Raw genomic sequence first — 57,671 nt, forward strand, 5'->3', positions numbered from 1 at the left:
ATAATCCGGAGTGCCGTCTTCATCCGTATCATCGTTCGTTGGGTCGCCATCCCCATCTATGTCCTCATCCGGGGTATCGATCCCATCACCGTCATCATCAAAGTCACGATAGTTGACATCCTCCGTTCCGTCCGTGTCCGGTAGGTCGTTCGCCGGATCGTCTATCTCATCGTTCACATCATAGCCGTCATCGACATCACTGCCCTCGTAGCCATCGTCCAATCCATCGTTGTCCGTGTCCGTTCCAGTGTATGTCTGGTCAGGGATGCCGTCAAAGTTGAAATCATTACCCTCATTATTATCCAGTACAAAATCGTTGTCACTGTCATCATCAAGGTAATCTGCAAGTTCATCAGCTCCATCTGTGTTCACTGGCGTAAGTCCGCCAAGGTAAGCAGAGTTCACCCCGTCGTTCGCAGCATAGGTAGCCTCGTCGTCATCGTTGGGCGGAATGTAGCCATTGGTCGTCTGTGCCTCTACATTGTCAGGGATACCGTCATCGTCGCTATCAATGTCCAAATGATCAGGGCGACCATCTCCGTCACTGTCCAATGGATCTTCCCCATTGTTAAGCCCTGGATCTTCGGTTGTATCCAAGATACCATCGTTGTCATCATCAAGGTCCACACTGTCGGGCACACCATCATCATCGGTGTCCACATCATCATTGGGATCTAGGTAATCAGGGGTGCCATCTTCATCCGTATCATCGTTCGTTGGGTCACCATCCTCATCTACATCCTCATCTGGGGTGTCGATCCCATCACCGTCATCATCAAAGTCACGATAGTTGACATCCTCAGTTCCGTCCGTGTCAGGTAGGTCATTCGCCGGATCGTCTATCTCATCGTTCACATCATAGCCGTCATTGACATCACTGCCCTCGTAGCCATCGTCCAATCCATCGTTGTCCGTGTCCGTTCCAGTGTATGTCTGGTCAGGGATGCCGTCAAAGTTGAAGTCGTTACCCTCGTTGTTGTCCAGTACAAAATCGTTGTCGCTGTCATCGTCAAGGTAATCCGCAAGTTCATCAGCTCCATCCGTGTTCACTGGTGTAAGGCCGCCAAGGTAAGCAGAGTTCACCCCGTCGTTCGCGGCATAGGTAGCCTCGTCGTCATCGTTGGGAGCCACATAGCCATTGGTCGTCTGTGCCTCTACATTGTCAGGTATCCCATCATCATCACTATCAATGTCCAAATGGTCAGGGCGACCATCACCATCACTGTCCAATGGATCTTCCCCATTGTTAAGCCCTGGATCTTCGGTTGTATCCAAGATACCATCGTTGTCATCATCTAGGTCCACGCTGTCGGGCACACCATCATCATCGGTGTCCACATCATCATTGGGATCTAGGTAATCAGGGGTGCCGTCTTCATCCGTATCATCGTTCGTTGGGTCGCCATCCCCATCTATGTCTTCATCCGGGGTATCGATTCCGTCCCCGTCATCATCAAAGTCACGATAGTTGACATCCTCCGTTCCGTCCGTGTCCGGTAGGTCGTTCGCCGGATCGTCTATCTCATCGTTCACATCATAGCCGTCATCGACATCACTGCCCTCGTAGCCATCGTCCAATCCATCGTTGTCCGTGTCCGTTCCAGTGTATGTCTGGTCAGGGATGCCGTCAAAGTTGAAGTCGTTACCCTCGTTGTTGTCCGCAACAAGATCGTTGTCACTGTCATCATCAAGGTAATCTGCAAGTTCATCAGCTCCATCAGTGTTCACTGGCGTAAGTCCGCCAAGGTAAGCAGAGTTCACCCCGTCGTTCGCAGCATAGGTAGCCTCGTCGTCATCGTTGGGCGGAACATATCCATTGGTCGTCTGTGCCTCAACATTGTCAGGGATACCGTCATCGTCGCTATCAATGTCCAAATGGTCAGGGCGACCATCGCCATCACTGTCCAATGGGTTCGTCAACGGATCATTGTCATTGTCAAGGTTCGGGTCTTCAGTCGTATCCAGGATGCCATCGTTGTCATCATCTAGGTCCACGCTGTCGGGCACACCATCATCATCGGTGTCCACATCATCATTGGGATCTAGGTAATCAGGGGTGCCGTCTTCATCCGTATCATCGTTCGTTGGGTCACCATCCCCATCTACATCTTCATCCGGGGTATCGATCCCATCACCGTCATCATCAAAGTCGCGATAGTTGACATCCTCGGTACCGTCCGTGTCCGGTAGGTCGTTCGCCGGATCGTCTATCTCATCGTTCACATCATAGCCGTCATCGACATCACTGCCCTCGTAGCCATCGTCCAATCCATCGTTGTCCGTGTCCGTTCCAGTGTATGTCTGGTCAGGGATGCCGTCAAAGTTGAAGTCGTTACCCTCGTTGTTGTCCGCAACAAGATCGTTGTCACTGTCATCATCAAGGTAATCTGCAAGTTCATCAGCTCCATCAGTGTTCACTGGCGTAAGTCCGCCAAGGTAAGCAGAGTTCACCCCGTCGTTCGCAGCATAGGTAGCCTCGTCGTCATCGTTGGGCGGAACATATCCATTGGTCGTCTGTGCCTCAACATTGTCAGGGATACCGTCATCGTCGCTATCAATGTCCAAATGGTCAGGGCGACCATCTCCGTCACTGTCCAATGGGTTCGTCAACGGATCATTGTCATTGTCAAGGTTCGGGTCTTCAGTCGTATCCAGAATTCCATCGTTGTCATCATCTAGGTCCACGCTGTCGGGCACACCATCATCATCGGTGTCCACATCATCATTGGGATCTAGGTAATCAGGGGTGCCGTCTTCATCCGTATCATCGTTCGTTGGGTCGCCATCCCCATCTATGTCTTCATCCGGGGTATCGATCCCATCACCGTCATCATCAAAGTCACGATAGTTGACATCCTCCGTTCCGTCCGTGTCCGGTAGGTCGTTAGCAGAATCGTCTATCTCATCGTTCACATCATAGCCGTCATCGACATCACTGCCCTCGTAGCCATCGTCCAATCCATCGTTGTCCGTGTCCGTTCCAGTGTATGTCTGGTCAGGGATGCCGTCAAAGTTGAAGTCGTTACCCTCGTTGTTGTCCGCAACAAGATCGTTGTCACTGTCATCATCAAGGTAATCGGGCTCGTCCTCGCCATCAGTGTTCTCGGGATCAAGGCCTTCATCTCCACTACCTTCATAAGCATTGTCAAGACCATCTTTATCATCATCTTCTCCTGTAGGAGGAACATAACCTACTGTAGGCTGCGCCTCCACATTGTCAGGTAAACCGTCATCATCACTGTCAATATCTCTAAAATTTGGTTGATGGTCATCGTCACTATTAATAGGGTCTAGTCCTTCACCGGAGCCAGGGTGAGACTCGTAATGATCATCCAACCCATTGTCATCACTATCAACACCGCACGGTGCCTGGAAATAATCTGTTGTCTGTGCTTCTACATTGTCGATAATACCGTCATCGTCACTGTCTATGTCTCTAAAATCGGGGTGATGGTCAGAATCTGTATCTATTGGAGTTAATCCACCACAACTTCCAGGAGTCTCTTCATATGCATCATCAAGCCCATTATGGTCTTTGTCCTTGCCTGATGGAGGGATATAACCTGGGGTACTTTGCGCTTCAATGTTGTCAATAGTTCCATCATCATCAGAATCTATATCCAAATAATCAGGAATCTTATCACCGTCTGTATCTATGGGTGTCAATCCACCACAACTTCCAGGAGTCTCTTCATAGGCATCATCCAATCCATTGCGGTCCTTATCTTTTCCAGATGGTGGGATATAACCATAACTAGTTTGCCCTTCTATATTGTCAATAATTCCGTCATCATCAGAATCTACATCTAAATAATCAGGAATCCCATCACCATCTGTATCCGTTGGGTATGTCCAATAACAATCATCTCCATCCAAATTTTGATCTTCAACGGTATTAATTATTCCGTCTCCATCAATGTCTATATCCTTATTATCCGGAACACCATCTCCATCGGTATCCGTAAAAACAGATAGTTCAGAATTAATTAAAGTACCAGGAGCCCCATTAAATGAGGTGACCGTTAGATAAACGGCTAATCCTAATATTAAAAAAAGAGTGTATGAAACCTTTTTCTTAAATTCTAAGAAAGTATTTTTTTCCATAAATGACAGTTTTGGTCAACTAATCACCATGGCTTGTAGTTCTCGTAAGTGTAAGAAAATGGGGCTTTTCTTATTTAATAAAAGTGGATATTTGTGTTCTCTACGCTCCAAATAATCTCAAACGCATAATTAATGCATTTAGAGCTTATCACCTATTTTTATCGATAAAAGGCTTATTCCTCATCATTATTTACCACTTATATTAATACGTAAGGTTTTCATAAAAAGATTACGGCTTAGTAAAAAACAAAAACCTTAGGCATACGAAAAGTACTTTACTTTTTATTTTTAAAGGCAATATTTCTGCTTTTTTTGTCCTATTTATATTAACAATTATTTATAAATCTTGTAATTAATTATAACAGGGATATTTACGTTATTTTTGCCGAAATTTTCGCAGATGGATTTTGATAAAGAGATAGCAAGACGAAGGACTTTTGGCATTATTTCTCACCCGGATGCCGGTAAAACCACACTAACAGAAAAGCTGTTGCTTTTTGGTGGTGCAATTCAAGAAGCTGGTGCGGTTAAGAACAACAAGATTAAAAAATCCGCTACCAGTGATTTTATGGAAATTGAACGTCAAAGAGGAATTTCCGTGGCTACTTCCGTGCTAGCATTTATCTATAACGATAAAAAAATCAATATTCTAGATACACCTGGGCACAAAGATTTTGCCGAGGATACTTTTAGAACCTTAACTGCCGTTGATAGTGTTATTGTTGTTATTGATGTTGCAAAAGGTGTTGAGGAACAGACCGAAAAATTGGTCGAAGTCTGCAGAATGCGCAACATCCCCATGATTGTTTTTATCAATAAATTGGATAGAGAAGGTAAGGATGCCTTTGACCTTTTAGATGAAGTTGAACAAAAACTAGGTTTGTCCGTTACCCCTCTTAGTTTTCCTATTGGAATGGGCTACGACTTTAAGGGAATATATAATATCTACGAAAAGAACATCAATCTTTTTAGCGGGAACAGTAAGAAGAACATTGAAGAAACCATTGCCTTTACTGATATTGAAAATCCTGAACTCGACAATATAATTGGAGAATCCGCAGCACAAGAACTTAGAGACAACTTAGAGTTGGTTAGTGGGGTATATCCAGAATTTGATAAAGATGCCTATTTAAAAGGACAGCAACAACCTGTCTTTTTTGGTTCCGCATTAAACAACTTTGGGGTACGTGAACTTTTAGACTGCTTTGTTGAAATTGCACCTACTCCAAGACCAAAAATGGCGGAAGAACGTTTGGTAGAAGCAAGTGAAAAGGATTTTTCAGGTTTTGTATTTAAAATACATGCCAATATGGATCCCAAACACCGAGATCGTTTGGCATTTATAAAGATTGTGTCTGGTACTTTTGAACGCAATACACCATACTTGCATGTAAGACACAACAAAAAATTAAAGTTTTCCAGTCCAAATGCATTCTTCGCTGAAAAGAAAGAAATCGTCGATATTTCTTACCCTGGTGACATTGTGGGGTTGCATGACACTGGGAATTTTAAGATTGGTGATACGTTGACCAATGGAGAAAAATTAAGCTATAAGGGTATTCCTAGCTTTTCTCCCGAACATTTCAGATATATTAATAATGCTGACCCTATGAAAGCCAAACAGCTATACAAGGGTATTGATCAACTTATGGATGAAGGAGTTGCCCAGCTATTTACTCTGGAATTGAATGGTCGTAAAGTTATTGGCACTGTTGGCGCACTTCAGTATGAAGTTATTCAATATCGTTTAGAACATGAATATGGAGCCAAATGTACCTACGAAAACTTTCCAGTACACAAGGCTTGTTGGGTAGAAGCGGACGATGCTTCCAATGATGAGTTTAAAGAGTTTAAACGAGTGAAGCAGAAATTTTTAGCTATTGATAAGCGAGGACAATTGGTCTTTTTAGCCGATTCACAATTTTCGTTACAGATGACGCAACAAAAATACCCCTCGGTAAAGCTTCACTTTACTTCAGAATTTGACTAAATACTATTGATTTTTAAGGTAACTGGTTATGTCTGACGGTTTGCACACTCTGGACTGATTACTACTTTTTTTGTACTTTAAAAGCACATAACCAATAAATGCCTTTTTTATGACAACTGATTCTATACATAAATCACCCGTTTGGTTCTGGGTGGTCAGTGTTATTGCTTTGCTGTGGAACCTTATGGGACTAAGCGCGTATTTGGCTGATGCCTATACCAGTATTGAGCAATTGGAACAAATGAGCCAAGAAGTAAGAGAACTTTATGAGGGTAGACCTGCTTGGGCTACTGCTGGATTTGCCATAGCAGTTTTTGCAGGTACAATTGGGTCAATAGGGCTTTTGCTTCGTAAGAAATGGGCCAGACCTTTGCTCCTTTTATCTGTTTTGGGATCTATCGTCCTGAATATCCACACCTTTTTTCTGAGCACTGCCTTGGAGGTCATGGGTTCTAACATTGTAATCATGCCCATAGTCGTTATTGTCTTTGGCATTTACCTTGTCTTCTTTGCCAAAAAGGGAATTCAAAAAGGATGGCTTAGTTAGCTTAGCTAAAAAAAAATGCAATAAAAAAACCGACAATGAAGTCGGTTTTTTTTGTATTATGCTTCTCCAGTAGGCCCAAAATTTAATGGGATTGGAGGTTGTTCATAATCTTTAATTGTTCCATGCGCTTTCTCAAACCTTGTCACATTATCGCTTAATGCTTTCAAGAATTTTTTGGCATGTTGTGGTGTTAACACAATCCTACTTTTCACCTTAGCCTTAGGGGCGCCAGGCATCATACTAATAAAATCTACAACAAATTCAGATACCGAATGATTGATGATTGCCAAATTGGAATATATCCCTTCAGCAGTTTTTTCATCTAACTCTATATTGATTTGTTTTTGGTTTTGATTTTTCTCAGCCATTGTATTTTATGTATTAAAAAAGAAAACCCTGACGATATCGTCAGGGTTTGTTTATTAGAATTTGAATTCCTCTTTTCGAGCCATGATTTCATCATATTCCTCTTTTGAGCCTACAATGATACTATCATAATCCCTCATACCTGTACCGGCAGGAATTTTATGTCCTACAATAACATTTTCCTTCAAGCCTTCCAAGGTATCAACTTTACCACTTACAGCGGCCTCATTCAATACTTTAGTAGTCTCTTGGAACGATGCCGCAGAGATAAATGATTTTGTCTGCAACGACGCACGTGTTATACCCTGTAAGATTGGAGTTGCCGTAGCAGCTACTGCATCTCTTGCACTGACAAGGGCCTTATCTGCTCTTCGCAATACTGAATTTTCATCTCTTAAGGCACGGGCAGATATAATCTGTCCTGCTTTAAGGCTTTCAGAATCTCCAGGTTCTTCAACAACCTTCATCCCGAAAATATCATCATTTTCACGGATAAAGTCGTCTTTGTGTACCAATTGATTCTCCAAGAATGTTGTATCCCCAGAATCTTCAATACGTACTTTACGCATCATCTGTCTAACAACAACCTCAAAATGCTTGTCATTAATTTTAACACCCTGTAAACGGTAAACTTCTTGTACTTCGTTTACCAAATACTGTTGTACTGCTGATGGCCCTTTGATTGCCAAAATATCTTCTGGGGTAATAGATCCATCAGATAGTGGCATACCAGCACGAACGTAATCGTTCTCCTGTACCAAAATCTGGTTTGAAAGTTTCACCAAGTATTTCTTGATTTCACCCAATTTAGACTCGATAATTATTTCACGGTTACCACGCTTGATTTTACCAAATGAAACAACACCATCAATCTCAGAAACAACCGCTGGGTTAGATGGGTTACGTGCTTCGAAAAGCTCTGTAACTCTTGGAAGACCACCCGTAATATCACCTGCTTTGGCAGATTTACGTGGAATCTTAACCAAGATCTTACCTTCTTTGATTTTATCGCCATCATCCACCATTATGTGAGAACCAACTGGTAAGTTGTATGAACGTAAAGTCTCTCCCTTACCATCCTTAATCAATAAGGTTGGGATAAGTTTCTTGTTCCTTGATTCAGAAATAACTTTCTCTTGGAAACCAGTCTGCTCATCAATCTCAACTTGGTATGTAATTCCTTGCTCAATATTTTCATAAGCAATCTGACCAGGAAATTCCGAAACAATTACACCGTTGTATGGATCCCACTGGCAAATTACAGTTCCCTTCTTGATTTTATCTCCATTCTTCACGAATAGTTGAGAACCGTAAGGAATATTATTTGTACTTAAGGTGATTCCGGTTGTAGCGTCAACAACTTTGATTTCAGAAGTTCTTGAAATAACAATGTTGGCTTTTTCGCCTTCACTGTTTTCTCCAACAACAGTTCTTAAATCTTCAATTTCAGCAACACCATCAAACTTCACTTCTAACTTGTTATCCTCAGAAATGTTACCGGCAATACCACCTACGTGGAACGTACGCAAGGTTAACTGTGTACCTGGTTCACCAATAGACTGTGCTGCAACAACACCAACTGCTTCACCTCGTTGCACCATTTTATTGGTTGCCAAGTTTCTACCGTAGCATTTACCGCAAATTCCTTTTGGAGCTTCACAAGTTAAGGCGGAACGTACTTCAATACTTTCAATCGGAGCCACTTCAACTCTTTTGACATCTGCTTCAGTAATTACCTCACCAGCGGTCAATAGTAATTCCTCATTCAATGGATTGTAAACATCATGAAGTGAAACTCTTCCTAGAATTCTTTCACCTAGAGTTTCTACTACTTCTTCGTTCTTCTTTAAGGCTTTGACTTCAATTCCTCTTAGTGTACCACAATCTTCAATATTGATGATTACATCTTGAGAAACATCTACCAAACGTCTTGTCAAGTATCCTGCATCCGCAGTTTTTAAAGCAGTATCCGCAAGACCTTTACGTGCACCGTGAGTTGAGATAAAGTATTCCAAAATGGACAACCCTTCCTTAAAGTTAGAAAGAATTGGGTTTTCAATAATCTCTCCTCCACCTGCAGTGGACTTTTTAGGCTTGGCCATCAAACCACGCATACCGGTCAATTGACGAATTTGCTCTTTAGAACCCCTTGCACCGGAATCCAACATCATATATACAGAGTTGAATCCTTGCTGATCTTCCCGAATTCGCTTCATGGCCAATTCTGTCAACATAGCATTTGTAGAAGTCCAAACATCAATAACTTGGTTATATCTTTCATTATTAGTGATAAGACCCATGTTATAGTTAGCCATAATTCCATCAACTTGCCCATTGGCTTCGTTGATCATTTCATGCTTCTCTGGTGGAATGATAATATCACCTAAACTGAAGGATAGACCCCCCTTAAAGGCAAAATCATACCCCATTGATTTTATCTTATCCAAAAATGCCGCAGTAGCAGGTACATCTGTAACCCCAAGAATATCACCAATGATATTTCTAAGAGATTTTTTGTTCAATACCTCATTGATATAGCCCGCTTCTTCTGGAACAACTGTGTTGAACAACACTCTACCAACCGTAGTTGCTATGATTTGATTTACAAGTTCTCCTTCTTCATTGAAATCTTTTGCTCTAACCTTGATTCCAGCATTCAAATCAACCATTCCTTCATTAAAGGCAATTTCTACTTCCTCAGCAGAATAGAACGTTAATCCTTCACCTTTGATAGGAACTTCTTTGGTTGACTTTCTTTCTTTGGTCATATAATAAAGACCCAATACCATATCCTGTGAAGGAACTGTAATTGGAGAACCATTAGCAGGATTCAAGATATTTTGAGATGCCAACATCAATAGTTGAGCTTCCAAAATAGCCTCTGGACCCAATGGCAAGTGTACTGCCATCTGGTCACCATCAAAATCCGCATTAAATGCTGTACATGCCAATGGGTGTAAACGAATAGCCTTACCTTCTATAAGTTTTGGCTGGAACGCTTGTATACCCAATCTGTGCAATGTAGGGGCACGGTTCAATAATACTGGATGTCCTTTAAGGACATTCTCAAGGATATCCCAAACTACAGGCTCCTTCTTATCTATAATTTTCTTCGCAGATTTTACGGTCTTTACAATTCCCCTTTCTATCAGTTTTCTAATTACAAAAGGTTTGTAAAGTTCCGCAGCCATATCTTTTGGAAGACCGCATTCGTAAAGGTTCATTTCTGGACCAACAACGATTACGGAACGAGCAGAATAATCCACACGTTTACCCAAAAGGTTCTGACGGAAACGACCTTGCTTACCTTTCAATGAATCTGAAAGTGATTTTAAAGGTCTGTTTGATTCTGTTTTTACCGCTGAAGCTTTTCTTGTATTATCAAAAAGAGAATCTACCGCTTCTTGAAGCATACGTTTCTCATTTCTCAAGATTACCTCGGGAGCTTTAATTTCCATCAATCGTTTTAAACGATTGTTACGGATAATTACCCTACGGTAGAGGTCATTTAAATCTGAAGTAGCAAAACGACCACCATCCAATGGAACCAATGGACGTAATTCTGGTGGAATAACCGGAACTACTTTCATGATCATCCACTCTGGTCTGTTTTCTCTATTATCTTGAGATTCACGCAAGGCCTCAACAACCTGAAGTCTTTTTAAAGCTTCTGTTTTACGTTGTTTTGAAGTCTCTGTATTTGCTTTATGCCTTAGACTATATGAAAGTTCTTCCAAGTCAATTCTGGACAATAAATCAATTAGACACTCCGCACCCATTTTGGCTACAAACTTATTAGGGTCTGTATCTTCCAAGTACTGGTTTTCAGCCGGAATGGATTCCAAAATATTAAGGTACTCCTCTTCAGTCAAGAAATCCATTTTATTGATTTCCTCACCTTCAGGTCCTTTGGCAATTCCAGGCTGGATTACAACATATCTTTCGTAATAGATAATCATATCCAACTTCTTGGAAGGTAACCCCAACAAGTATCCTATTTTATTTGGAAGGGAACGGAAATACCAGATATGCGCTACAGGAACCACAAGATTAATGTGCCCAACACGATCTCTACGTACTTTTTTCTCTGTTACTTCAACACCACAACGGTCACAAACAATACCACGGTAACGGATACGCTTATATTTACCACAAGCACATTCGTAATCCTTTACAGGACCAAAAATACGCTCACAGAACAACCCATCACGTTCAGGTTTGTGCGTTCTATAGTTAATAGTTTCAGGTTTTAAAACCTCTCCACGGGACTCGGCCAAGATTGACTCTGGAGAAGCCAGTCCTATGGAAATTTTATCAAACCTTTTTGGTGCGTTATTATCTTTTATTCTAGCCATAACAATATGGAGATGATATAATTAAAAATGCTTTTCTATAGTATTCTACTCTTCCAGTCTGATATCCAAACCTAATCCCTTAAGTTCGTGCATCAATACGTTGAAAGATTCTGGCAACCCAGGTTCTGGCATGGTTTCACCCTTAACGATGGATTCATACGTTTTTGCTCTTCCGATAACATCATCCGATTTAACGGTCAATATTTCTCGCAGTGTAGCTGAAGCTCCATACGCTTCAAGTGCCCAAACCTCCATCTCACCAAAACGCTGACCACCAAACTGGGCCTTACCACCCAATGGTTGTTGTGTTATCAACGAATATGGTCCAATAGATCTGGCGTGCATCTTGTCATCTACCATATGTCCTAATTTCAACATGTAGATAACACCTACTGTAGCTGCTTGATCAAAACGTTTTCCTGTTCCACCATCATAAAGGTATGTATGTCCAAATCTTGGTACACCAGCTTCATCAGTAAGTGCATTGATTTGATCTAAGGTGGCTCCATCAAAAATTGGGGTTCCGTACTTTCTTCCCAATTTAAGACCAGCCCATCCTAATACCGTCTCATAAATCTGACCAATGTTCATCCTAGAAGGTACTCCAAGTGGATTCAATACAATATCCACAGGTGTTCCATCTTCCAAGAAAGGCATATCCTCTTGACGAACAATACGTGCAACAATACCTTTGTTACCGTGACGTCCTGCCATTTTATCACCAACTTTTAGTTTACGTTTTTTAGCAATGTAAACTTTGGCCAACTTCATAATACCTGCAGGTAGTTCATCACCTACTGAAATAGTAAACTTGTCCCTTCTAAGGTTTCCTTGAATGTCATTCAATTTAATCTTATAGTTGTGCAACAAATCTGCTACTTGCTCATTGGTCTTATTGTCCGTTGTCCAGCTTCCACCCACTAAGTGAGCAAAATCATCAACAGCGTTCAACATTTTAATGGTGTATTTCTTTCCTTTTGGAAGTACTTCTTCACCAAGATCGTTCATTACACCTTGTGAAGTTTTTCCATTGATCAACCCAAACAGTTTTTCAATAAGAACATCTTTCAATTGTTCAAACTTCACTTCGTAATCCATCTCCAATCTAGAGATTGCTTCCTTATCTTCTGAACGTTTTCTCTTATCCTTAATAGAACGTGAGAATAATTTCTTATCGATAACAACACCTCTTAAAGATGGTGATGCTTTTAATGAAGCATCTTTTACGTCTCCTGCTTTATCACCAAAAATAGCACGCAACAGTTTTTCTTCTGGAGTTGGGTCAGATTCACCTTTTGGTGTAATCTTACCGATCAAAATATCACCAGGCTTAACTTCTGCACCAATTCTTATCATCCCGTGCTCATCCAAATCCTTAGTGGCTTCTTCAGAAACGTTGGGAATATCATTGGTGAGTTCTTCAGCACCTAATTTGGTATCTCTCACTTCCAATGCATACTCATCTATATGAATAGAAGTAAAGATATCTTCGCGCACTACTTTTTCCGAGATTACGATGGCATCCTCAAAGTTGTATCCTTTCCAAGGCATAAATGCCACTTTAAGGTTTCTACCAAGTGCCAACTCACCTTTTTCAGTTGCGTAACCTTCACATAGCACTTCTCCTTTTTTAACCTTATCTCCTTTTTTAACAATTGGTTTTAGGTTAATACTTGTTCCTTGGTTCGTTTTTCTAAACTTAACCAAGTTGTACGTTTTTGAGTCTTCTTCAAAGCTTACTAATCGCTCATCTTCAGACCTGATATATTTAATGGTTACTTTCTGAGCATCTACATATTCAATAACCCCATCTCCTTCTGCATTAATCAATACTCTAGAATCAGTAGCCACTTGTCTTTCTAAACCTGTACCTACAATTGGAGATTGTGGTTTTAACAATGGGACTGCCTGACGCATCATGTTTGACCCCATCAAAGCCCTGTTTGCATCATCATGTTCCAAGAACGGAATCAATGAGGCTGAAATGGAAGCAATCTGATTTGGAGCAACATCCGTATAGTTTACTTCTGACGGATCCACTACTGGGAAATCACCTTCTTCACGAGCAATTACTTTGTCATCTTGAATTTTCCCTTTCTCATCCATTGGGATGTTGGCTTGGGAAATCTTCATTCCTTCCTCCTCCTCAGCACTTAAGTACCTGAAATCCTTAGTATCAACAACACCATTCTCTACCTTACGGTATGGTGTTTCCAAGAAGCCCATTGGGTTTACTTTTGCAAATACAGAAAGTGAAGAAATCAAACCAATGTTTGGTCCTTCAGGTGTTTCAATCGGACATAATCTTCCGTAGTGCGTATAGTGAACATCACGTACCTCAAATCCTGCTCTTTCTCTTGAAAGTCCACCAGGTCCAAGTGCTGATAATCTTCTTTTATGTGTAATCTCTGCCAATGGATTTGTTTGATCCATGAACTGAGACAACTGGTTTGTTCCGAAGAATGAGTTAATAACGGAAGACAGTGTCTTTGCGTTAATCAAATCTATAGGAGTAAACACTTCGTTATCACGAACGTTCATACGCTCACGAATAGTACGTGCCATACGAGCCAAACCAACACCAAACTGAGATGACAGCTGCTCACCTACCGTTCTTACACGACGGTTGGACAAGTGATCAATATCATCAATCTCTGCTTTTGAGTTGATTAACTCAATCAAATACTTGATGATAGTAATGATATCTTCCTTGGTCAAGACCTGCTTGTCCATTCCAATATCCAACTGTAATTTTTTGTTCATTCTATAACGACCAACTTCACCTAAGTTATATCGTTGGTCAGAGAAGAACAATTTGTCTATAATACCTCGAGCTGTTTCCTCATCTGGCGGCTCAGCGTTACGCAATTGTCTGTAGATATGCTCCACCGCTTCTTTTTCAGAATTGGTAGGATCTTTCTGCAATGTATTATGAATAATTGCATAATCTGACTGCGCATTATTCTCTTTGTGAAGCAAGATGGTTTTTACATCAGCCTCTATAATTTCATTTATATGATCTTTTTCAAGAATGGTATCACGATCTAGGATAATTTCATTTCTCTCAATAGAAACTACTTCACCTGTATCTTCATCAACAAAATCCTCATGCCAAGTGTTCAGAACTCTTGCAGCCAATTTGCGTCCCAATACTTTTTTAAGACCTGCATTAGAAACTTTAACCTCCTCAGAAAGATCAAAGATTTCCAAAATATCCTTATCTCTTTCAAAACCGATTGCACGGAAAAGTGTAGTAACCGGTAATTTTTTCTTTCTATCAATATAAGCGTACATAACGCCATTGATATCTGTAGCAAATTCAATCCAAGAACCTTTGAAAGGAATTACTCTTGCAGAATATAGCTTTGTTCCATTTGCGTGAAAAGATTGTCCAAAGAAAACCCCTGGAGATCTATGCAGCTGTGAAACCACAACGCGCTCAGCGCCATTGATAACAAAGGTTCCACTGGGAGTCATGTATGGAATTGTACCCAAATACACATCTTGAACTATCGTTTCAAAATCTTCGTGTTCTGGATCGGTACAATATAATTTTAGACGCGCCTTTAAGGGAACGCTATAGGTAAGTCCACGTTCTATGCATTCTTGTATGGAATATCTTGGTGGATCTATAAAATAATCAAGAAACTCAAGTACAAACTGGTTTCTAGTGTCTGTAATTGGAAAATTTTCCATGAAGGTATTGTAGAGCCCTTCATTTCCTCTTTCATCAGATTTTGTTTCAAGTTGAAAAAAGTCTTGAAAAGATTTAATCTGAATGTCCAAGAAATCCGGATATTCCGGTATGTTCTTAGCGGATGCAAAATTTACTCTTTCAGTATTGTTTGTGAACATCTATGGACAAATTTTGATAGTGAATTCTCTAAAGGGTAACGTGCATCATCACACGCTGCTATTAAAACAGGCTAAGGTCTAACCATTATTATGGAAAGACCTTAACCAATATTTGTATGGTAAAAGCTACTATTTAAGCTCAACTTCCGCTCCTGCTTCTTCCAATGATTTTTTGATACCTTCTGCCTCATCTTTGGCAACACCTTCTTTAACAGCTTTTGGTGCGCTGTCAACAATGTCTTTAGCATCTTTCAATCCAAGACCAGTTAATTCTTTAACTAGTTTTACAACTGCCAATTTAGAACCACCAGCAGCTGTAAGGATTACATCAAATTCTGATTTTTCCTCAGCAGCTTCAGCGTCACCACCGCCAGCAGCACCGCCAGCAACAGCTACTGCAGCAGCAGCAGGCTCAATACCATATTCTTCTTTTAAAATGTCGGCTAACTCATTTACCTCTTTTACTGTAAGGTTTACCAACTGTTCTGCAAAATCTTTTAAATCTGCCATTTTTCTATCGTTTAATCAAATTTTTAAAAATATACTTAGTTTATTGTGCGCGAATTATTTTTCAGATAATGTTTTAAGGATACCGGCCAATTTACCGCCACCAGATTTAAGACCAGAAATAACGTTCTTGGCTGGTGATTGTAACAATCCGATAATCTCCCCAATAACCTCTTCTTTAGACTTGATATCTACAAGTGAGTCAAGGTTTTCATCACCTAAATAGATAGCCTCTGCTATAAATGCTCCTTTAAGTAATGGTTTATCTGATTTTTTTCTGAAATTTTTGATAAGTTTCGCAGGAGCGTTCCCTGTTTCGGATAACATCAAAGATGTATTTCCTTTTAAAACATCAGGAAGTTCTCCAAACTCCTTATCAGAAGCTTCCATTGCTTTTGCAAGCAAGGTGTTTTTAACAACTGCAAGTTTAATATTAGCCTTAAAACATGCCCTTCTTAAATTTGAAGTGGCAACGGCATCCAACCCTGAAATATCCGCCAAATAAATATTAGCGCTATCAGCCAACTGTGCAGTCAAATCTTCTATTACGATTGCTTTTTCTTCTCTTGTCATAGTTAAAATATTGAACTACCAGTTACGAAACTGCTTTTGGATCTAATTGAACACTAGGACTCATTGTACTGGACAAATAGATGCTCTTCATATAAACACCTTTTGCAGCAGCTGGTCTCATTTTTACCAAAGTATCTAACAATTCTTTGGCATTACCAGCAATCTTATCTGCAGAGAAAGATGTTTTCCCAATTGCAGCGTGTACTATTCCAGTCTTGTCCACTTTAAAATCAATCTTACCGGCCTTAACCTCAGATACCGCTTTTGCAACATCCATAGTTACTGTACCAGTTTTTGGATTGGGCATTAAACCTCTAGGTCCTAAAACTCTACCTAATGGTCCTAATTTCCCCATAACACTTGGCATAGTGATGATAACATCAACATCTGTCCAACCGCCTTTTATTTTATCCAAATATTCATCTAACCCTACAAAATCAGCACCGGCTGCTGTAGCCTCCGCCTCTTTATCTGGGGTCACCAATGCTAAAACTTTTACATCTTTACCTGTACCATGAGGTAAGGTAACAACACCACGCACCATTTGATTTGCTTTTCTTGGATCTACACCCAAACGAATCGCAAGGTCAATGGAAGCGTCAAATTTTACATTGGTTATTTCTTTTACTAAAGCAGATGCCTCATCCAAAGAATATAATTTATTCTTATCTATTTTGGAATGGGCCTCCTTTTGCTTTTTTGTCAATCTTGCCATTATAAATTGCTTTAAGATTTTAAAAAGGTCTTTTGCCTGCTACTTTTAAACCCATGGATCTAGCAGTACCCGCAACCATACTCATTGCAGATTCTACTGTGAACGCATTCAAATCGACCATTTTGTCTTCAGCGATTTGCTTTACTTGATCCCAGGATACAGAACCACTTCTAACTCTGTTAGGTTCGCCAGATCCTTTTTTAATCTTAGCTGCTTCCATCAATTGAACTGCCGCTGGTGGTGTCTTTACAACAAACTCGAAAGATTTGTCTTTGTAAACGGTGATCACAACAGGCAATACTTTACCCGGTTTGTCCTGTGTACGAGCATTAAACTGCTTACAGAACTCCATGATGTTAACACCTGCAGCACCTAAGGCGGGTCCAACCGGTGGCGACGGATTCGCAGCACCTCCCCTAACTTGTAATTTAACTACCTTATCTACTTCTTTTGCCATTGTTTTTAATTAAATTGAAAGTGTGTCAATTGGAAGCAACACAACTTTATATGTAACAGCTCTATTATACTTTTTCTACTTGCATATAGCTCAATTCAAGTGGTGTTTTTCTTCCGAAAATTTTCACCATGACTTCGAGCTTACGCTTTTCTTCATTGATTTTCTCAACAGTTCCATTGAAACCATTGAAAGGGCCATCAATAACCTTAATTGTTTCACCCAACACAAAAGGAATGGCAACGTTATCTGTATTAACAGCCAACTCATCCACTTTCCCTAACATTCGGTTGACCTCAGATTTCCTTAAAGGAACCGGGTCACCACCTTTTGTTTCACCCAAGAAACCAATTACGTTTGTTATAGAGCGAATGATGTGTATCATTTCTCCTCCCAAATTGGCTTTTATCATTATATATCCTGGAAAGTAAACTTTTTCTTTATTGATTTTCTTTCCGTTACGGATTTGCACTACTTTTTCAGTTGGAACAAGAACATCTTCTAGGTAATCAGCGAAACCATTACGCTCCACTTCACTTTCAATATAGCCTTTGATCTTATTCTCTTGGCCACTCACCGCTCTCACTACATACCATTTTTTCTCCAGAACCTCAGACATACTCAACTATCCTATTACGTTATCAAAATACAATCTAATCAACTTACTGAACAAGGAATCTACTCCCCATGTGGCCAATGCAAACAAAATTGAAAAAACAGCAACTACAACCATCAAATTAGAGGCCTTCTCCCTATCCAACCAAGTAACGTTACTTTTTAACTCCTCGAATGATTCCTTAATGTAAGTGAACATATTCTAATTGTATTTTTCTAGCACGGGCGGAGAGGCTCGAACTCCCGACACCTGGTTTTGGAGACCAGTGCTCTACCAACTGAGCTACGCCCGTAATTATAGCGTCTACTATCTCAAATCTCAGAGACGAACTACACCCGCTTCTATTTACATCGAAAGGTATCCGTCAAATGACGGACACCCTTTAACGTAAACTATGATTATATAATAATTTTAATCTAAAATCTTAGTGACCTGACCAGCACCTACTGTTCTACCACCTTCACGGATAGCGAAACGTAGACCTACACTTAGTGCAATTGGCTGAATCAACTCAACAGTAATTGTTAAGTTATCTCCAGGCATAACCATTTCAACTCCACTTGGAAGAGCAATGTTACCTGTTACATCCGTTGTTCTAACATAGAACTGAGGACGGTAGTTGTTATGGAAAGGAGTGTGACGACCACCTTCTTCTTTCTTAAGGATATAAACCTCAGCTTCAAATTTAGCATGTGGCTTAACGGAACCTGGCTTACAGATTACCATTCCCCTACTGATATCAGATTTTTCAATACCTCTTAATAAGATACCAACGTTATCTCCAGCTTCACCTCTATCCAATATTTTACGGAACATCTCTACACCTGTAATAGTAGAAGCCAATTTCTCAGCACCCATACCAATAATATCAACAGCATCACCTGTGTTGGCAATACCTGTTTCAATACGACCTGTAGCAACAGTACCACGACCTGTAATTGTGAATACATCTTCAACTGGCATCAAGAAATCTTTTTCAACATCTCTTTTTGGCAACTCGATCCAATCATCAACAGCCTGCATCAATTCCATTACAGTGTCAACCCATTTTTGCTCACCATTGAGTGCGCCCAAAGCAGATCCTGCGATTACCGGTCCGTTATCTCCATCATATTCGTAGAAAGAAAGTAATTCTCTCACTTCCATTTCAACTAATTCAATAAGCTCATCATCATCAACCATATCCACTTTGTTCATGAATACAACAATTCTTGGAATACCAACTTGACGACCTAAAAGGATGTGCTCACGAGTTTGTGGCATAGGACCATCTGTAGCAGCAACCACCAATATAGCACCATCCATTTGAGCAGCACCAGTAACCATGTTCTTCACGTAATCCGCGTGACCTGGACAGTCAACATGGGCATAGTGACGATTTGCAGTTGAATATTCAACATGCGATGTGTTTATGGTAATACCTCTTTCTTTTTCTTCAGGAGCGTTATCGATAGAATCGAAACTTCTCAATTCAGAAAGACCTGCATTAGCCAATACCGTAGTAATAGCTGCAGTTAATGTTGTTTTACCGTGATCTACATGTCCAATAGTGCCAATATTTAAGTGCGGTTTGGAACGATCAAAAGTTTCCTTTGCCATTTTAAATAATTTTAATCTTAGTTTATATTAGTGTACAAATCGTTTTGAGCCAATGACGGGAATTGAACCCGTGACCTCTTCCTTACCAAGGAAACGCTCTACCCCTGAGCTACACCGGCGTAAAGTGTTGAAACAACTACTTTAAAATAGTCCTCCCATTAATTGGAAGAGATTCTTGTCTTCACAAGAATGACTTTAGAGCGGGAGACCGGGTTCGAACCGGCGACATTCAGCTTGGAAGGCTGACGCTCTACCAACTGAGCTACTCCCGCATTTTTTTTGGTTTTACCCAAAAGTTTTCAATATTTCAAAAAAACTACCCAATACCTGTTGTTCCGCTAACAACTTTTGTGGGGAGAGCAGGATTCGAACCTGCGAAGACGTAGTCAGCAGATTTACAGTCTGCCCTCGTTGGCCGCTTGAGTATCTCCCCTTCCTTTATTTTCAATAACTTACGAGCCGATGGAGGGACTCGAACCCACGACCTGCTGATTACAAATCAGCTGCTCTAGCCAGCTGAGCTACATCGGCTTTTTATAGCCTTTTTTCCATAAAAAAAGCCCGCTATTTCTAACGGACTGCAAATGTATATATTTATTTATTTAATCAAAATAAAATCGCAAAAATTTTACTCAAGCTTTTGCTCTTAATTTTTCTTTCTTTTTTACCAATTTCCTTTCCAAAGAATTACAAGCTGAATCTACAGCCTCCTCAAACGATTTACATTGTTTTTTTACGATAAGCTTATCTCTGGGCACTAATAACTTAATTTCTACTATCTTATTCTCTTTTGCACTTGTATTTTCAACTTTTAAATAAACGTCAGAACCGATGACTTTATCATAAAAAACTTCTAGCTTATCCATTCTTTTCTGAATGAAATCCATAAGCTTGGCATCCGCAATAAAATTTACCGATTGTGCATTTACTTTCATAAGATGTAGTTTTTAGGGCTACCATAATGGTAGCTAGGTTAAACGATACCGGAATATACTATTCCTTGTTTCTGGGATGGGCCTTTAGGTGAACCTTTTTTAATTCAGCTATACTGTTATGCGTGTATACTTGCGTAGACGCTAAACTTGAATGACCCAATAATTCTTTAACAGAATTTAAATCTGCTCCCCTATTAAGTAAGTGTGTTGCAAAAGTATGCCTTAAAATATGTGGACTCTTTTTTACCTTTGGGGACACCAAACTAAAATACTTATTTATAGTTCGATAAACAAGTGTTTCATAAATTTTAAGACCACCTTTTGTTAAAAATAAATAAGAGCTGCTTTCTGTTTTTTCCAGTTTAGAGCGTAGCAATACATAATTCTGCAACATAGAAATCGTGGATGGCAAGAGGGGAAGAATGCGTTCTTTGTTTCTTTTTCCCAATACTTTAATAGTATTGTTTGCGTAATTAATGTCTTTTAATTGGAGTCCCACTAATTCTGCCCTACGAATACCGGTCGCATATAACAACTCTATAATGAGCTTATCCCGCACCCCTTCAAAATCATTGTCAAATGGTATTTCTGATAGTATTTCTTCCATTTCTTTTTCGGAAAATGGAACTTCTAGTTTTTTACTGGTCTTAAGTGCTTTATGTTTAACTAATGGTGAAACACTTATTTGATTGATTTTTTGCAAGAACCTATAGTAGGCCCGCAACGAGGATATTTTCCTGTTTATGGTCCTATTGGCAATCTCTTTATTGGACATAAAAACAATCCAACTTCTAATGATTGTGTAGTTCACTTCAGCAATATCTGTTATATCATATTCAATAGAGCAGAAATCAGAAAATTCGGTTACATCTTTTTCATAAGCTTTTATGGTATGCAGAGAATAGTTTTTCTCTAACTGCAAATACGATATAAATGATTCTACAGGCATTATCCAAAGTTACCCAAATCTATAATAAGTGATTGCAAACAGAAAATCCCGTTCCAATGTATTGGAACGGGATTTATAAATATCTTGGTAAAGGACTTTAAATTTCTTCTTGGTCTCTTAGTCCTTGTATATATTCAGCTTTTTGTATTTCGGCTCTTCGCTTTACTGAAGGCTTAGTAAACTGTTGCCTTTTTCTCAACTGACGCATAGTGCCGGTCTTATCAAACTTACGCTTGAAACGCTTTAAAGCTCTATCGATGTTTTCTCCTTCTTTTACTGGTATAATTAACATTGGCTACAACCTCCTCTCTTTAAAATGATATCCCATTGTCTATGGGGCTGCAAATATACAAATGTATTCTTTGCCTAAAAGATTTATTTAAAATATTTTTTGAAATAATTAAATCCCTAGTTACTTGGTGGACGGTAGTCTTTTTTATCAATTATTATTTTAGCAATTATCTCTCTTAGGATTTCAGAGGTTCCTCCACCTATAGGGCCTAACCTACTATCTCTTAACATACGAGCCATAGGATAGTCCTCTATGTAACCATAACCGCCTAAAAACTGAAGACAGTTGTAAATTACCTCATCCGCCATCTTAGTTGACTTGAGTTTTGATATGGTAGCTTCACGAACCACATATTCCCCCTTCTCCATTTTAGATACAACCATATAATTGTAGTGTTTGCACAAATCCATATCTGCATGTAAATCCACAAGACGATGGCGCAAGGCTTGGTACTGATCTATAGGCTTACCGAACGTTTGTCTTTCCGACATATATTGAATGGCATAGTCCAAGGCCCATTCAGCCCTCGCATGGGCATTAATTGCCATAACCAATCGCTCTAATGCAAACGCCTCCATAATAAAGGTGAATCCTTTTCCTTCCTCACCCATTAAGTTTGCAGCTGGAACCTCAACATTATCAAATGCCAACTCTGCCGTGTCAGACGCTCTCCAACCCAGCTTATTCAACTTACTTGAAGAAACACCGGGGCTTTCTAAATCTACTATAAATATACTGATGCCTTTATTTCCTGCTGTTGGGTCAGTTTTAGCAGCTAAAATGATATAATCCCCATAAACACCATTTGTGATAAAGGTCTTTGACCCATTTATTACATATGAATCCCCTTTGCGCGTAGCGGTAGTTCTCATACCAGCAACATCACTTCCACCAAAAGGTTCTGTAACCCCCAAACAACCTACTTTATCACCAAGTACACTTGGAATCAAATATTTCTTCTTTTGTGCTTCGTTCCCATTTTTGTTTAAATGGGTCATTGCCAAATACACATGTGCCCAAATAGCTGCGGCAAAACCTCCAGAATTTATCTTTTGTAATTCTTCAAGTAAGATTACGGTATAGAAAAGGTCAAGACCCAGCCCTTCTTCGGTTTCTGGTGTTGCCAGGCCAAAGTAGCCCATGTCCCCAAATTTTTTCCAAATAAAGCGGTCTATTGTACCGGTTTCTTCCCATTTTTCTATATGTGGGACTACATCTTTTTGTAGAAAATCTTTTAGACTTTCTCTAAAAAGTTGATGTTCTTCAGTGAAGTACATACTGTTCATGGCTATTTTTTTAAAGTGACAAATATAGCGTTATTCTATCTAGTTTTTCCGATGGAAAACCTTCAATGGTTGTCAATTCGTCAAAGGAATTAATTCTTCCGTTAACCTCCCTATACGCTACAATTTTATCCGCGACAACATAGGATATGTATACTAGTTGAGAGATTTGGGAAGCACTTGAAACATTAATATTGATTTTTTCTACTTTGGGTGATTGTATCACAACAAACTTATCAAGTACTTCTTTCGCAACATCAGGTTCCAACCCGTAAACATCATTCAATTGCTCGTTGATTACAAATCCGCCCAATCGATCTCTAAATTTCACTATACGCGCTGATAACTTATCCCCTATTCCTCTAATCGTTTTCAAATCGGTTGCTGTAGCCAAATTTATATCGCTGACTTTGTCAACTTTCTTTTCTTTGGATATGCCATTAGATTTACCTTTAACAAATCTTGGTTTATTTTTTTGAGTCCATTCGGGAAATTTAAAATACGGTGACATCGTCTTTAAAAGTGAATCAGATACTTTTGTCACCATCTGAAAATCATCAACAGAATTGATGAATTTTCTCTGTTTTCTATAGGCAAACAATCTATCTAACTCCTCTAGGGACATCCCCAAGGCATAGCCTTTGTAATCTGTAATATAATTTGGGTTGAAAGGAAAGATCTTTACTGAATCTTTTTTTAATGCTAACAATCTTAAGCTATCCAATTTGGATTCCGCCATCATATTTATGCTAATCTTGGATGGCTTGCTGGAAGGATTCGTCTTTACATAAAAATAGATTCCTTGTAAGATGATTACAATAAGGAGTAAAAAGAAAATCCCACTTCGTTCTTGTTTGTTGACCTTAAAGTGGGATTTCATATACTTAAACGTGCTAACTTATTTTGATGCTTTTATTGCATCCATATAACGAGCAAGTTGTTTCTTCACAACTGGAAACAAGAAGTATAATCCAACCATATTTGGGAATACCATGGCAAATATCATAGCATCTGAAAAAGCCCAGATAGAATCCATACTAGCCGCTGCACCTATTATAACGAAAATGCAAAAAAGGAACTTATAGACTAAATCCATTTTTTTGCCTCTTCCAAAAAGGAATTTCCAAGATTGAAGACCATAGTAAGACCATGAAATCATAGTTGATACCGCAAATAGAACTACGGCAACAGTCAAGAATACATTGGAGTAAGGAATATATTCTGCAAACGCTTTAGAAGTGATACCTGCACCCTCATAAGGCATGCCATCAATCATTACAACACCAGACCCATCTCCTCCATAGTCAAAAACACCTCCAAAGTTGAAAATTATTATTACCAAAGCTGTCATTGTACAAATTACAACGGTATCAATAAAAGGTTCCAACAAAGCAACCAAACCTTCAGATGCCGAATATTTGGTCTTTACCGCAGAGTGAGCAATGGAAGCAGAACCTGCACCGGCTTCGTTTGAAAAAGCAGCACGTCTAAAGCCAACTAACAAGACTCCTATTATACCACCAACTCCTATGGCGGTAGGGTTGAACGCTTCACTAATTATTAATGAAATAGCATCATCAATCAAACTAAAGTTTCCGAAAATAATATACAAACAGGCAAGTATATAAAGTAGTGCCATAAACGGAACAACTTTTTCCGTTACGGACGCTATCCTTTTAATTCCGCCAATAATAATCACACCAACAACGATTGCCAAAATCAAACCTATTATAGCTCCAGCGCTTGTACTCTCCAATCCCATCAACTCTTTTACAACAATAGTAGCTTGATTTGACTGTGCGGCGTTTCCACCACCAAAAGAACCCCCAATACAAAATATGGCAAACAAAGCTGCGGCAACTTTACCAAGGGTTTTAAAGCCACGTTCTTTAAGTCCTTTACTTATATAATACATGGGACCACCATAAACCGTCCCGTTTTCATCAACATCTCTATATTGAACTCCCAAAGTACATTCCACGAACTTGGTAGACATTCCCAACAAACCACAGATAATCATCCAAAAAGTAGCTCCAGGCCCTCCCAAGGCAATAGCTAAGGCAACACCTGCAATATTACCATTACCAACTGTACCGGAAACAGCAGTGGCCAATGCTTGAAAATGACTTACTTCACCTTCATGACTCTCATCTCTAATTGTATCTGGCAAATCCCCATCTACTATATTGACTTCAGCCTTTTCAACCCCATGACCTTCTTCTCCTTCCAATTCATCATATTTACCTCTAACAACATTTATGGCTGTCCAAAAGTGTCTAATATTTGGAAATCCGAAATAAAGCGTAAAAAACAGGGCACTACCTACTAATAGAATCAGTACAAAAGGCGTCCCCATAATTTCAAAGAAAATCACAGTATTAAAGAAGTCAGAAACGGGAGCAAATGCTTGGTCTATTTTTTTATCCAAGCCAATCTCTGCTGTTTCTTGTGCAAAGGAAAATACTGGAATCAACATTGAGATAATCGCAAGAAGTCTATACTTCATAATATGTTATTTGGTTATGTTATTTTGATGTATAGGGGGCAATATCATAAAAAAATTCAACGGAATCAAATTTAAAGGTTGTTAAACTATCCAATCTGAAACATTTCATTAAGCTTTCTAATTTGCTCTGGTCTCCCTAAAACTATGACTTTACCTTTGGGTTGTAGCACTAAATCCGCCTCTGGGTTAATAATATAATTTCCATCTGGTTCAATATAGCCTATTATCGTGCATCCTGTTTTTCTTCTTAAATCCAAATCGCGTAGCGAATTACAGTCTATTTGATCGGTAAAATCTTCGATTTCAACTTCCTCCAAGTTTGTGGTATGTTCACCTTCCATGGAGAGTTTGTCCATAAAGGTTATCAAATCTGGCATTACCACAAGTGATGCCATATGATCTCCTCCTATTTTATCTGGCATAATCACTTTATTGGCACCTGCCAATCGTAATTTTGCTTGTGAGGTAATTTGTGATGCCCTACTGATAATAAAAAGATTCTTGTTCAGTTGACGGGCGGAAAGAACGATGAACAAATTTGCAGCATCATCTGGTAAAGCAGTAATTAGGTATTGTGCCCGTTCAATTCCAGCAGCATAAAGAATCTCGTCTTCATTGGCGTCTCCTTCTATAAAAAGGGCATCATCTTCGTGGTGTTCTACCACCTCTTTGTCTCTTTCAATTACAACAAAAGGTCTTTTGTACTCTTTTAATCTTTCCGCAGCTTGCATTCCATTTCTTCCATATCCGCAAACAACTACATGATTGGATAAACTATCTATTCTTTTTTTCACTTTTTTCTTTTTTAATATCTGAAGCGAATTTCTTCCTAACAAGTATTCCGTAATTACGGATAAGGCAAAACCAAAGATAAAAACACTGGTAACGATTAAAAATACAGTAAAAACTTTTGCATTGGCATCCAGGGGCCTCACTTCAGAAAAGCCCACCGTGGTAACTGTAATAATGGTCATGTAAATTGCCTCAACCCATGAAAACCCAGATATAGTTTTATATCCAATTACACCAAACAACAATACCAGCAGCATTAAAGAAAATGCCCATACTATTTTAGAACGCAATAATTTTATCATAATTAGAGGTCAAATACTGAAGTTCTTTTGGTGTACACAAGATCTTTGATTCGCAGCCAAAACGCCATAAAAAGATAAAGGGCAAAACCAAAGCCCAAAGTGGCAAACGTTAAATATATGAAGGTAGTCCTAACCACTCTAGCTCTAATACCCAAACGCTCAGCGATACGTCTGCAGACTTCAAAGCCCCTTTTTTGGAAGTAATAGAGTGTATTGTAAAACAAACTCATGTTTAAAATTATGTATTTCTATTCAATAAATGCGCTCCTAAATTACACTGTAAGCATTTATTTTTTGAACAATAGTTATTGTACAATTGAATTTTGGCTTGACTTTGCAAAGCATTTTTAGTTTTAACACCAAGATTTTCGAAACCAGCAACTATTGAGTTTTCTTCTTTACTTATTTGCGAAATGAACGAAATTAAATTTTCATTCCAATCCTTTCCCAAGTGTTTGGCGTAGCAAAATTTAACAGGAACAATAGTGTTGATCACGAGCAAATCTACAAAACGTTTTGAAAGCTTCTTTTTACTTTTCTTGGAAACTTTACCAAAAGTAAAATGATCGTTCCAATATGAACTTGCAGATGTTTCAAAAACGGTATACATCTCTTCCAGCTTGTCTATTTCCATTAGTTTTGAAAACAAGTTTTGGTGCTTTCCATATAAATTGGCCAATTGCGACAAGCGAACAGTAGGAAAGTTTGATGGTCGCAAACCAAAAAATTCAGGTTTTTCAGAAGTAATGGATAACTCAAATTTTTTAAAAAGAAACTCATGTTCCTTTTTTAATTGCAGAAAGTACGTGTCTTTACAATCCTTTTTTTCTAATAATCCAAAATAACCGAACAGCAGACTTTCTATCTGATCTATACTGCTTCTCGTTTTGCGAATAATGGAAAAATCAAGATTTTTGGCTTTTTCCAAAAAGAACTCCCCATTTACTTTAGAACCAAAATTCTTCATTAACAGTATAAAAAGAACATTCTCCCAATCATTCTTTGACTTTTTGAGAAGCTCAAAGATTAAACTGGATTTCTGTTCTAAACGTTCAATGTAAAGTCTATCCAGCCAATTCTGAAGTAAAAAATCATCAATCGTGTTAAGGTCTTTTTCACAATTAATAAAGGATGATTTTGAATGCTTAAAAAGATCTTGGTGCCTTTCCAAAAGTTTGGAAGGGATATAATCTTTTAATACCAAGGTAGGAATGGTAGTGCCGTCTTTTCTAAAAACATGCATGTCATCCTCCCAAACCACATGCAATATTACATTATTGTAGTTGTCATCTTTTTCGTGATGATGGGCATACCAATCAGATGATTTAAGATGTATCTCTATGTTGCCAGCCCATGTTTGTCCATCAATCTCAATTACTGCATTGAAAAAATCGGGACCTGAAAACTGGTTCAAGGTTCCGGTATTCTTGATTTTTACTGATTCGTTGGTGGAGGTAACAAGTTGTTTTCTTTGGAACTTATGATGCTTCCAAATAAAATGAAGTAGGTCTTCTCGCATGATTTGGGGAAAGTTTATGACCCCAAATTATAACATTGTAAGAGTGGGGTATTCTTCAACAAATCAATTCAAAGTCATCATTCACAATTTGAAAAGTAGCCGTTGTGAATGAGATTTCCAAGAGAAACATTTTTTTTTGTAGTTTGGCAGCTCCTCATATTAACATTGTTGCATTTCTCAATTAGAACCTCTTTTCCAGTGAGATGCGATTAATGTTCAGCTTTAAAAAGTATGCTATTTAGTGGCATATTATTTCAACCCGCAATGAAATAGTAATTAAAGCGAAACAATGAATTTTCCAATTATTCATTACATTAAAAAAATATTTTTTTTACTCTTCTTATATTTTCTAGTCTCTTGTAGCCCTTCAGAGGTAGTTGCTCAACCAGTATTAAAGGAAGTGTATTTTCCGAAAGGTGTAAACACGACCTCAAGAACTATCTCCTTTCAAAACAAACAGATGTTCAAGCTAAGTGATATTGGTGTATATGCCAGTAACGAGTTTAATGGTGCACGTCTGAATGCTTTTGAAAAACTAAATGACAGCACAGTTGTCATATCAATCACTCCAGAAAATGAACCCATTAACAACAGTGCGTATTATTCTTTTTTGATATGGTCAAAGGACAAAAAAGAGATTTACCTCAAGTTTGAGTATCCTTCCCAATACAAACATAGGTACGCTCCAAAGATAAAAAGGGTAGGCAACGGTTGGGAGCAATTAAAAGATGAAGATATCATAAAAGAGGGTAATGGTGCAATAGTAAGACTTGATATTGACAAAACACCGATTTTGGTATCTGCCCAAGAATTATCAACATCAACAGATACAGAAAAATGGGTTAACTCACTTATAACAGGAAAAGAAGAATATGTAAGACTATTATCTGCAGGAAAATCTAAATTTCTTAGAGACATCCCGGTCTTGGACATCTACAAGGGCACAAAGCATAAAAAGCCAATTGTAGTTTTAATGACACGCCAGCATCCTCCAGAAGTAACAGGTTTCTTTGCATACCAGTTTTTTTTGGAGACGATATTGAACAGATCAGAACTATCAAACATTTTTTTGGAGAACTACAGAGTTTTGGCATTCCCCATAGTGAATCCTGATGGGGTCGATTTGGGTAACTGGAGACATAATGGTGGGGGCATTGACCTCAACAGAGACTGGTCTACATATAATCAACCAGAAATCAGAAATGTCGCAACCTTTATAACAAATACCCAAAACGGAAGTGATGGTAGAATTATGCTGGGATTGGATTTTCACTCCACCTATAAAGATGTGTTTTATACAAACAAAACGAGAACAAAAACGACAATGCCAAATTTTATCCCTGATTGGTTCAATGCTTTGGAGAATAACATACCGGGTTACATTGTTAACGAGAAAAGCAGTGATAGCAGGACACCAAACTCCAAAGGTTGGTTCCTTTACGGCCATAATGCCGTAGGTATTACTTATGAAATTGGGGACGCTACACCAAGAAAGCAAATAGAACTCGTAGGAAAAGTTTCTGCAAAAGAAATGATGCGGATTTTAATGGAACAAATAGAATAAACAATCTGTATTAACCTAATAACAATTCCTACTAAATCATACAAACCCATGACCCCAAAATCTAACCAAAACCTACTTTATGATTACGCTAATCAAAAAATTATCTCCACTTACACTGATATTGCTGTCAGCCAATATGCATGCGCAAAAAACAGTTTCTGGCACTATATCGGATGATTTTGACACCTTGCCCGGCGCAAGCATTGTTATAAAGAGTACCGCCAAGGGCACCATCTCAGATTTTGATGGCAAATATTCCATTGAAGTCCCAAACAATGAGGCTATACTGGTTTTCAGTTTTTTAGGGTACGTTGATAAAGAAGTGGTCATTGGGGATAAAATCTTGTTAAATATTAAGCTAGAGGAAGATGCCCAGGTTCTTGATGAAGTGGTAGTGAATGCTTTGGGTATAGAAGTGGACAAAAAAACGTTAGGAACTACGGTTTCCAGAGTCAAAGCTGAGAATTTGGCAACATCTGGAGAGGTCAATATCATAAATGCGCTGCAGGCAAAAGCGTCTGGTGTAAGGGTAGCAAGATCCAATGGTGACCCCGGTGCCGGTGCAACCATTCAAATTCGTGGAGCCAATACAATTTCTGGAAGTACCCAACCATTAATTATCCTGGATGGTGTCCCGATAAGCAATGATAATCTAAATGGCAGTAGTGATCCAGATAGCGGAACTTCACAACAATCCAGATTAAATGATATCAATGAGGATGATATTGAATCCATAGACATTTTAAAAGGAGCATCAGCTGCAGCAATTTGGGGTTCCCAGGCAGCTAATGGTGTTTTAGTAATCACCACCAAAAGAGGGAGGAATACAGGAAAACTAAACATCAGCTACAAGACAAGTGTCTATGTGGACAGGATAGCTAATTTCCATCCATTACAGACAACCTATGGACAAGGTAACGAAGGAGTTTATGGCAATGATTTTGTGAGCAGTGCCTCTTGGGGAGATAGGATATCATCAAGGCCAAACGCTCAAGATGAATTCTACACCAAAGAAGAAGAGGGTTTTTTTACGGATCAGAGCGGACGGGAATGGTTGCTTATAAAATCTAAAAACTCTAGGCAGACTTTTATAAAGAGCAACATGGATAAGGTCTTTCAAGAAGCCTTTTCCCAAAGACACAATTTGAGCATCAATAACGCCAATGAAAATGGGAGGTACCGTTTTAGCATAGCTGTATTAGATCAAGAAGGAATTATCAAGGAAAGTGATTACAAAAGAATTAATCTAGGATTCAGCGGAAAATATGTTTTTAACGATAAATTAAGCGTCCGTTCCAAAGTAAGATATACCAATACAAAATCCATAAGAATACAACAAAATTCCAATACCGCTGGATTATTGCTAGGCTTACTGAGAGGGGCTCCTGATTTTGACATTTCTGGATATAGCGGCACTTATACAGATGAAGATGGAATTCAAAACAGGAATAGACATCGTTCCTATAGAAATCCAATTGGTGCTTCTACCAACCCTGGCTACAACAATCCACTCTGGACGCTTTACAGGCAAAAAAGTCCCAATGTTGTAGATAGATTAATCACCTCTGCCGACTTTGACTACAAATACAATAAATGGCTACGGTTTAAATTAAGAGGAAGTTATGATGCTTACTTTGATGAACGCAGGTATTTCTTTCCTGTGCACACGGCTGGGAGGGGCACTGGAAGATTCAACTTGGACAATATCAATAATAGAATCCTAAACTTTGATTTCATTGTAAGAACCAAAGCTTTAAAAATTAATAAAAGTATAAAAGGGAACCTTTTGGTGGGCTATAACTTTAATGATAGAAACAGAAAATCCGTATATAACGAAGGTGCAAATTTTCTGGTGGATACAGAAGCACAGGTTTTTTCAAATTCTACAGAAATTGAAACTCCTAGACATTTTATAACACAAAGTCGCAAGTTCAGGGTTTACTATACCGCCGGTCTAGATATTAAAAAACAACTTTTTCTGAATACCTCTGGTGCAATGGAAAGAGCTTCGACCATCAACGGGGCATTTTTTTATCCCTCAGTTGATGCTTCTTGGTTATTCACAAATCTTAAGGCACTTGAGAATAGTTTATTATTGACTTCTGGGAAATTAAGATTGGGTGTAGGTCAAGTAGGTGTTGAGCCCCGAGCACACAGGGCCCAAACAACTTATGAAACACCAACTTATTCCGATTATTCAGACCCGCTGCAGCTCGAAGATTTTGGTGGCGGATACAGATTCAACAACAACCTGGGCAATTCAAATCTTAAACCTGAGATTAAGACAGAATATGAAGCAGGTTTAGATCTGAAATTTTTTGATAACAGGTTGTCCTTCAACGGAACATATTATTACAACACCGTGAAAGACATTCTTATATCCCTTCCAAAATCCCCTAGTACAGGAGCCGATAATTTTTATGCAAATGGGGCGAGTCTTGAGAACAGAGGTATTGAATTGGACTTCAATTATGATTTTATCAAAAATAATAAAGGGCTTAAAGCATCATTGTACGGAAATTTCAATAACAACAGAAACAAAGTGCTATCCATACTAGGCTCCAATTCCATAGCGCTTACAAACAATTCCATCAGTTCTAGGGCCATTGTTGGGTATCCGATGGGAACGCTATGGGGTTCAAAGGCCATGAGAACCGCTGACGGATCTTTTGATTTGGACGAAAACGGATTTCCCCAATTAGCCCCAGAACAAGGAGTATTGGGAGATCCTAATCCAGAATGGAGGGGTGGTCTTGGATTACGCATTAAATACAGAAGTTTTTCTTTCAACACTTTAATTGAACATTCACAAGGAGGAGTATTTGCCGAAAGAACGCGTTTTATTCTTAGAAATTTTGGGACCCATAAAGATGTTGGTCGTACCATAATACCAACTACGGAGCTGTTGGACAGGGCAGGAAACTTATACCCAATTGGAATCCCCGTACGCGGAAACATAAGAGACTTTGGAGGAGGTCCAGTACTCCTGAACGAATCTTACTATACCACAATAGGAGGTGGTTTCGGTTCTTCAGTTATAAATGAATTTGCAATTAACCCAGATGCAACGTGGACACGCTTAAGCGAACTTTCTTTTGGTTATGTCCTAAATTCTGAACGGTTTAGGCAAAAGACCAAACTGGCATCTATTTCTTTTACCCTCACAGGAAGGAATCTATATCTATGGACAGATATTTTGGGAGTAGACCCTCAAACCAACCAAACAGGGGTTGATAATGGCTTTGGTGTAGATTATTTCACTAATCCAGCATCTAAAACGTACTCACTCACACTAGAAATTAAATATTAAAAAATATGAGAACAAAAATCCTTATCGGAATATACTGTACTTTCTTAATGTTTTCATGTAGTGAATCATTTGAAGAATTGAATCGTAACCCCAACGCTATAACAACAGACGAATTAATACCTCCAGACTTATTGGTAAAAGGCACTATGTTAGCCAATATATCACTGAACATGAGTCATCTTCAACGTATTTCAGGAATGTGGTCAGGACAATACCGAGGTGAGATAGCATTATATCTAGGACTGTATAACTATGATTTTTCATCAGAAGAATCAAACAGTGGTTGGGGATATCTGTATAATGGCATTCTAAAACAGAACAGAGAAATAGGGAGATACTATAATATAAACGGAATTGATGGTAAAGGCATACTCATAACGGCAATCACACGCATTATAGAAGCTCACGCAGTTGGGACCGCAACCGTAATTTGGGGAGACATACCTTATTCCGAAGCTGTAGTGGAAACCATAGAAGATCCCAAATTTGATTCCCAAGTAGATGTATATCGGTCTTTACAAATTTTACTGGATGAAGCGATTGTTTTATTGGAAAGTGATGTCATAGATGACAATTTATCAGAGGATATTTTTTTTGAAGGCGATAAAGAAAAGTGGAAAGAAACGGCTTATACGCTCAAGGCCAGGTATTATTTGCAGACCAAACAATATGATTTAGCTCATGAAGCTGCAAAGAAGGGTATATCCGCCCATGAAAATACAATGAAGTTTACACCTTTGGAAACAAGAATATTAGGAACTGAAAACGTATTGTATCGTTTTATGATTGGTGGGCGAAGAGGTTATATGAGCGCGGATGACACTTATTGTAGAAATCTTTTAAGCACCAATGAAGGCAATAGAAATAATGCAAAAACCAATGAAAAAGCAAGAAGAAACTATTTAAATGCAGGTGCATCCACCGGTACTGGAAGAACAAATATTATAAATGGGGAACTTACCCCTATGAATTTGGTAAGCTACCAAGAAAATTTATTGATATTGGCAGAAACTGGTGCAAGAACCGTTTCTTTTGGGGAAGGACTTTCTCAATTGAACTTGGTCAGGGCTTTCTTAGAATCTGAGAACTCTTTTGATTTACGATTTTCTTCCGATGAAGACGATAAAATATATCAACCTTATGAAGAAATCGATTTTGAAATTAATGGAATGGAAAATCAAGATGGAATTGACAAGAATCGGGCACTATTACGAGAAATAATAGAAGAACGATATGTGACCGGTTTTGGCACCTTTATCCCATGGAACGATTTAAGGAGACTACAGAATGAACCTGATATTACGGTACCCGTTCCCTTTAATAAATCAGATATTTCTATCCACCCGCAACGCTTTATTATTTCACAAAATGAATTTGAGTCGAATTCCAACAGTCCAAGCGGTCTATCTATTTTTGACCCCATACCCATAAATCAATAAACTATTAAGGTTTGTAGAGAGCGCCAAAAAATGCAGCCTAATTCTTATCAGAATAAGCACAATAAAAATATATTGACTGTTCAGTATGTTCCAAAGGGATAGGTACTAACCAACTGTTTCACCTTCCCAATTCATAAACCCGCCTTCTAGGTTAAACGTGTTTTCTATTCCAACACTGTTCAGAATAGCGCAGGCCTGAGCACTTCTGTTACCGGATCTGCAGTACACATAGAAATTTTTTGATTTGTCCAACTTTTCAATTTCGTTCAAAAAGTCTTGCCCTAAATAAATATCTATATTGGTGGCATTCTGTATGTAACCCTCCTCTACTTCTTCTGGAGTACGTACATCCAATACAAAGGCGTTAGCATCATTTTTTAGCTGATCCGCCCATTCTTCTTGTGATAAATCTGACATCTTTAATAATTTAAGTTCTGCAAAAATAAAAATCCGGAGCATTACTCCGGATTTAAATCGTTGTATTCTTCTAATTAAACTTTTATACTGCATCCAATGGCACGCGTAATAGTAGTTTTTATCTCTTTTCCGGCCAACATGGAATCCACGGCATTTTCCACAAATTTCTCTTCAACTTTGGATGCATCCCTGTTATTGTCATCAATAGCACCTATATATTGAACTACGTTACCTTTTGAAGTTTTTTTCAATAAGTACACATGTGGTGTCCTTGTTGCTCCATATTGTGGATATATTTTTTGACCTTCATCCAACAAATAAGGAAAAGTAAATCCCTTCTCCGCTGCTCTCGTTTTCATGGCTGCAAAACTATCCCCAGGTTTTTTCTCTGGATTATTGGGGTTTATTGCAATAACCGGAACACCCAGTGGCTTGTATTTAGCATCCAGAGCAATAATTCTATCTTCATAAGCGACGGAATAGGGACAAGTATTACATGTAAAAATGACTAAAAAACCTTTTGCGCTTTCAAAATCTGAAAGTGAGACCATTTTACCATCTACATTTTTTAAGGTGAAGTCTGTAGCGGTGTCTCCTATACCGTAACCTGCATCGGTACTAGTAAATTTTGAAGTAAAAGCACCTAATAAAACGACCAAAGCCAAAAGGCCCAAAACTTTAAGTGTTTTCATATAATATCAATTTATAAATTTGCTCAACTCTTCATTTAGTTCTTCATAGGTAAATCCTTGCTCATAAAAACCACGTTTGTTTTTATTGTATATTAAAGTTGCAGGTATGCCCCCACCCCACTCTTCAGCAACTTTTGGAATCCAGTCATTTTGTTTGGGATCATCCAGGATAATAACCTTGGATTTAATCTTTTTCTTTTCAACAAAAGGTTCTAGCTTGGATTTCCACATAGAGGGCATATCCAAACTCACCAAAATAACCTCAACATTATTGTCCTTTTGTACAGCATTTATTTTTTCAAAGTAGGGAAGCTCTACGATACAAGGCTTGCACCATGTAGCCCAAAAATTCACAACATAGGTTTTATCGTCCTCCATGTAGAGCAAGGGTTCAAAACTTTCAAAATCGTATACAGGGAATTTGACGGGGTCATTTAGTTCAGAGTGAACTTCAGCATATTCAGGTTGTGCGTCTTTCTCTGTATTATCACTTTTGGTCTTCCCATTGCAACCAGATGTTATAAATAACATTAGCATACCAAAAAATAACAAGTATTTCATTATCTGCATTTTATGTTATTAAAAGTAAATAAAGAGATTTTCCGCAATCTACTTTTAACAAAATTTTATCTGTTAAAGATAAGGACAATATAATTCGTTATTATACATTTGTATATACAATTGTTGTATTAACATGAATGTAGAGAAAATTATAAAAACGGATAAGGAGCTCCCTTTAAAGACCAGGACCATAATTCATTTTGCTTTGGTAAGTAATAAAATAAACGAGCAATTTGCTCTAGCTCTAAAACCCTTTGAAATTTCACAACAGCAATTTAATGTGTTACGCATTCTACGTGGACAAAAAGGTAAACCGTCAAACCTATCTACCATTAACGAGCGTATGGTCACTAAAATGAGCAACACAACGCGCTTGGTAGATAAGCTTATAATGAAAGATTATGTGAAGAGGTGGGTGTGCGAATCCAATAGACGCAAGGTAGAGATATTGATTACGGCCAATGGCAAAAATGTTCTGGAGAAAATTGACAAAACCATGGAAGATGTAGAAAAAGAGGTCCTTCAGAATTTCACCAAAAAAGAACTTGAAGAATTAAATATATTACTAGATAAATTTTAACAATGAACAACGTTTTAGAAAATAGAACCTGGCGTTATGCCACAAAAAAGTTTGACAGCACCAAAAAAGTATCAGATAATGATTTGGAAGTATTGCTTGAAGCCACAAGACTAAGTGCTTCTTCATATGGATTGCAACCATACCATGTTTTTGTTATAACCGATCAGAAAATTAGAGAGCAGCTGAGACCTGTTTCATGGGGGCAATCCCAAATTACAGATGCTTCTCACTTAATCGTTTTTGCCAATATCACCGATTTTGGGGAAGAACTAATGGATGATTATGTAAACAATGTCAGTACAACCAGAAATATTCCCTCTGAAGGGCTAAAAGGTTACGGTGACTTTATGAAATCTAAATTACTCGATTTGCCAGCAGATACGAAGAGTGTTTGGACAGCAAGACAAGCCTACATTGCCTTTAGTAATATGATGCAGGCTGCCTCAGAATTAAAAATTGATACATGCCCAATGGAAGGTTTTGAGTCTGAAGCATACAATGAAATTCTAGGCCTTTCAGAGAAAAACCTTAATGCTTCTGTAGTATTGGCAGTTGGTTATCGTTCAGATGAAGATGAAACCCAACATTATGCAAAAGTTAGAAAATCAAAAGAAGAATTATTTACCATTATATAACTATTAAACCTTAATTAAAACAAAAATTTAAGCACACAATCATGAAAAAGACAATTTTAAGTTTAGCGTTGACAGCAGTATTCGGATTTACTGCAATTGCCAGTCCAATAGATGGCGAAAAGAAAGCAGTAAAAGTTGATGAAAGCACGGTAACCTGGAAAGCTTATAAAGTAACTGGGTCACATACAGGAACCATAGCCCTAAAATCTGGTGCTTTGGAATTTGAAGGAGACAAACTTACGGGCGGAGAATTTGTGGTAGACATGACCTCTATTACTAATACAGATCTAGAAGGCGATTACAAAGGTAAACTTGAAGGACACCTTAATTCTGATGATTTTTTTGGAACAGCAAAAAATCCAACTTCTAGTTTAGTCTTTACCAAAGTTGAGGCATCTGGAAAAAACTCTTACAATGTTACCGGCGATTTAACCATAAAAGGTATCACCAAACCTGTAACTTTCGATGTTTCCATTTATGGCAGTAAAGCTACCGCTACATTAAAGGTAGATAGAGCGGCTTATGATGTAAAGTATGGTTCCGGAAGTTTTTTCGACAATTTAGGAGACAAAACAATTTATGATGAATTTGATTTAGTAGTTGATTTGCAGCTATAATCAATGCTAGTTTAGTGTTTGGAAATCCCGCTTAAGATAGCCTTAAGCGGGATTTTTGTTTATAAGGTTCAGTTGACTTCAAAAAAAGAAGTTTAAAAACTAATTGGTCAAACTTAATCCATGGCATTTCTTAATGACATACTACAATAACCCAACCTGTTGATTTGGTGAAATTTACTAGTATTTTTTAGCTTAAAATACGTATCTTCACAAAACCTATTAATGCTAGAATATTTTCCGCCCCAAGAATATCCTAATTAAAAATTTTACCATGAAACTAAAAGCAAAAGGACTCCTGTCCTTCCTAGTCACAGCTATGATATTGTTGTGCACAAATTCCTGTAACAAAGAAGAAAATAGTATTGCGGTAACGCAAGTTGAATTGAACAAATCGGTCTTGGGTATCCTAGTCGGAGAAACGTATACACTGGAAGCTACCTCTAATTTAGAAAACAGTGCTGTAGAATGGAGTAGCAGTAAGACAAATGTAGCCACAGTCAATAATGAGGGCCTTGTTGTTGGTATATCTCCAGGTACGGCAATCATAACAATAGAAGTAGGTAATGGAAAAGCCATTTGCACGGTAGTGATAAAAGAGAAGGAATTAATTCTTGAACTTAACAAGGAAAACCTAACCTTATTCTCTTTCCCAACATACAAAGAAACGCTCCAGGTCATTACAGATATAGGAGATAATAATGTTACTTGGGAAAGTAGTGATGAGAGTATTGCCACCGTAAATGAAAATGGAGAAGTAGTTCCTTTAGCAGTTGGCGAGAGTATTATTAGCGCAAGTGTGAACGATGTCACTACGGTTTGTATAGTGACTGTGATTGAAGGCCCCGTGACCTTACTCGAATTGGACCAAACGGAACTGAAAATGGATAAATTCGATACTGTCAAACTAAATATCTCATCAGTAGAGACCCAAGCTGAAGAAACAGGACCCGAAGTATGGCAGAGCAGTAACGAGAGTTTAGTCAGCGTTGATGATGAAGGTAATCTAACTTCTTATGGATTGGAAGGTACCGCATTAATAACATTAACAATAGACAATCTTACTGTCGAGTGTTTAGTTACTATTGGCCCAACAGTATATGTGACCGGGGATGATGGCGATATAGTTAGTTTGTGGCAAAACGAGATAAGTACAACCCTTACCGATGAGAATAGTGATTCTAATGGAAATTTTGTTTATGTGGATGGCGAAGACGTTTATGTAGCAGGTTATACCAGTAATGGTGCCGAGCGAATTGCCACGGTATGGAAAAATGAAGAGATTTTGTACAGTTTGACCGACGGCACTAAAGATGCCAAAGCAAAAACTGTAATTATTGATGGCGTGGATGTCTATACAACGGGATATGAAGATGATGAACAAGGTGATAAAATTGCCATGGTCTGGAAAAATGAAACGATTTTGTATGAATTGACTGATGGAAGCAATGATGCTTTGGCTTATTCTACCTACATAGATTCTGGAGACATTTATACGGTAGGGTATGAAAAAAATGTGAACGATACCCTTGTCAGTAAAGTATGGAGAAATGGTTTGTTGCTCTACACCTTGACCAATGGTGATTTTAATTCCATTGCAAATTCGGTACACGTAATTGCAGGTGAGGTCTATACAACGGGATATGAAAAAAATCCCAACAATACTTTTGTAGCAAAGGTTTGGAGAAACGATACTGAATTTTACGCGCTAACAGATGGCCAAAACAATGCCAACGCATATTCCCTATATCCAAACGGTAATGACATATACGTTGCGGGTTATGAAAATGATAATCAAGGAGGTAGAGTTGCTAAGGTGTGGCTAAATGGTAATGAGTTCTATGACCTTACTAGTTCTACAGATGAAGCGCGTGTGTATTCCGTATATATTTACGAAGACGATATATATGCGGCCGGATATGAAGAAAACGATGAAGGAATTGAGGTTGCCAAGGTCTGGAAAAATGGTGAAGAACTCTATGAATTAAGTAATGGTAGTGTAGATACAAGGGCCTACTCGGTTCATGTAGAATAACAGAAGGATAAAAAATGAAAGTCCCACTTTAGGCTATCTTCAGTGGGATTTTTAATTTTAAAGCTCAAAGTTTGCAAGTTTAAATTTCATTTCTATCTTTGAGGTAATGAATTTAAGAACAGTTAATACTTGGTGGTGGATGAATTTACGTCGAATATCGTGAACTAGTCCCCCATTGTAATCATATAGAGGCTTGTCATCACGACAAGCCTTTTTTAATTTATCACTATTTTGAAATGACCTATACATTACAAACACATTACAAAAAAATACTTGCCGATACCATTACGCCGGTTAGTGTTTACTTAAAGATTAGGGATAAATTTCCCAACAGCATTCTATTGGAAAGTAGCGACTACCATGCCAATGATAATAGCTTTTCCTATATCTGTTGCAACCCTATTGCTTCAATAAAGGTCCAAAATGAAATTATTACCCAGATTTTCCCAGATGGCACAAAAGAAGAGTTTCCAATTTCATCTACCACGGATGTCACAGAAATTGTTCATGATTTTGGCAAAAAGTTTTCAGTTTCCAGTAATGGTTTCAAATTTATAAACAACGGTCTTTTTGGGTATATGTCATATGATGCCGTTCGCTACTTTGAAAACGTAGAAATTTCATCAAAGGAAAACTCTATTCAAATACCGGACATTTATTATGCAGTGTATCAGAATATCATCGCAATAAACCATTTTAAAAATGAAGCTTATCTCTTTGCTCATTGCTTTGAAAGTGAGAGCAATGTTGATGAGATAGCCCAGTTGTTCAATGTAAGAAACTTTGCGTCTTATAATTTTTCAAAAGAGGGAGAGCCAAAATCGAACTTAGAAGATGAGGAATATAGGGAGCATGTGAAATTGGCGAAAAAACATTGTCAGCGAGGTGACGTATTCCAGTTGGTTTTATCAAGAAGATTCTCCCAAGCCTTTAAAGGAGATGAGTTTAATGTGTACAGGGCACTACGCTCCATAAATCCATCACCATATCTATTCTATTTTGATTATGGGGATTTTAAGATTTTCGGAAGCTCACCAGAAGCACAGCTCATTGTAAAAGAAGGAAAGGCAGAAATCCACCCCATTGCTGGCACCTACAAGAGAACAGGAAATGATGAACAGGATGCCGAATTAGCAAAAAAATTGGCTCAAGATGACAAGGAAAATAGTGAGCATGTCATGCTGGTAGATTTAGCCAGAAACGACCTCAGCAGAAATGGAAATACCGTGAATGTTGAGACTTATAGAGAAGTACAATACTTCTCCCATGTTATTCACCTAGTATCTAAAGTAACAGGGCAAAAGAAAAAGGATATCTCCACTATGAAAGTTGTTGCGGATACCTTCCCCGCAGGCACCTTGAGTGGCGCTCCAAAACATATGGCAATGCAACTTATTGAAAAGTATGAAAAAACTGGTCGTGCCTATTATGGCGGTGCTATTGGCTTTATGGATTTTAAGGGAAACTTTAACCATGCCATTATGATCAGAACGTTTTTGAGTAAAAATCATGAATTGCATTACCAAGCAGGAGCTGGTCTTGTGGCGGCCTCCGACCCGGAAATGGAATTACAGGAAACCTATAACAAATTAGGTGCTTTAACAAAAGCATTGGAAATTGCGGAAACAATCTAAGCATGGGAAGAAAGATTTTAATGATAGACAATTACGATAGCTTCACCTATAATTTGGTGCACTATTTAGAGGACTTGGATTGTGATGTTACGGTAAAACGTAATGATCAATTAACGCTGAAAGATGTTGACGCTTTTGATGAAATTGTGTTGTCTCCTGGCCCGGGAATACCAGATGAGGCAGGCTTACTCAAAGAAATCATCAAAAACTATGCGCCTACCAAACGGATTCTTGGGGTTTGCTTGGGACAACAGGCCATTGGTGAGGTCTTTGGCGGAAAACTGGTAAACCTTGATCAGGTGTATCATGGAATTGCCACTACCATTAAGATCACCAAGGAAGATGTCATTTTTGGTGGCATGCCTGACCAGATAGAAGTGGGACGCTACCACTCCTGGGTGGTACATCCTGAATTGCCGGAAAGCTTGGAAGCCACCTCAGTAGATGAAAATGGACAGATAATGTCCCTAAAACACAAAACGTATGATGTTACCGCTGTTCAGTTTCATCCAGAATCTGTATTGACCCCTGAAGGAAAACAAATGCTAAAAAATTGGTTAAACAAATAATTTAATGTCATTCCTGCCAAGGCAGGAATCCAAATTAATTATGAAATAGATTCCGCACCAAGTGCGGAATGACAATAAACAAAAAGATGAAGGAAACTTTAAATCGATTAATAAACCACGAAATACTATCTAAAAGCGATGCCAAGCAAATCTTGGTCAACATTGCCAAGGGTGATTACAACACATCGCAGATTGCAGCATTTTTGACTGTATATATGATGCGAAGCATCACTATTGAAGAATTGGAAGGTTTCCGCGATGCATTGCTGGAGCTTTGTTTAGCAATAGACCTATCGGACTATAATCCAATTGACCTATGTGGCACTGGAGGTGATGGTAAGGATACTTTTAATATCTCCACATTGGCATCTTTTGTAACAGCCGGGGCAGGTATAAAAGTGACCAAACACGGTAATTACGGGGTTTCATCTAAATGTGGCAGCAGTAATGTCATGGAGTTTTTAGGTATCAAATTCAGTAATGAAGTAGATTTCCTTAAAAGATCCATTGATGAAGCAGGAATATGTGTTCTGCATGCTCCCCTGTTTCACCCAGCCATGAAAAATGTAGCGCCAATTAGAAAAGAGCTTGCCGTTAAGACCTTTTTCAACATGCTAGGTCCTATGGTAAATCCTGCATTCCCAAAAAACCAGATGGTGGGTGTGTTCAATTTAGAACTGGCCAGAATGTATGGATATCTCTATCAAAACACGGATAAAAATTTCACCGTCCTTCATGCTTTGGATGGTTATGATGAAATCTCTTTGACAGGATCAACAAAAACTATTTCCAATAACTCTGAAGGGATGCTTACCCCTGTTGATTTTGGTGTGCAGCGCATTTTACAAGAAGAGATTACTGGCGGTGATGACGTAGCGCAATCTGCTCAAATATTTTTGGATATTTTAAACGGTAGAGGAACCGAGGCACAAAACAATGTGGTGTGCGCCAACGCTGGAATAGCTATTTCAACAGTAGAAGGCATAACGCCCAAACAAGGTTTTGAAAAAGCAAAGGAGTCACTCTTAAGCAAAAGAGGACTGGGAGCATTAAAAAAATTACAAGAGCTAAGCGCATCATGAATATCCTTGATAAAATAGTAGCGGATAAACGCAAAGAGGTCAATTTAAAAAAGTCGTTGATTCCCGTTTCGCAATTGGAGCAATCTGTTCTTTGTGGTCGAGACACGGTTTCTTTATCTGAGGCTCTTAAAAATAGTAATTCGGGAATTATTGCCGAGCATAAACGGCGTTCGCCTTCAAAATCGGTAATCAACCAAAAACTTAATGTTCAAGATGTAGCCAGAGGGTATGAAGAAGCTGGAGTTTGCGGCATGTCCGTTTTAACCGATGGAAAATACTTTGGAGGGTCTTTGGATGATTTATTACTAGCAAGATCAGTTACAAAGTTTCCTGTGCTACGAAAAGAATTCATTATTGATGAATACCAAATTTTGGAAGCCCTAGCACACGGTGCTGATGTAATTCTCTTGATAGCCGCCATTTTATCAAAAATGGAAATAAAAAACCTTTCAGAAATAGCAAAAAGTTTGGAATTGGATGTGCTTTTGGAAGTTCACAACGAAGAGGAATTGCATAAATCCATCATGCCAAGTTTGGATATGTTAGGGGTAAACAACCGAAATCTCAAAACCTTTGAGGTGAGTTTGGAAACTAGCAAAAGTCTGTCAAAATTGATTCCCGATGAATTTGTAAAAGTTTCGGAAAGTGGCATCAGTACCATTGAAGCCATTCAAAATTTAAAGCAATATGGCTATCAAGGTTTTCTGATTGGAGAGAATTTTATGAAAACGGAGGACCCCGGAAAGCATGCAACTGAATTTATAAAAGCCTTGGAACCATGAAATTCAAAGTCTGTGGAATGAACCAGAACCCAAAAGAAGTTGCTCAATTGCAACCGGATTATTTGGGCTTTATATTTTGGGAACCTTCAACACGCTATTTTGATGGTGACATGCCCGACTTGCCAAAATCCATTAAAAAAGTTGGGGTTTTTGTCGACGCTTCTATTGAGGAAGTACTTCAAAAAATTGAAAAGTATAAATTGAATGCAGTACAATTACACGGAACGGAAAGTCCTAAATATTGTAAGAATCTACAAGATAAGTTTCCGTCATTTCGAGCGCAGTCAAGAAAAAATAAGCTTACACTCCCTGAAAAGATTTCGACTCCGCTCAACCTGACAGCATTAGAAATCATCAAAGTATTTTCGATAAAAGATGACTTTGATTTTTCAATTCTTAAACCCTATGAAGCATCCTGCGATTATTATATGTTCGATACCAAAGGAAAACTACCTGGCGGTAACGGTTATGCCTTTGATTGGAGTATTCTAAAAGAATATCCTTCAGAAAAACCTTATTTCTTAAGTGGAGGTATTGGATTGGATGAAATAGAAGATTTATTGGCTTTTTTAGAAAGTCCAGCTTCAAAACGATGTTATGCCATAGATGTAAACAGTAGATTCGAGATACAACCAGGGCTCAAAAACATTGAACAACTAAAAGAATTTAAAAAGTTGTTGTCTGACAACTTTGAACCTAATACTAGCAATTCATGAGTTATCACGCTAACGAAAAAGGATATTACGGAGAGTTTGGTGGTGCGTTCATTCCAGAGATGCTTTATCCAAATACCGAAGAACTTCGTCAAAATTACATCCGCATTATGGAAGAACCTTCTTTTAAAGAAGAGTTTGACCAATTGCTCAAGGATTATGTTGGACGCCCCACCCCACTCTATTTTGCAGAAAGGCTATCAGAAAAATATCAAACTAAAATCTATCTAAAACGAGAAGATTTATGCCATACAGGTGCACATAAAGTGAACAACACCATAGGTCAGATATTAATGGCCAAAAAGCTCGGTAAAAATAGAATCATCGCTGAAACAGGTGCTGGACAACATGGCGTGGCTACAGCAACGGTTTGTGCTCTAATGGGCATTGAATGTGTAGTATACATGGGTGAAATTGATATTGCACGTCAAGCACCAAATGTAGCCCGCATGAAAATGTTGGGGGCAGAAGTACGGCCAGCTTTATCGGGTAGTAGAACATTAAAGGATGCCACAAATGAGGCCATCCGTGATTGGATCAATAATCCAGTGGATACCCATTATATAATAGGTTCTGTGGTCGGCCCTCATCCATACCCTGATATGGTGGCGCGTTTCCAATCGGTGATTTCCGAAGAAATTAAAACGCAGTTGTTAGAAAAAGAAGGCATCGAAAATCCAAGTTACGTGGTGGCCTGTGTTGGCGGAGGCAGTAATGCTGCTGGAGCATACTATCATTATCTGGATACCCCTGAAGTTGGAATTATTGCAGTGGAAGCAGCAGGAAAGGGTATTGACACTGGGGAAAGCGCAGCAACCTCTGCCTTGGGAAAAGTGGGAATTATTCATGGCAGTAAAACCCTTTTAATGCAAACCAATGATGGTCAAATTACCGAACCCTATTCTATTTCTGCAGGATTGGATTATCCTGGTGTTGGACCAATGCATGCCCATTTATTTAAATCAGGTAGAGGGGAATTTATTTCTATCACGGATGATGAAGCTATGACTGCTGGATTGGAAGTTTCACAACTGGAAGGAATTATTCCCGCTATAGAGACTTCCCATGCCTTTGCCATTTTTGAGTACAAAAAGTTTAAAAAAGAGGATATCGTAGTCATCAATCTTTCAGGGCGTGGTGACAAAGATTTACAGAATTATATTGATTATTTTAAATTATGAATCGAATCAATCAAAAACTAAAAGAGGACAAGAAACTGCTATCCATATACTTTACAGCGGGTTATCCTAGTTTAAATGATACTGCTAAAATAATCCAACACCTTGAACAGAATGGTGTGGACATGATTGAAATAGGTTTGCCTTTTAGTGATCCTTTGGCAGATGGTCCAACAATACAGGAAAGTTCCACGGCTGCCCTGAACAATGGCATGAACACTGAATTATTATTTGACCAGTTAAAAAACATTAGAAAAACAGTTTCCATTCCGTTAATCATGATGGGATACTTTAATCCAGTATTTCAATATGGTGTGGAAGCCTTCTGTCAAAAATGTCATGAAATTGGTATTGATGGCATTATTCTGCCCGACCTTCCTCTTGATGTTTATAAAGACGAGTATGAGGTCATCTTTAAAAAATACGGTCTAATCAATGTCTTTTTAATTACCCCGCAGACTAGTGAGAAACGCATCCGCGAAATTGATGCAGTTTCTGATGGTTTTATTTATATGGTAAGTTCTGCCAGTACCACTGGGGCAAAAACAGGATTTGGGGACAAAACCGAAACCTATTTTGATAAAATCAATGGTATGAATCTTAAAAACCCTCAAATTGTTGGCTTTGGCATCAGTAATTCCAATACTTTTAATCAAGCTACCAAAAAAACCAAAGGAGCAATTATTGGTTCAGCGTTCATAAAACATCTGACCCAAAACGGGGTTGAAAAAATTGATGATTTTGTAAGAGGAATTCGCTAAATTGAACTCAAAATCAGTTCAATGTTCACAATCAAAAGAATTCTATTTTTATTTACCATAACCTCTTGTTTTTCAGTTTTCTCCCAAGATTCTATTGCTGTTAAATCAGAAGTGAATGATGCTATAAAAGAACTAAAGGATTTTGTTTCCATTCCAAATGATGCACTTAGCGCAGATGATATTGATGATAATATCTTTTGGTTAAAGAAAAAGTTTGGTGAACGAGGATTTAATAGTACGGTATTGGAAACTGAGAACTTACCACTTTTCTTCGCCGCCTTGCCGATGGAAGACTCCAAACCCACCATGCTTATATATATGCATTTGGATGGCCAATCCGTGGACCCTTCAAAATGGAATCAACCCAATCCATACGAAACTGTTTTGAAAAAACCAGTTGAAGACGGTTATGAAACCATTTCCTTTGATGTTTTAGAGGAAGGCATTAACTACGACTGGAGACTCTTTGGTCGTTCAACCTCTGATGATAAGGGACCTATAGTCATGTTTTTGAATGCGATTGACCTGCTTAAAAAAGATAACAAGGAGATTCCCTTCAATATCAAAGTGATTTTGGATGGTGAAGAAGAAAAAAGCAGCAAACCATTACCAAAGGCTGTAAAACAATATAGAGAATTGCTTGAGGCGGATTTTTTGGTCATAAACGACGGGCCCGTGCATCCTTCAGGAGATCCAACAGTAGTATATGGCTGTCGCGGCATCACTTCTTTGACTCTCACCTCATATGGTCCAATAACGCCACAACACAGCGGACATTATGGAAACTATGCTCCAAATCCAGGGTTTCAACTTGCCCAATTATTGGCCAGTATGAAAGACAAGGAGGGTCGTGTAATTATTCCAGGATATTACAACGGTATTACTTTGGATGACACTGTTCAGGAAGTTTTAAAAAGTGTACCTGACAGTGATACTGAAATTTCGAAAAAACTTCAGTTTAAATCCGCTGAAAAAGTTGGTGGTTTCTATCAGGAAGCTTTGCAATATCCCTCTTTGAATATTAGAGGTTTAGGTTCTGGTTGGGTCGGAAAAAAAGCACGAACCATAGTACCAGAAAGTGCAACAGCTGAACTTGATCTGCGTTTGGTCCCTGAAAGTGATGGAGCCCGTTTAAAGAAACTGGTGAAAGACCATATTACCAAACAAGGATTTCATGTCTTGGACCATATTCCATCTAAAGAAGAACGTATGACCCATGATAAAATCATCACAGTAACCGAAGGTAGTGTTACGGACGCTTTCCGCACCAATTTGGACAATTCTTATGGAAATTTTTTAGTCGAAACCCTAAAGGCATCTTTTCAAAAAGAGGTGGTCCGTATTAGAATCATGGGAGGAACCGTTCCCATAGCGCCTTTTATCAATGAATTGAAGATTCCTGCATTTATTGTTCCAATGGTAAATGCGGACAATAATCAACATAGCCCTAACGAGAATTTAAAAATTGGGCAGTTGGCTTATGGAATTAGAGCATTTTATAACATCATTTCTACGCCAACCAATTAATCATCAAATTCTATATTTCAGTCTACAAACGGCAATTAACTTCGATGTATAAAAAACTGGTTTCTATAAAAATCATTAAAATCATGATTTTGTCCCTATAAGAAGGTCGTACATCTCTATTTTTCTTTATAAACCTGTAGGTGAAATTAACTTTGAATCAACATATTTACCTACTTACTATGAAATACTCAACTATTGTAATTGATGATTCATCAATTCAGCGTTTAGCTACATCCGTTTTGGTAAAGAATCATCCAAATCTAGAATTAATTGGTTCTTATGGGAATCCTTACGAAGCAATTAAAGCCATTTATGATCAAAAAGTAGATATTGTTTTCCTTGATGTCTTGATGGAGAATGTTGATGCTTTTGAATTGCTTGACAACATTGAAATCAATTCGGCTATCGTTTTGAACTCCACATGGGAAAATTTTGCAGAGAAGGCCTTTGATTATGGAATAAATGATTTTTTATTGAAACCGATGCCTAAAAAGAGATTCGATATTGCAATTGATAAAATTATTAAACAAATTGAACAAAAGAAGGTCAAGCAAATTAAAACCTTTCCTTTTTCAGAATTGCTTTCTAACTTTAATCTTAACTAAGGTCTACTTAGAAAAACTCTTTATACTGCATTACCCTAAAATCCAGCGTGTTAAATTTGGGGTTTCTACTTTTTAGATCTTTATAGGTTTGTAGACTCCCAACTGCCCTGTTGGCAGCCCCAGATGGCGCAGTCAACGATACCGTTTTTACAATTCTGGACTTCTCAGTTCCGTTCATTGAGCTAGGCAGCATAAACTGATGTACTCTCGGTACCTCACCAGAAACAACTTCTAATTGTAATCCATATTCTTTCAACTGTCTTCTAAAAAAATATTCAGGACCATTCTTGCTGTTTCCTCCAGTGAACAAGAGTGTGTCCACATTTGTATACTTCTGCAAATACATTATCAAATCTCTAAGTTTTGCATTTTGCATACCAAGATCAGATGCATCAATTTTATGTCTTTCTGCACTGCCCACAATATCGCAAACACCTATTTTCCTTTTCAACAAGAACTTTTTACGCTGCTCCGCAGCTTCAGCAGTAGTCTCATACTTAAGGTTTAAATCAAAAATTCTGTCTAAAATAGGCCAGAGCATTCCATTTCTGCTACCATAACAAAAGTCAACATCGTCTTCTTTCAACTCACCTGTAGTAAACCTTGGGGGTGGTAAGGTACCTACAATCAATTTTGTTGCCTCTGGAAAAAGAAATGGCTCGTAAGGATGGGTATGAACAAACAGTTTTGAGCTCAAGATTACAAATTGTTATTAAATCTATTTTCAAACTTAATGGTTTAAATCTTAAGCTGAATTTCTACTAGCATTAATGTTTCCGTACAACGACCTTGTAACTATTTTTTCATACAATTCTTTGTATTCCGAATTCTGGGTAATATGATACAGCGCGTTTTGTTGAATGACCAATAACGGAAGTACAATCTTTTCTCGAATCTTTACGGATTCTCTCGAAACCGCTTCGTCTTCCATTAAAATTTTATGCCCAGAAATCTGTAAAAGCATCTTTTTTGAAAGTTGGTATTCATCATGGAGTATATTCCAGAATTCTCCAAATTCTGAATCCTCTTTCATATAACTGGTCAACTCAAAATTGGTCTTTGCCAACGACATCATACTGTTCATCATCAATGCTCTAAAGAACGGTACTTCTTTAAACAGTTTTTTCACGTCTTCCAATCTTCCTTGTTGTCTAAAAGCCTCTATCGCTGAGCCTAAACCAAAATAGCCTGGTACATTTTGTTTTAATTGGCTCCAAGATCCTACAAACGAAATCGCCCGTAAATCCGAAAGTTCCAATTGTTTTTTGCTACCTCGTTTTCCAGGGCGGCTACCAATATTAGCTTTGGTATAATATTTCAATGTGCTCCTGTTCTCTAAATATGGGATGAATTTTTCGTGCTTTTTTAAGGCATCGTACTTGTCAAAACTTAATTCTGACAACTCTTCTATCAACTTTCGCTCATTAGCAGAAATCACATGTTCTTTGCCATAGAGATTATTGCTCAACCCAGCGGTGAGCAACTGTTCCGCGTTGTGAATAAACTGTTCCTTAGTACCATATGTACTTGTAATGGTCTGACCCTGAATGGTAAGCTGTATTTCGTGATTTGCCACATCTTTGGTCTGCGCAGCATAAAAACGATGCGTTTTACCACCTCCTCTTGCTGGTGGTCCTCCCCTACCATCAAAAAACATGGCCTTTATACCATTCTTCTTACAGACCTTGCTCAAGGTTTCTTTTGTTTTTAAAATGGACCAGTTAGCTTTTAGATAGCCTCCGTCTTTAGTACCATCTGAAAAACCGAGCATAATGGTATGATCATTTCCTCTGCGCTCTAAATGTTCTCGATAGCTGGGAATATTAAAAAGGGTTTGCATTACCTCTTCAGAAGCATCCATGCCTTTCATTGTTTCAAAAAGTGGGACAATATCAAAAGTAATCTCCTTTTCTTCCCAACCACACCATCTAAACAATCCAAATACAAAAAGAACGGAAAAAATATCCTCTGAATTACTGATGATGTATCGATTGCATCCATCTTCACCGTTGTTGTTCTGTATGCTTTTTAATTGCTGAATATTAATCAGGGTATCTTTTACAATATCTTCATCAAAATCGGCAGGATTAAGTGCCAAATCTTTTTTAAGAAGCCATTCCAACAATTCTTCTTTGCTCAATTCTTCAAGATGATCTTTAATGGCTCCATTCTTTTTAAGAACGGTCTCAACCGTTAAATAATGCTTACTATGGTCTTGACGAATATCCAAGGTTGCAAAATGCGTTTTAAAAATATGTACTCTATCTATTAGGTTATTCAAATCATCTAAATACAGGCCATGATAATCCGTGGTTAATTTCTCCCGGATTTTAATAAGTGATTCTATTATTTCTGGATAACCAATAACGAACTTGGCATCAAACATAGCCCTGTACAACTTATTGTTCAACTCTGTTAAATCTTGTTGCAAACCCTTGAATGTCAATTTTTTGCGCAATGCCTTTAGTTCATTGTAGTAACACTTCATTAGTGTTAGCCTAAGCTCATCTGCTACTTGCCTAGTGATTTCAGCTGTTACAAAAGGATTTCCATCGCGATCTCCTCCTGGCCAAAAGCCTAATTTCATAATGTTGTAGTTGGAAAAATCTTCAGCTCTAATATTGCTTTTTACATACTGAAACAATTCACCAATAGCATCATAATAGGTATGTCGTAAAATGTAGATGATATTTTTTGCCTCATCCAAAGGTGTAGGTTTTTTGGCATTTATCAGAGAGGTCAACCCTAACTGTTGAAGCGTAACATCAATTTCATTGACTTCATCCTCATTGATCAACGACTGCATTTTTGAAATAATGTCCAGCACCGCCGGAGTGTAGAATTGGGTAGGGTGCGCTGTAAGTACAATTCTTGCACTAAATGTTGACAATTTCTTGGCTATTTTATCCCAGTTCTTGCTTTGATCTACTAATTCAAAATAGTCTTTAATGGAAAGGGAATTGCTATATTCTTGCAATTTAGAAAAAGCGGAATCCTCAACACTATCATAAAGGACTACCTGACGCTCAACGTATTGGATAATTCTAAACATAAAATCCAATCTCTCTCTTTCGTCTTTGATATCTACAAAATTTGTAAAAAATATTTCTAAAATTTCTTGGGGCGTCTTTCCCTCTTTTAAACCTTTTTCACATTGGTCGAACAATAGTGGAACCAACATCACCACATTCTCGATATGCCGATAGGGCAATGTTAGAAATAGGCTATTATAAATATTGAATTTATTGGTTACCGATTTTTTAAACTCTTCTAAACGCTTTGCTTGTAGTACTGAATTCATCAGTGGAATGTGTTTCTAGGTTAGTTTTAAAAGGTCAAAGATCGTGATAAAAGTCAAAATTAACGACCTATTTTATCTACATCACAATTTAAAGCGTGACGGGGCATAAACCTAACATCTTTTCAAAAAACATGAGAACAGTAGGTAAAAACTACCTTATAAAAACAGGTTGGTTTTCTTTTAAGGTATGTTCTGCACTAAACACATAGCTGTCATAATCAAAACCCTTAAGTTCATCCAACGTCTGTGCATTGGTATCCAATATATAGCGAACCATTGAGCCTCGAGCTTTTTTAGCGAAAAAACTGATGACTTTTAGCTTGTCATTTTTCCAGTCTTTAAAAATTGGTGTTATTACAGGAACCTTAAGTTTCTTTTCATCCACCGCTCCAAAGTATTCGTTACTAGCTAAGTTGATGAACAACTCTCCATCTTCTAGTTCTGAATTTAAATGTTCGGTTAATGGTTTGCGCCAAAACTCATAGAGGTTCTTTTTACGAGCCACTTTTAATTGAGTACCCATTTCTAGACGATAGGGCTGCATTAAATCCAAAGGCTTTAAAACTCCATAAAGTCCAGATAAAATACGAAGTGTATCTTGAAGTTCATCCAACTTATTCTCAGGAATGGTATATGCATCCAAGCCTTGATAAACATCCCCATTGAATGAAAATACGGCAGGTCTTGAATTTTCCGGGGTGAACGGAGTTGAAAATTGTTGGTTTCTTTGCCAGTTGAGCTCTGCTAGATTAGCAGATATGGACATAAGCTTGGACAATGCTTTTGGTTTCTTCTTGACCAAAACACTGTTCAACTTTTTAGATTGTTCCAAAAACTCAGGCTGACTGTATTTTGATGTAGGCAGCGTTGTTTCAAAATCTAGCGATTTGGCTGGTGAAATAACAATTTTCATGGAAAACTAATTTTTAGTAAAAATAAAGAGAAAATGGTTTTTTAAACCATAAGTATAACAGGTGTTTTCAATTCTTCAATTGAAGAAAACTATTATTCACTATGCTTTGTATAATTCCTCCATTTTTCAATACAACTAACCATATCTTCGGGCAGTTCAGAGTTAAATTTCATAAACTCTCCCGTTTTTGGATGTTTAAAGCCTAAAGTTTTGGCATGAAGAGCTTGTCTTGGCAGAATTTTAAAGGAATTTTCCACAAACTGTTTGTATTTAGTAAAAGTGGTGCCTTTTAAAATTTTATTACCTCCATAACGCTCATCATTAAATAATGTATGCCCTATATGTTTCATATGAACACGAATCTGATGTGTCCTGCCAGTTTCCAGTCGGCACGAAACCAAAGTAATATAGCCCAATCGCTCAACAACCTTGTAATGTGTAACGGCCTCTTTTCCTTGATCACCATCAGGAAAAACAATCATTTGCAGCCGATTTTTTGGGTTTCTGGCAATATGTCCTTCAACCGTTCCTTCCTCTTCTTTCAAATTGCCCCAAACCAGTGCCAAATACTCTCGCTCACTGCTTTTCTCAAAAAACTGCTTTGCCAAATGGGTCATAGCGGCTTCCGTTTTGGCAATTACTAAAAGACCGGAGGTATCTTTGTCTATGCGGTGAACCAATCCAGGTCGTTCGGAACTGTTCTTAGGTAAGTTGTCAAAATGATGAACCAAAGCATTAATTAAGGTTCCTGAATAATTACCGTGACCAGGATGAACCACCATTCCAGCGGGTTTATTAACCACAAGGAGTGTTTCATCTTCATAAACAATATCCAACGGAATATCTTCAGGTGTCAACAGAAACTCGTAAGGAGGGTGTTCAAATAGAACTTTTACCTCATCACCTGCTTTTACCTTGTAGTTTTGTTTTACTAAAGTATCATTTACCCAAATATGCCCTTGTTTGGCTGCTTGCTGAATCTTATTTCGAGTAGCATTTTCTATAAAATTCATCAGAAATTTGTCCACCCTTAAGGGCTCTTGCCCCTTGGAGGCTACAAACTTGTGGTGTTCAAAAAGGTCATCCTGTGAAAGCTCGGTATTTTCTGAAGTATCCATAATTATTGGGAATCTGCCTGTACGCGAGCACTCCCAGGAATTGTTCCATTACCACAAATCAGCTCTATTTTTGATGTCTTGGGTAATTTATCACCAGGTTTCAAGTATTTCCCTTTGTGCTTCATTCTATAAACCATATCCCTTCCCAACTCATCTATATAGGTCACACGTTGCACGTCCAATCCTACTGCTCTTAACATAGATGCAGCATTACGTTGGGTAACTTGAATAATATCTGGAACCGTTACTTTTTTATATCCTGAAGGGTTCACGGTAAAGTAAATTTTTCGGTTGGACTTTACTTTATTACCCGCCGGTGGGTCTTGATCCAAAATAGAAAACCTAGGGTAATCTGGATTATAATTGGAAGAGTCTAAAACCTGATAGCGAAGTCCCGCATTTTCTACGGATTTGCGCATTTCAGTAACAGACATTTTTGAGAAATCCGGAACCTCAACAAACTCTCCATGATTTGTAGAACCCTTTAACCACTGTAGCACCAAAAAGCAAAAGAGGACAACAGAAACCAAGGCCAACCCTATTTGGATTAAGAAAATCTTACTTTTTAAAAAACTCAAAAAATGTTTCATGCATATGCCTTATCTAAACAAATATAGGAAAGCCAGTCCTTTTTTCTTTACTTTGACATAGTGATTCGACAAGCTGATGAAAAAAAACATTGCCATCATTATGGGTGGTTACTCTAGTGAATATGAAATTTCAATTAAAAGCGGTAACGTGGTGTATCAGTATTTGGATAAAACAGCCTACAATCCGTACCGTATCATCATCACAACTGAAAAATGGGTTTATCTAGATGAAGACAATACGGAATTCCCAGTAGACAAGTCGGATTTTAGTGTTACACTGAAAGATAAAACCGTTCATTTTGATTGTGTTTTTAATGCTATCCATGGATCTCCCGGAGAAGATGGCCTATTGCAAGCATATTTTGAGTTATTGAACATACCGCAAACATCATGTGACCATTATCAGGCAGCACTAACGTTTAACAAGAGAGATTTGTTAAGCGCACTTAAACCATACGGAATACATTGTGCCACATCTTTCTATTTAAATTTAGGGGATACCATTGATACAGATGCAATTGTGGACAAGGTAGGTCTTCCATGCTTTGTAAAAGCCAATAGGGCCGGCAGTAGTTATGGTATTAGCAAAGTACATGAAAAAGGTCATCTAGATGAAGCCATTACAAATGCTTTTAAGGAGGACAATGAGATAATTATTGAATCTTTTTTAGATGGAACAGAAGTGTCCGTAGGGGTTGTTACCTATAAAAATGAAGTCAAGGTACTCCCTATAACTGAGATCGTCACGGAAAACGATTTTTTTGATTATGAGGCAAAGTATGAAGGAAAATCACAAGAAATAACACCTGCAAGAATTTCTAAAGTACAGGAAGAACGTGTTAGAAAATGGGCTGAGTACATTTATAAAGCTCTTGGGTTAAAAGGTTATACGCGTAGCGAATTCATCTTTATAAAAGATGAACCCTATCTTTTAGAAGTCAATACTACGCCAGGTCTTACCGAGGAAAGTATTCTACCCCAACAAGCCAATGCATTGGGAATATCTTTAGAGGAACTATTTGGCAGTGCTATAGAAGAAACATTACGATAGAAAATCTGTATTTTAAAAAAAACTTTCCGAACATGAGACGCGCCATATTTCCAGGTTCTTTTGACCCATTGACTTTAGGCCACTATGATATCATAAAAAGAGGGATAACCCTATTTGATGAGCTGGTAATTGCAATAGGTATAAATTCGGATAAAAAGTATATGTTCTCTTTGGAAGAACGAACAAAGTTTATTGAAGAAGCCTTTAAGGATGAACCAAAAATAAAAGTGGTCACCTACGAAGGCCTTACGGTGGATTTTTGCAAAAAAGTAGATGCCGATTTCATTTTAAGAGGGTTGAGAAATCCTGGGGATTTTGAGTTTGAAAAGGCTATTGCCCATACCAATAGAAAACTCTCCGAAATTGAAACGGTATTCCTTTTGACCTCTTCGGGTAAATCCTATATCAGTTCATCCATTGTAAGAGATGTTATCAGAAACGGTGGAGATTATACTGGTTTGGTGCCAGACACCGTAGTATTTAAGTCCTAGTTTCCAATTGCAGGACCCTTAATCTTGTAACATGTAGTAAATCAGAAACTCTCTGCCTTCCACCTTCCAAACTTCTCGTTTCACATAAGAAACAACATATTTCTAGTAGTTCACAACAATTAATGAGCAAAGAAAGGTAATACATATATTTTAGTAAGAAATTTCTTATAGTTTCAAATAACCCCCAAATCTGAACCCTATTTTGAAAGCAATTGAAACCATTCCCCATAATTACCTACTAAAACAATTACCCAAAGCTACTGCTCTTATTGACACGAATTATTTTTTGATAGAAGCCTCTAATTCATGGTTAAACATTTTTGACTTAGAACCAAAAAATACGCTTAGCAGAAGTATTTTTGATTTTTATCATAGCCATAAAGGGTTTTCAAGCAAAGCACTAAAAGAGTGTTTATCAAAAAAGCACAAACCAATAATTCGTCATAAAAAGTATGAGAAGGAAAATGAAAGATGGTTTGAAAGTACTTTTGCGCCTTGGTTTGATGAAAAGGAAAATGTACTTGGCACAATAGTGCAAATAGAAGACATAACTAACGAGATTGAAAAAGAACTTGAACTTGAAAGAATCAAGACTTTGCTTCAAGCAAAATCCGAAGTTGCCAAAGTAGGTAGCTGGGAATATGATATATCTACCGAAAAACTCACTTGGTGCCCTGTAACCAAGGAAATTCACCAAGTAGCTCCTAACTATAAGCCTAACGTAAACCAAGGTATAGAATTCTATAAACATGGTTATAGCAAAAACAAAATCTCCATGCTCTTTCACAAAGTACTGGAAGACGGCACTCCTTTTCACGAACGCTTAATCATAATTACCAGTAAAGGTGAAGAGAGATGGGTAGCTACCGGCGGAAAAGCAATAAAAAAGAATGGGGAAATTGTTAAGCTCTTTGGAACTTTTCAAGATATTAACGATCAAGTTGTAGCAGAAATTAAAACGAAGGAAAGCGAACAACTATTAACCACACTGATTGATAATCTACCTATAAATGTCTTTATCAAGGACAAGGACTCAAAAAAGATATTGGTAAACAAGGCTGAGTGCCAATACTTAGGAACAACTCCCGATAAACTAATAGGCAAAACGGACTTTGATCTTTATGATAAAAAAGTAGCACAGATTTCAAGAGATGAAGATGTTGAAGTGATGCGCACATTAAAACCTATGATTGGAATTGAAACCATTAATATAAAAAAAGATGGTAGTGCCACTAATTTTCTTACCTCAA

Annotated in this window: 49 protein-coding genes and 5 tRNA genes (2 of these 54 only partly in view); 21 read left to right on the plus strand and 33 right to left on the minus strand. The window is 38.1% G+C overall.

The window, feature by feature from the left end; genetic code table 11:
* Positions 1-4,104, minus strand: the 5' portion of a protein-coding gene (locus LV704_RS03000) for a gliding motility-associated C-terminal domain-containing protein (RefSeq protein ID WP_163421806.1). Its footprint begins 606 nt before the window's first position; 4,104 of the gene's 4,710 nt are visible here — the first part of the coding sequence; its start codon is at positions 4,102-4,104; its stop codon lies beyond the left edge, outside the window.
* Between the two features lie 400 nt (positions 4,105-4,504).
* Between LV704_RS03000 and LV704_RS03005 the strand changes: the two genes are divergently transcribed.
* Both LV704_RS03005 and LV704_RS03010 read left to right on the plus strand, forming a co-directional pair.
* Complete coding sequence (locus LV704_RS03005) at positions 4,505-6,094, plus strand: peptide chain release factor 3 (RefSeq protein ID WP_163421805.1); 1,590 nt, start codon at positions 4,505-4,507, stop codon at positions 6,092-6,094.
* Positions 6,095-6,203: 109 nt separating this feature from the next.
* Positions 6,204-6,641, plus strand: coding sequence for a hypothetical protein (locus LV704_RS03010; protein ID WP_163421804.1), 438 nt, complete (start codon positions 6,204-6,206; stop codon positions 6,639-6,641).
* 56 nt (positions 6,642-6,697) lie between these two features.
* Here LV704_RS03010 and LV704_RS03015 read toward each other — a convergent pair whose 3' ends face one another.
* The 24 genes from LV704_RS03015 to LV704_RS03130 all read right to left on the minus strand — a co-directional run bounded on the left by LV704_RS03015 (position 6,698) and on the right by LV704_RS03130 (position 28,259).
* Positions 6,698-7,009 (minus strand): DUF3467 domain-containing protein, encoded by a 312-nt coding sequence (locus LV704_RS03015; RefSeq protein WP_163421803.1) that lies wholly within the window; start codon positions 7,007-7,009, stop codon positions 6,698-6,700.
* Positions 7,010-7,063: 54 nt separating this feature from the next.
* The gene (gene rpoC, locus LV704_RS03020) at positions 7,064-11,362 is read right to left on the minus strand and encodes a DNA-directed RNA polymerase subunit beta' (protein ID WP_163421802.1); all 4,299 of its coding nucleotides are present in this window, start codon (positions 11,360-11,362) and stop codon (positions 7,064-7,066) included.
* Between the two features lie 45 nt (positions 11,363-11,407).
* A complete protein-coding gene (gene rpoB / locus LV704_RS03025; protein ID WP_163421801.1) occupies positions 11,408-15,217 on the minus strand; it encodes a DNA-directed RNA polymerase subunit beta in 3,810 nt (1,269 codons plus the stop codon).
* Positions 15,218-15,346: 129 nt separating this feature from the next.
* Complete coding sequence (gene rplL / locus LV704_RS03030; RefSeq protein WP_163421800.1) at positions 15,347-15,727, minus strand: 50S ribosomal protein L7/L12; 381 nt, start codon at positions 15,725-15,727, stop codon at positions 15,347-15,349.
* 54 nt (positions 15,728-15,781) lie between these two features.
* The gene (gene rplJ / locus LV704_RS03035; RefSeq protein WP_163421799.1) at positions 15,782-16,297 is read right to left on the minus strand and encodes a 50S ribosomal protein L10; all 516 of its coding nucleotides are present in this window, start codon (positions 16,295-16,297) and stop codon (positions 15,782-15,784) included.
* A 22-nt stretch (positions 16,298-16,319) separates the two neighbouring features.
* Positions 16,320-17,012: a 50S ribosomal protein L1 gene (gene rplA / locus LV704_RS03040; protein WP_163421798.1), complete on the minus strand. Its 693-nt coding sequence runs from the start codon at positions 17,010-17,012 to the stop codon at positions 16,320-16,322.
* Between the two features lie 19 nt (positions 17,013-17,031).
* Complete coding sequence (gene rplK, locus LV704_RS03045; protein WP_163421797.1) at positions 17,032-17,469, minus strand: 50S ribosomal protein L11; 438 nt, start codon at positions 17,467-17,469, stop codon at positions 17,032-17,034.
* Between the two features lie 64 nt (positions 17,470-17,533).
* Positions 17,534-18,085, minus strand: a complete 552-nt coding sequence (nusG, locus tag LV704_RS03050) for a transcription termination/antitermination protein NusG (RefSeq protein ID WP_163421796.1) — start codon at positions 18,083-18,085, stop codon at positions 17,534-17,536.
* 6 nt (positions 18,086-18,091) lie between these two features.
* Positions 18,092-18,280, minus strand: a complete 189-nt coding sequence (gene secE, locus LV704_RS03055) for a preprotein translocase subunit SecE (RefSeq protein WP_109665083.1) — start codon at positions 18,278-18,280, stop codon at positions 18,092-18,094.
* Positions 18,281-18,301: 21 nt separating this feature from the next.
* Positions 18,302-18,374 (minus strand) — tRNA-Trp (locus LV704_RS03060).
* 119 nt (positions 18,375-18,493) lie between these two features.
* A complete protein-coding gene (tuf, locus tag LV704_RS03065) occupies positions 18,494-19,681 on the minus strand; it encodes an elongation factor Tu (RefSeq protein ID WP_163421795.1) in 1,188 nt (395 codons plus the stop codon).
* A gap of 47 nt (positions 19,682-19,728) precedes the next feature.
* Positions 19,729-19,800: transfer RNA gene (locus LV704_RS03070), tRNA-Thr, on the minus strand.
* Between the two features lie 80 nt (positions 19,801-19,880).
* Positions 19,881-19,953, minus strand: a tRNA-Gly gene (locus tag LV704_RS03075).
* A 79-nt stretch (positions 19,954-20,032) separates the two neighbouring features.
* Positions 20,033-20,114: transfer RNA gene (locus LV704_RS03080), tRNA-Tyr, on the minus strand.
* A gap of 24 nt (positions 20,115-20,138) precedes the next feature.
* Positions 20,139-20,212, minus strand: a tRNA-Thr gene (locus LV704_RS03085).
* 101 nt (positions 20,213-20,313) lie between these two features.
* Positions 20,314-20,616 (minus strand): ribosome hibernation-promoting factor, HPF/YfiA family, encoded by a 303-nt coding sequence (gene hpf / locus LV704_RS03090; RefSeq protein ID WP_163421794.1) that lies wholly within the window; start codon positions 20,614-20,616, stop codon positions 20,314-20,316.
* Between the two features lie 58 nt (positions 20,617-20,674).
* Positions 20,675-21,565, minus strand: coding sequence for a tyrosine-type recombinase/integrase (locus LV704_RS03095; protein WP_163421793.1), 891 nt, complete (start codon positions 21,563-21,565; stop codon positions 20,675-20,677).
* Positions 21,566-21,662: 97 nt separating this feature from the next.
* Complete coding sequence (gene rpsU, locus LV704_RS03100; RefSeq protein WP_055393644.1) at positions 21,663-21,857, minus strand: 30S ribosomal protein S21; 195 nt, start codon at positions 21,855-21,857, stop codon at positions 21,663-21,665.
* A gap of 116 nt (positions 21,858-21,973) precedes the next feature.
* Positions 21,974-23,143 carry an acyl-CoA dehydrogenase family protein gene (locus tag LV704_RS03105; protein WP_163421792.1) on the minus strand — a complete coding sequence of 390 codons (1,170 nt, stop codon included), beginning with the start codon at positions 23,141-23,143 and terminating at the stop codon, positions 21,974-21,976.
* A 10-nt stretch (positions 23,144-23,153) separates the two neighbouring features.
* A complete protein-coding gene (locus LV704_RS03110; RefSeq protein ID WP_163421791.1) occupies positions 23,154-24,020 on the minus strand; it encodes a helix-hairpin-helix domain-containing protein in 867 nt (288 codons plus the stop codon).
* Positions 24,021-24,038: 18 nt separating this feature from the next.
* The gene (locus LV704_RS03115; protein ID WP_163421790.1) at positions 24,039-25,646 is read right to left on the minus strand and encodes a sodium:alanine symporter family protein; all 1,608 of its coding nucleotides are present in this window, start codon (positions 25,644-25,646) and stop codon (positions 24,039-24,041) included.
* An 86-nt stretch (positions 25,647-25,732) separates the two neighbouring features.
* On the minus strand, positions 25,733-26,740 hold the full coding sequence (locus LV704_RS03120) for a TrkA family potassium uptake protein (protein WP_163421789.1): 1,008 nt from the start codon (positions 26,738-26,740) through the stop codon (positions 25,733-25,735).
* A 2-nt stretch (positions 26,741-26,742) separates the two neighbouring features.
* Complete coding sequence (locus LV704_RS03125; protein WP_163421788.1) at positions 26,743-26,970, minus strand: PspC domain-containing protein; 228 nt, start codon at positions 26,968-26,970, stop codon at positions 26,743-26,745.
* Positions 26,971-26,978: 8 nt separating this feature from the next.
* The gene (locus LV704_RS03130) at positions 26,979-28,259 is read right to left on the minus strand and encodes a DUF2851 family protein (protein WP_163421787.1); all 1,281 of its coding nucleotides are present in this window, start codon (positions 28,257-28,259) and stop codon (positions 26,979-26,981) included.
* A gap of 460 nt (positions 28,260-28,719) precedes the next feature.
* Here LV704_RS03130 and LV704_RS03135 point away from each other — a divergent pair, with 460 nt between their 5' ends.
* The 3 genes from LV704_RS03135 (at position 28,720) to LV704_RS03145 (ending at position 34,572) form a co-directional block, all read left to right on the plus strand.
* Complete coding sequence (locus LV704_RS03135) at positions 28,720-29,823, plus strand: M14 family metallopeptidase (protein ID WP_233782131.1); 1,104 nt, start codon at positions 28,720-28,722, stop codon at positions 29,821-29,823.
* A 79-nt stretch (positions 29,824-29,902) separates the two neighbouring features.
* Positions 29,903-33,133, plus strand: coding sequence for a SusC/RagA family TonB-linked outer membrane protein (locus LV704_RS03140; protein ID WP_163421785.1), 3,231 nt, complete (start codon positions 29,903-29,905; stop codon positions 33,131-33,133).
* Positions 33,134-33,138: 5 nt separating this feature from the next.
* The gene (locus tag LV704_RS03145) at positions 33,139-34,572 is read left to right on the plus strand and encodes a SusD/RagB family nutrient-binding outer membrane lipoprotein (protein WP_163421784.1); all 1,434 of its coding nucleotides are present in this window, start codon (positions 33,139-33,141) and stop codon (positions 34,570-34,572) included.
* 105 nt (positions 34,573-34,677) lie between these two features.
* On the opposite strand, the gene LV704_RS03150 is transcribed toward LV704_RS03145, so the two are convergent.
* From LV704_RS03150 to LV704_RS03160, 3 genes are all read right to left on the minus strand, one after another.
* Positions 34,678-34,989 carry a rhodanese-like domain-containing protein gene (locus LV704_RS03150; protein ID WP_163421783.1) on the minus strand — a complete coding sequence of 104 codons (312 nt, stop codon included), beginning with the start codon at positions 34,987-34,989 and terminating at the stop codon, positions 34,678-34,680.
* A gap of 74 nt (positions 34,990-35,063) precedes the next feature.
* Positions 35,064-35,681, minus strand: a complete 618-nt coding sequence (locus LV704_RS03155) for a thioredoxin family protein (protein ID WP_163421782.1) — start codon at positions 35,679-35,681, stop codon at positions 35,064-35,066.
* Positions 35,682-35,687: 6 nt separating this feature from the next.
* Complete coding sequence (locus LV704_RS03160; RefSeq protein WP_163421781.1) at positions 35,688-36,242, minus strand: TlpA disulfide reductase family protein; 555 nt, start codon at positions 36,240-36,242, stop codon at positions 35,688-35,690.
* A gap of 133 nt (positions 36,243-36,375) precedes the next feature.
* Here LV704_RS03160 and LV704_RS03165 point away from each other — a divergent pair, with 133 nt between their 5' ends.
* The 13 genes from LV704_RS03165 (at position 36,376) to LV704_RS03225 (ending at position 48,957) form a co-directional block, all read left to right on the plus strand.
* The gene (locus LV704_RS03165) at positions 36,376-36,822 is read left to right on the plus strand and encodes a MarR family winged helix-turn-helix transcriptional regulator (protein WP_163421780.1); all 447 of its coding nucleotides are present in this window, start codon (positions 36,376-36,378) and stop codon (positions 36,820-36,822) included.
* A 2-nt stretch (positions 36,823-36,824) separates the two neighbouring features.
* Positions 36,825-37,457 (plus strand): NAD(P)H-dependent oxidoreductase, encoded by a 633-nt coding sequence (locus tag LV704_RS03170; RefSeq protein ID WP_163421779.1) that lies wholly within the window; start codon positions 36,825-36,827, stop codon positions 37,455-37,457.
* A gap of 41 nt (positions 37,458-37,498) precedes the next feature.
* Entirely contained in the window at positions 37,499-38,074 is a 576-nt protein-coding gene (locus LV704_RS03175) for a YceI family protein (RefSeq protein ID WP_163421778.1), read from the plus strand.
* A 271-nt stretch (positions 38,075-38,345) separates the two neighbouring features.
* Positions 38,346-40,106 carry an Ig-like domain-containing protein gene (locus LV704_RS03180; RefSeq protein WP_163421777.1) on the plus strand — a complete coding sequence of 587 codons (1,761 nt, stop codon included), beginning with the start codon at positions 38,346-38,348 and terminating at the stop codon, positions 40,104-40,106.
* Positions 40,107-40,342: 236 nt separating this feature from the next.
* Positions 40,343-41,740: an anthranilate synthase component I family protein gene (locus LV704_RS03185; RefSeq protein WP_163421776.1), complete on the plus strand. Its 1,398-nt coding sequence runs from the start codon at positions 40,343-40,345 to the stop codon at positions 41,738-41,740.
* A gap of 2 nt (positions 41,741-41,742) precedes the next feature.
* Positions 41,743-42,309 (plus strand): aminodeoxychorismate/anthranilate synthase component II, encoded by a 567-nt coding sequence (locus LV704_RS03190; RefSeq protein WP_163421775.1) that lies wholly within the window; start codon positions 41,743-41,745, stop codon positions 42,307-42,309.
* A gap of 86 nt (positions 42,310-42,395) precedes the next feature.
* Positions 42,396-43,391, plus strand: a complete 996-nt coding sequence (gene trpD / locus LV704_RS03195; RefSeq protein ID WP_163421774.1) for an anthranilate phosphoribosyltransferase — start codon at positions 42,396-42,398, stop codon at positions 43,389-43,391.
* Entirely contained in the window at positions 43,388-44,173 is a 786-nt protein-coding gene (gene trpC / locus LV704_RS03200) for an indole-3-glycerol phosphate synthase TrpC (RefSeq protein ID WP_163421773.1), read from the plus strand. The genes trpD and trpC overlap by 4 nt, the downstream gene beginning before the upstream one ends.
* Positions 44,170-44,889: a phosphoribosylanthranilate isomerase gene (locus tag LV704_RS03205; protein WP_163421772.1), complete on the plus strand. Its 720-nt coding sequence runs from the start codon at positions 44,170-44,172 to the stop codon at positions 44,887-44,889. Before trpC ends, LV704_RS03205 begins: the two co-directional genes overlap by 4 nt.
* On the plus strand, positions 44,886-46,067 hold the full coding sequence (gene trpB, locus LV704_RS03210; protein ID WP_163421771.1) for a tryptophan synthase subunit beta: 1,182 nt from the start codon (positions 44,886-44,888) through the stop codon (positions 46,065-46,067). Before LV704_RS03205 ends, trpB begins: the two co-directional genes overlap by 4 nt.
* Entirely contained in the window at positions 46,064-46,825 is a 762-nt protein-coding gene (trpA, locus tag LV704_RS03215; protein WP_163421770.1) for a tryptophan synthase subunit alpha, read from the plus strand. Before trpB ends, trpA begins: the two co-directional genes overlap by 4 nt.
* Before the next feature lie 21 nt (positions 46,826-46,846).
* Positions 46,847-48,352 (plus strand): M20/M25/M40 family metallo-hydrolase, encoded by a 1,506-nt coding sequence (locus LV704_RS03220; protein ID WP_163421769.1) that lies wholly within the window; start codon positions 46,847-46,849, stop codon positions 48,350-48,352.
* Between the two features lie 179 nt (positions 48,353-48,531).
* Positions 48,532-48,957, plus strand: a complete 426-nt coding sequence (locus LV704_RS03225) for a LytTR family DNA-binding domain-containing protein (RefSeq protein ID WP_163421768.1) — start codon at positions 48,532-48,534, stop codon at positions 48,955-48,957.
* Positions 48,958-48,964: 7 nt separating this feature from the next.
* Here LV704_RS03225 and LV704_RS03230 read toward each other — a convergent pair whose 3' ends face one another.
* The 5 genes from LV704_RS03230 to LV704_RS03250 form a co-directional block, all read right to left on the minus strand.
* Positions 48,965-49,654, minus strand: coding sequence for a uracil-DNA glycosylase family protein (locus LV704_RS03230; RefSeq protein WP_233782132.1), 690 nt, complete (start codon positions 49,652-49,654; stop codon positions 48,965-48,967).
* Between the two features lie 48 nt (positions 49,655-49,702).
* A complete protein-coding gene (locus LV704_RS03235) occupies positions 49,703-52,258 on the minus strand; it encodes a phosphoenolpyruvate carboxylase (protein ID WP_163421767.1) in 2,556 nt (851 codons plus the stop codon).
* A gap of 151 nt (positions 52,259-52,409) precedes the next feature.
* Positions 52,410-53,171 carry a peroxide stress protein YaaA gene (yaaA, locus tag LV704_RS03240; protein ID WP_163421766.1) on the minus strand — a complete coding sequence of 254 codons (762 nt, stop codon included), beginning with the start codon at positions 53,169-53,171 and terminating at the stop codon, positions 52,410-52,412.
* A 92-nt stretch (positions 53,172-53,263) separates the two neighbouring features.
* Positions 53,264-54,289: an RluA family pseudouridine synthase gene (locus tag LV704_RS03245; RefSeq protein WP_163421765.1), complete on the minus strand. Its 1,026-nt coding sequence runs from the start codon at positions 54,287-54,289 to the stop codon at positions 53,264-53,266.
* Positions 54,290-54,291: 2 nt separating this feature from the next.
* On the minus strand, positions 54,292-54,879 hold the full coding sequence (locus LV704_RS03250) for a PASTA domain-containing protein (RefSeq protein ID WP_163421764.1): 588 nt from the start codon (positions 54,877-54,879) through the stop codon (positions 54,292-54,294).
* A gap of 76 nt (positions 54,880-54,955) precedes the next feature.
* Here LV704_RS03250 and LV704_RS03255 point away from each other — a divergent pair, with 76 nt between their 5' ends.
* From LV704_RS03255 to LV704_RS03265, 3 genes are all read left to right on the plus strand, one after another.
* Entirely contained in the window at positions 54,956-55,930 is a 975-nt protein-coding gene (locus LV704_RS03255) for a D-alanine--D-alanine ligase (protein WP_163421763.1), read from the plus strand.
* 32 nt (positions 55,931-55,962) lie between these two features.
* Positions 55,963-56,421 (plus strand): pantetheine-phosphate adenylyltransferase, encoded by a 459-nt coding sequence (coaD, locus tag LV704_RS03260; RefSeq protein WP_163421762.1) that lies wholly within the window; start codon positions 55,963-55,965, stop codon positions 56,419-56,421.
* A 202-nt stretch (positions 56,422-56,623) separates the two neighbouring features.
* Positions 56,624-57,671 carry the 5' portion of a PAS domain-containing protein gene (locus LV704_RS03265; protein ID WP_233782133.1) on the plus strand. It continues 794 nt past the right edge of the window, so 1,048 of the gene's 1,842 nt are visible here — the first part of the coding sequence; the start codon lies at positions 56,624-56,626; its stop codon lies beyond the right edge, outside the window.

It is taken from the genome of Flagellimonas sp. CMM7, from assembly GCF_021390195.1.
In the GTDB taxonomy this organism is placed as follows: Bacteria; Bacteroidota; Bacteroidia; order Flavobacteriales; family Flavobacteriaceae; genus Flagellimonas.

Excerpts from the sequence above, each read along its gene's own strand:
- LV704_RS03015 (WP_163421803.1), bottom strand. The coding sequence starts at position 7,009 with ATGGCTGAGAAAAATCAAAACCAAAAACAAATCAATATAGAGTTAGAT.
- LV704_RS03120 (WP_163421789.1), bottom strand. The coding sequence starts at position 26,740 with ATGATAAAATTATTGCGTTCTAAAATAGTATGGGCATTTTCTTTAATG.
- rplK (WP_163421797.1), bottom strand. The coding sequence starts at position 17,469 with ATGGCAAAAGAAGTAGATAAGGTAGTTAAATTACAAGTTAGGGGAGGT.
- trpB (WP_163421771.1), top strand. The coding sequence starts at position 44,886 with ATGAGTTATCACGCTAACGAAAAAGGATATTACGGAGAGTTTGGTGGT.
- trpD (WP_163421774.1), top strand. The coding sequence starts at position 42,396 with ATGAAGGAAACTTTAAATCGATTAATAAACCACGAAATACTATCTAAA.
- LV704_RS03205 (WP_163421772.1), top strand. The coding sequence starts at position 44,170 with ATGAAATTCAAAGTCTGTGGAATGAACCAGAACCCAAAAGAAGTTGCT.
- nusG (WP_163421796.1), bottom strand. The coding sequence starts at position 18,085 with ATGTCTGAGGTTCTGGAGAAAAAATGGTATGTAGTGAGAGCGGTGAGT.
- LV704_RS03115 (WP_163421790.1), bottom strand. The coding sequence starts at position 25,646 with ATGAAGTATAGACTTCTTGCGATTATCTCAATGTTGATTCCAGTATTT.
- LV704_RS03165 (WP_163421780.1), top strand. The coding sequence starts at position 36,376 with ATGAATGTAGAGAAAATTATAAAAACGGATAAGGAGCTCCCTTTAAAG.
- LV704_RS03105 (WP_163421792.1), bottom strand. The coding sequence starts at position 23,143 with ATGAACAGTATGTACTTCACTGAAGAACATCAACTTTTTAGAGAAAGT.
- rpsU (WP_055393644.1), bottom strand. The coding sequence starts at position 21,857 with ATGTTAATTATACCAGTAAAAGAAGGAGAAAACATCGATAGAGCTTTA.
- LV704_RS03130 (WP_163421787.1), bottom strand. The coding sequence starts at position 28,259 with ATGCGAGAAGACCTACTTCATTTTATTTGGAAGCATCATAAGTTCCAA.
- LV704_RS03190 (WP_163421775.1), top strand. The coding sequence starts at position 41,743 with ATGGGAAGAAAGATTTTAATGATAGACAATTACGATAGCTTCACCTAT.
- LV704_RS03150 (WP_163421783.1), bottom strand. The coding sequence starts at position 34,989 with ATGTCAGATTTATCACAAGAAGAATGGGCGGATCAGCTAAAAAATGAT.
- LV704_RS03245 (WP_163421765.1), bottom strand. The coding sequence starts at position 54,289 with ATGGATACTTCAGAAAATACCGAGCTTTCACAGGATGACCTTTTTGAA.
- trpA (WP_163421770.1), top strand. The coding sequence starts at position 46,064 with ATGAATCGAATCAATCAAAAACTAAAAGAGGACAAGAAACTGCTATCC.
- LV704_RS03255 (WP_163421763.1), top strand. The coding sequence starts at position 54,956 with ATGAAAAAAAACATTGCCATCATTATGGGTGGTTACTCTAGTGAATAT.
- LV704_RS03170 (WP_163421779.1), top strand. The coding sequence starts at position 36,825 with ATGAACAACGTTTTAGAAAATAGAACCTGGCGTTATGCCACAAAAAAG.
- secE (WP_109665083.1), bottom strand. The coding sequence starts at position 18,280 with ATGTTCACTTACATTAAGGAATCATTCGAGGAGTTAAAAAGTAACGTT.
- LV704_RS03010 (WP_163421804.1), top strand. The coding sequence starts at position 6,204 with ATGACAACTGATTCTATACATAAATCACCCGTTTGGTTCTGGGTGGTC.
- rplL (WP_163421800.1), bottom strand. The coding sequence starts at position 15,727 with ATGGCAGATTTAAAAGATTTTGCAGAACAGTTGGTAAACCTTACAGTA.
- trpC (WP_163421773.1), top strand. The coding sequence starts at position 43,388 with ATGAATATCCTTGATAAAATAGTAGCGGATAAACGCAAAGAGGTCAAT.
- rpoB (WP_163421801.1), bottom strand. The coding sequence starts at position 15,217 with ATGTTCACAAACAATACTGAAAGAGTAAATTTTGCATCCGCTAAGAAC.
- hpf (WP_163421794.1), bottom strand. The coding sequence starts at position 20,616 with ATGAAAGTAAATGCACAATCGGTAAATTTTATTGCGGATGCCAAGCTT.
- coaD (WP_163421762.1), top strand. The coding sequence starts at position 55,963 with ATGAGACGCGCCATATTTCCAGGTTCTTTTGACCCATTGACTTTAGGC.
- yaaA (WP_163421766.1), bottom strand. The coding sequence starts at position 53,171 with ATGAAAATTGTTATTTCACCAGCCAAATCGCTAGATTTTGAAACAACG.
- LV704_RS03180 (WP_163421777.1), top strand. The coding sequence starts at position 38,346 with ATGAAACTAAAAGCAAAAGGACTCCTGTCCTTCCTAGTCACAGCTATG.
- LV704_RS03220 (WP_163421769.1), top strand. The coding sequence starts at position 46,847 with ATGTTCACAATCAAAAGAATTCTATTTTTATTTACCATAACCTCTTGT.
- LV704_RS03135 (WP_233782131.1), top strand. The coding sequence starts at position 28,720 with ATGTTCAAGCTAAGTGATATTGGTGTATATGCCAGTAACGAGTTTAAT.
- LV704_RS03175 (WP_163421778.1), top strand. The coding sequence starts at position 37,499 with ATGAAAAAGACAATTTTAAGTTTAGCGTTGACAGCAGTATTCGGATTT.
- LV704_RS03145 (WP_163421784.1), top strand. The coding sequence starts at position 33,139 with ATGAGAACAAAAATCCTTATCGGAATATACTGTACTTTCTTAATGTTT.
- LV704_RS03160 (WP_163421781.1), bottom strand. The coding sequence starts at position 36,242 with ATGAAATACTTGTTATTTTTTGGTATGCTAATGTTATTTATAACATCT.
- LV704_RS03235 (WP_163421767.1), bottom strand. The coding sequence starts at position 52,258 with ATGAATTCAGTACTACAAGCAAAGCGTTTAGAAGAGTTTAAAAAATCG.
- LV704_RS03005 (WP_163421805.1), top strand. The coding sequence starts at position 4,505 with ATGGATTTTGATAAAGAGATAGCAAGACGAAGGACTTTTGGCATTATT.
- rplJ (WP_163421799.1), bottom strand. The coding sequence starts at position 16,297 with ATGACAAGAGAAGAAAAAGCAATCGTAATAGAAGATTTGACTGCACAG.
- rplA (WP_163421798.1), bottom strand. The coding sequence starts at position 17,012 with ATGGCAAGATTGACAAAAAAGCAAAAGGAGGCCCATTCCAAAATAGAT.
- LV704_RS03095 (WP_163421793.1), bottom strand. The coding sequence starts at position 21,565 with ATGCCTGTAGAATCATTTATATCGTATTTGCAGTTAGAGAAAAACTAT.
- LV704_RS03185 (WP_163421776.1), top strand. The coding sequence starts at position 40,343 with ATGACCTATACATTACAAACACATTACAAAAAAATACTTGCCGATACC.
- rpoC (WP_163421802.1), bottom strand. The coding sequence starts at position 11,362 with ATGGCTAGAATAAAAGATAATAACGCACCAAAAAGGTTTGATAAAATT.
- LV704_RS03125 (WP_163421788.1), bottom strand. The coding sequence starts at position 26,970 with ATGAGTTTGTTTTACAATACACTCTATTACTTCCAAAAAAGGGGCTTT.
- LV704_RS03225 (WP_163421768.1), top strand. The coding sequence starts at position 48,532 with ATGAAATACTCAACTATTGTAATTGATGATTCATCAATTCAGCGTTTA.
- LV704_RS03110 (WP_163421791.1), bottom strand. The coding sequence starts at position 24,020 with ATGAAATCCCACTTTAAGGTCAACAAACAAGAACGAAGTGGGATTTTC.
- tuf (WP_163421795.1), bottom strand. The coding sequence starts at position 19,681 with ATGGCAAAGGAAACTTTTGATCGTTCCAAACCGCACTTAAATATTGGC.
- LV704_RS03250 (WP_163421764.1), bottom strand. The coding sequence starts at position 54,879 with ATGAAACATTTTTTGAGTTTTTTAAAAAGTAAGATTTTCTTAATCCAA.
- LV704_RS03155 (WP_163421782.1), bottom strand. The coding sequence starts at position 35,681 with ATGAAAACACTTAAAGTTTTGGGCCTTTTGGCTTTGGTCGTTTTATTA.
- LV704_RS03140 (WP_163421785.1), top strand. The coding sequence starts at position 29,903 with ATGATTACGCTAATCAAAAAATTATCTCCACTTACACTGATATTGCTG.